The sequence below is a fragment of the Bradyrhizobium sp. WSM2793 genome, assembly GCF_000379585.1.
GTDB lineage: Bacteria > Pseudomonadota > Alphaproteobacteria > Rhizobiales > Xanthobacteraceae > Bradyrhizobium.
In genome coordinates this window covers 1-57,017 of record NZ_KB902788.1, presented here as the reverse complement: position 1 = coordinate 57,017, position 57,017 = coordinate 1, and the positions used below count along the sequence as shown (strand labels likewise).

The window sequence follows — 57,017 nt, the reverse complement described above, 5'->3', positions numbered from 1 at the left end:
CCGGGCGAGCACCATTTCTTCATCACCTTCGTGTCGAAGGCCGAGGGCGTGAAGCTGTCGCCGCGGCTGCTGGCGCAATATCCGGAAGAGATGACGATCATCCTGCAGCATCAGTTCTGGGACCTGACCGTGCTCGAGGACCGCTTCGAGGTCGGCCTGTCCTTCGGCGGCATTCCGGAGCGGCTGATCGTGCCGTTCAGCGCCATCAAGAGCTTCCTCGATCCGTCCGTGAAATTCGGCCTGCAGTTCGACACGTCCGACGTCGCCGAGGTCGCGCCCGAAACGCTGCCGACAGCTCCCGCGCCGTCGGCCGTCGCCGTGCAGACGCCTGCCCCTGAAACGGCGGAAGGCACGGAGGAGCCGGCGGCTCCGAACCAGGGCGGCGCCGAAGTCGTGCGGCTCGATCGTTTCCGCAAGAAATGATCTAGGTTGGGGCCGGAGCCATCGCGCCCGGCCAAACTGTCTATATAGAAGAGCACATGAAACGGCCGCGCGGCATTTCGGGCGGCAGGATGGATGTGCTCATGGCCAAAACTGCCCGCTCGAAGACTGACCGATCGAAGACTGCCCGCCCCGACACCCGCATCGAGACCGACAGTTTCGGCCCCATCGAGGTCCCCTCCAATCGTTATTGGGGGGCGCAGACCGAGCGCTCGCGCCAGAACTTCCGCATCGGCACCGACCGCATGCCGATCTCGCTCGTGCACGCGCTCGGCATCGTCAAGCTCGCGGCCGCGCAGTCCAACCTGGAGCTCGGCCTGCTCGACCGGCGCCGCGCGGGCGCCATCATCCGCGCCGCGCGCGAAGTGATCGAGGGCAAGCTCGATGACCATTTCCCGCTTGTCGTGTGGCAGACCGGCTCGGGCACGCAGAGCAACATGAACCTCAACGAGGTGATCGCAAACCGCGCCAATGAGCTGCTCGGCGGCGAGCTCGGCGCCAAGAAGCCGGTGCATCCCAACGATCACGTCAACATGAGCCAGTCGTCGAACGATTCGTTTCCGACCGCGATGCATATCGCGGCCGCGAGCCGCATCAATGCCGACCTCATTCCTGCGCTCGATGAGCTGCTCCGCGCGCTGCGCAAGAAGGAGAAAGCGTTCGCAAAAATCGTCAAGATCGGCCGGACTCATACGCAGGATGCCACGCCCCTGACGCTCGGCCAGGAGTTTTCCGGCTATGCCGCGCAGGTCGAAAGCGGCATCGCCCGGCTCAACGTCGCGGTGAAGGACCTCTATCCGCTGGCGCAGGGCGGCACCGCCGTCGGCACCGGCCTCAACTCGAAGCCGCGCTTCGCGAAGCTTTTCGCCAAGCACGTGGTCGGGATCACGAAGCTGCCCTTCACCAGCGCCGCCAACAAATTCGAGGCCCTGGCCTCCAACGACGCCTACGTGCTGGCGCACGGCGCCATCAACTCGGTCGCGACAGGGCTGTTCAAGATCGCCAACGACATCCGCCTCCTGGGATCAGGCCCGCGCTCGGGGCTCGGCGAGCTGATCCTGCCGGAGAACGAGCCGGGCTCCTCGATCATGCCGGGCAAGGTCAATCCGACCCAGTGCGAGGCGATGACCATGGTGTGCTGCCAGGTGTTCGGCAATCACACCGCGATCACGGTGGCCGGCAGCCAGGGCCATTTCGAGCTCAACGTCTACAAGCCCGTGCTCGCCTACAACATGCTGCACTCGATCCGCCTGATGGCGGATGCCGCGCGATCCTTTACCGAGCATTGCGTGAGCGGCATCCGCGCCGACGAAAAGCGCATAAGTGAGCTGATGCAGCGTTCGCTGATGCTGGTGACGGCGCTCGCCCCGAAGATCGGCTACGACAACGCCGCCAAGGTGGCCAAGACGGCCCATGCCAACGGCACCACGCTGAAGGAGGAAGCGCTGCGGCTCGGCTTCGTCTCGGCCGACGAGTTCGATCGCCTGGTCCGCCCCGAGAAGATGACCAGCCCGGGATAGAACTCCGAATTCCGATAGCCATCCGTAATGATACGGACGCTCGGCGCCCTAGAAATGTGCGGCTTTGGGGGCGGGATTTGATTACCGTCAATGTTCCGGCAGGACGGCGTGCTACGCAGCCCTTCCGCCCCTCGACGGGGGCGAAATTCATCGTTTGATGGCCCGAGAGGCCGATTGACGAGGACAAGCGAATGGCGATCAAGTCTTGTGGGGCGCAGTGCGGCACCCTGTTTCTGAGTGTTTCATCCTGCCTGGAAAGGATCGGATGATGGAGACGCGGCATGGGGAACGTCATCAACCTGAATCGTTTCAGGAAGCGCGCCGAACGGGAAGCCTCGGCGAAGCAGGCGGACGCCAACCGGACGAAGTTCGGCCGCACGAAGGCGGAACGGTCGGCGCAGGAGACGCGCGCGGACAAGGCGAAGGCGCATCTGGACCAGCATCAGTTGGACCAGCACCAGATCGATCGCGAGGAGCAGCCATGAAGTCGCCCGTCGTGAAACGGTCGATCGTCGTCGCCGGGCACAAGACCAGCGTCAGCCTGGAAGAGGCGTTCTGGAACGGCATGAAGGAGATCTCCGGCTTGCGCAACATGACGTTGTCCGAGCTGGTCGGTGAGATCGACAACAACCGCCAGCAGGGCAATTTGTCGTCGGCGATCCGCCTGTTCGTCCTGGACTACTTCAAGAGCCGGGCCATGGCCCCCCAGCCGGACAAGGTCGCGGCCCAGTAACCGCCGGGGCGCCTTGGACGGCGCTCCGCGATCTGCACTTTAAAATCACTCTAAGGTGCGGTTTCAGCGAGCGCGCGCGCTTGACCTCAATGCCTTGCGTTGAAAATACAGGGCATGACCGACACCAATGACACGCGCCCGCACATGCCGCTGGGTCTGGCCCAGCGCGGCTATACCGGCGTCATCCAGCATCTTTCCGCTCGTGAGGCGGGCTCGGCGCTCTCCGACATCGAGCTCGAGAGCCGCCTGATCGAGCTCGGCTTCGTCGAGGGCGCCCGGGTCGAGGTCCTGCACGAGGGGCTGGTCGGGCGCGACCCAATCGCCGTGCGGGTCGACAGCATCACGATTGCGGTCCGCCGCCGCGAGGCCATGGCCATCATCGTCGCCTAGACAGCGACCGGACCTCTGATCCCGGACCAGTGATTCCATGGAATTACCCCTGCTGCATCTCGCCCTGGTGGGCACGCCGAACAGCGGCAAGACCTCGCTGTTCAATGCCCTGACCGGCAGCCGGCAGAAGGTCGCGAACTATCCGGGCGTCACCGTCGAGCGCAAGGAAGGCTTCTTCGTCACTCCCCTGGGACGCCAGGTCTCGGTGGTCGACCTGCCCGGCACCTATTCGCTGCGCGGCCGCAGCCCGGACGAGGAGATCACCCGCGACTTCGTGCTCGGCAAGGCCTCCGGCGAGACCGTGCCCGACCTCGTGCTGTGCGTAGCCGATTCCACAAATCTACGGCTGACCATCCGCCTGCTGCTCGAGCTCAAGCGCACCGGACGGCCGATGCTGCTCGTGCTCAACATGTTCGACATCGCGGCCCGCCGCGGCATCACCGTCGACACGGAGCGGCTCGCCAAGGAGCTCGGCCTGCCCGTGGTCACCTCGATCGCGGTGCGCAAGGGCGGCACCGCCGACCTCTTGAAGCTGACCGACGAGATCTCGGCAAAGCTCGCCGCCGAGGTGGAGGCGAACAGCTGGCGCGCGCTCAGCGTTTCCGAATTGCGCGCGACCCAGCGCGAGGCCGACCGCATCATCGCCGACTGCGTCAGCCTGCCTGCCAGGCCCGACACCTGGACCGCGCGGATCGACGCATTCGTGCTGCATCCGGTCGGCGGCCTCATCGTGCTCGCGCTGATCCTGTTCGTGATGTTCCAGGCCGTGTTCGCCTGGGCGCAACCGGCAATGGACGTGCTCAAGTCCGGCTTCGACGCGCTCGGGGAGCTCGTGCAGGCCACCCTGCCCGACGGCCTGTTGCAGAGCTTCCTGCAGAATGGCGTGATCTCCGGCGTGGGCAGCGTCATCGTGTTCCTGCCGCAGATCATCCTCATCTTCCTGTTCATCCTGCTGCTGGAAGATTTCGGCTACATGGCGCGCGCCGCGTTCCTGATGGACCGCATCATGGGCGGCGCCGGGCTGCACGGCCGCGCCTTCATTCCGCTGCTGTCGAGCTTTGCCTGCGCCATTCCCGGCATCATGGCGACGCGCGTGATCGACAACAAGCGCGACCGGCTGACCACGATCCTGATCGCGCCGCTGATGACCTGCTCGGCGCGTATTCCGGTCTACACGCTGATCATCTCGGCTTTCATCCCTGCGAAGGACGTCTGGGGCTTCATCAACCTGCAGGGCCTCGTGATGTTCGGCCTCTATGCCTGCGGCATCATCAGCGCGCTTCTCGTCTCGTTCCTGATCAAGTTCTTCATGCTGCGCGACTATGCGCCGGCGCCGTTCATGCTCGAGCTGCCGGACTACAAGATGCCCCGGCTGAAATCGATCGTGATCGGCATCTTCACCCGCGCCAAGATGTTTCTGTACCGCGCCGGCACCACGATCTTCTCGATGATGGTGCTGATCTGGTTCCTGGCCTCGTTCCCGCAGCCTCCGGCGGGCGCGACCGAACCCGCCATCGACTTCAGCCTCGCCGCGATGATCGGCAAGGCACTCGAACCGCTGCTCGCCCCGGTCGGCTTCAACTGGCAGATCGCGGTCGCGCTGATCCCGGGCATGGCGGCCCGCGAGGTCGCGGTCGCGGCACTCGGCACCGTCTATGCGATCGAAGGCGGCAAGGAAGCGGCCGAGCAGATCGGCCAGGTGCTGGCGACGAAATGGTCGCTCGCCACCGCGCTGTCGATGCTGGCCTGGTACATCTTCGCCCCGCAATGCGCCTCGACGCTGGCCGTGATCCGGCGCGAGACCGGAAGCTGGACCTGGATGGCCGTGACCTTCACCTACATGCTGGTGTTGGCCTATGCCGCGAGCCTCCTGACCTACAACGTCGCGGTGGCGCTGGGAGCGGGCTAGCAGCCCCTCCAAACAAAATTCGCGAAAACAACCCCATGCACAGTAGACAGGGGTTGTGAAATCAATGGCTTACGCGCGGGCGAGAGTCGTCTCGGCTGCCTGGTCGGGCGAAACACTGGCACGATGCCATTCTCCCGAGGATCATCGATGCCGCACAGGTCTGGCTCGCAAGTCACGAGCTTTGCCGACGCGCGACCAGACTGCTGCGAAGCTGCGGCAGCGGTCGAACTGCATGCTGCTTCCGAGGCGCGGCATCGTCGGGCAAAGCATGGATGCAATGACATCATCAAAGAGTCGCCAGGACCAGGTTGGAGATATTTCGCGCACTTGATCTGGATCAAGCTGCCTCGCGCAACGAGTCGGAGACTGGCGGAACGTCGTCGCAAGCTGGGCCATTGTGGGGGCACGGAGCGACCGGGATGCCGTTATTGGCCTACTTCTGGAAGGTCGGAGCGGCGTTGCTCGCGCTCCTGTTCGTTGCCGACTTTTGTCTGCCCGGCGCGCAAGTCGCCGAGAGGACGACCGCGGATCGGGCGACCATACGCATTCACTCGGACCGCAAATGGCCCGAGCGTGTGGTCCTCGATATGACCGCGCCAGTGATCGTGGCGGTCGCATCTGCACCTTCGACTACGGAGCCTCCTTCCCTCGCCCGCACAGAGCCGCCGGTCATTCGGGCGGAGACATCCGCGGTTGCCAATGCACTCGCGATGGCGCGCGCGGACTCGCCGCAGCGCGAATCCGTCGAGCACAAGCGGCCGCGAAGGCCGCAACACATTGCGACGCGATCGAAACGACACCCGACGCCGCAGATGGTTCTGGCGGCGCGGCAACCACAGTTCGGGTGGTTTGGCTACCGGGACTGGTGATCGCAACGGCGCTCGTGCGGCACTCGAACGCGCCGCGCGTCTGTTCATCTCCCACGAAAAAGGCCCCGGTCGATGCCGGGGCCTGAGTTCACCGGGAAGACCTGAGATCAGTAGCGAGCCGTGACCGGCGCGCCGTAACCGCCGAAGCGATAGTTCAGCCGAAGTGTGACCATGTCGATATCCTGGGTGACGCCGCTGCCCGTGAGCGCAAGCCCGCCGGGCGTGACCACGCCGGCTGCGAAGGCGGTGTTGTCGCGCCCCATCCAGAGATGGTCGTACTCGACACCGACCGACCAGTTCGGCGTGAAGCCATATTCCCAGCCGACACCGAGAGCACCGCCCAGCGCGTGTGACCTGCGGAGGCGAGGCCAACGCCCGTGACGTTGTTGAAGATATCGAAGCGATTACGGGTCACCGCCGCGCCGCCCTTCAGGTAGAACAGCGAGGCGTTCCATGCCCAACCTACCTGGGCCGTGAAGAGCCCGATGCCATCCGTCTTGCCCGTGGTCGAGACCAGCGGATCAATCAGGCTGACACGCGTGTTCTTGATCTCGGCCCAATCGCCCTGCGCTTCCACGCCGAGCACAAACTGATTGGTCTGCCAGCGATACCCGAGCTGTCCGCCGATCAAGCCGCCGGAGCGATCGGCGCAACCACTTGCGAGCGTCCCTGCGGCCGTCACGAAGTCCACGCAGCCACGGCTTTGCCCCCAGCCGCCGTTGGCGCCGATGTAGAATCCCGTCCAGTTATAGACTGCCATCACAGGTACCGGCGGCGGCGCTGCCTTGACAGCCATATCGGCAGCCATGGCCGGAGCCACCATGCTCAGCGCCGCGAAGCCGATCGCAGCTATCGAGAGCTTCTTCATCGTCGAATCCCCTTTTCCTAGATCTCTGCCGTTCAAAAATTGAGCCTTATGCAGGCTGGCGTGCATATTGCGAACGTCTCGAAGGTTACGCGCGAGGGAGGCTTTGGCCCGTACCAAAATGGCAACACTCAAGCGCCACGTCTGTGCACGATAATGTGCTTACTCGCCATCCATCTCGGAGCGCGAAGTGCTGTCTTGTTCGTCGGCAAGCCAGGCGCGGATGCCGGAGGATGGGATGAGCCGCCTGGGAAGATGGGGGTTGATCGTGCCTGCAAAGACCGCAAGCCCCTCGTCGAGCCTGGCACGCGCGAACAGCTTGGCTTCATGCTCGGTCGCGAAAGTCTTCGTCTCACGCGGACTCCGCTGTCTCAAAAGTAGCCCCCGTTTTCGAACTTCAAAGGTGACGTACCAAGTCGGAATCATCGCTCACACCAACACCTCGCCAACCAGCCCGGTTGTTGTTGTGGTTTGGCCGTGATCGCAGCGCTTGATGCAGATCAACTCGAATGGCTTGTCGAATTCGCCAGCGAGGAAGGCCAGATGCAGCGCAGCAGCGGCGGGAGCCGCCGCCTTTGGCGCCTATGGCTATCGCCGGGCGTGCGGATATCAGCCGCCCTGCTATTGAGGCGCCGGTTCGAGGGCGCGCAAGCCGTTGAGCTAGATCAACACCGGGCCCCTCTCCGGCGGCAGCGTCGAGGTCTGACCGCGAAGGACGGACTATGAATGCGCTCCTCAGGGAAATCCGGCACAGCCCGCTGCTGTGGCTGCTGATTGTCGTGCCTGTCGTGATCGTGCTCGAGCATCTCATGCCGGACGCGCATACGCTGCTGTTCGTGCTGGCCGTGATCGCCATCGTGCCGCTCGCGAGCCTGCTCAGCCACGCGACGGAGGCCGTGGCCGAGAAGACAGGCGATGCGGTCGGCGGGCTGTTGAACGCCACGCTTGGCAATCTCACGGAGCTCATCATCGCGGTCACAGCGTTGCAGGCCGGTCAATACATGCTGGTCAAAGCCTCGATCGCGGGTGCGATCGTGACCAACTCGCTGTTCATGCTGGGCGCATCGCTGTTTCTGGGCGGATTGAGGCATCGCGTGCAGGAATACAACCGGGCGGGTGGCAGGCTCCATTCCGCGCTGCTGCTGATGGCCACGATTGCCCTGTTGTCACCCTCGGCCGTGGCCGATCTCGACTTTCCCGGACACGAGGCGACGGTGCAGCGCTTGAGCACCGCCTTGGCGGTCCTGCTGATCGCGGCCTATGGTCTCGGCCTGCTGTTCTCGCTGAAAACGCACAAGGAGCTGTTTGCAAGCAGCGACCATGGCGAGGCTGGCGGCCCGATACTGCCGATTGCAATCGCCGTTCCGACACTGGGGATCGTCACCGTGCTGGTTGCGCTCGTGAGCGAAATCTTCGTCGCGTCGGTGCAGAAGGCCGCCGAAACGCTCGGCATGACCCCGGCATTCGTCGGGTTCATCGTCGTTGCCCTGGTCGGGGCCGCGGCCGAGATGGCCGTGGCGTTTTCCGCGGCACGCCGCAACCGGCTCGACATGAGCGTGAGCATCGCGCTCGGAAGCGCCAGCCAGATCGCCTTGTTCGTCGCACCCGTTCTGGTGCTGCTGAGCTACGTTGTCGGGCCGCAGCCCATGGATCTTCAATTCTGGCCGGGCGCGGTGACCATGGTCATGATCGCCGCCGTGGTGACGAGCTTCGTCACCAATGGCGGACGCTCCGCCTGGTTCGTCGGCGCGCTCCTGCTCTGCATCTACGCGATCTTCGCGATGACGCTCTACATGGTTCCGCCCGGCTCGCACGGCCCGGTCTAAAGCATGATCCGGAAGAGTGCGCAGCGGTTTTCCGAAAAGATCATGCTTGAACAACGACCTAAAGCGCCGCGCGCCGGTTGACCTGTCGGGCAAAACAGCGGCACGATGGCATCATCGGCCTCGATAACATCCAGATCGCGACCAGCTCCGGGCGACACTCTGCTTCCATGAATCGCTTCAGTACCGACAACCTGAACGCCGAGCGGCTGAACGAAAGTCACCTCGCCGACCTCGTCGCGCTCCATCTGGATCCCGAAGCGTCGCGTTATCTCGGCGGCGTGCGCTCGGCGGAGGCAACGGAGAAATATCTCGTCGCCAACATGGCGCATTGGGATCAATACGGCTTCGGCCTGTGGACCCTGCGCACGAAAGACGGCGCCTTTGCCGGACGGGCGGGCATCCGGCACATCCTGGTGGATGACGTCGACGAGATCGAGATCGCCTACGCGTTCGTGCGCGGCATCTGGGGCCGCGGATTTGCCAGCGAGATCGCGGCTGCGCTCACTCGGATCGGGCTGTCACAACTCGAGCTGCCGTCTCTCATCGGCATCGTCTATGTCGCAAACGGCGCATCGCGCCGTGTGCTGGAGAAATCGAATTACCTGCTCGAGCGGAGTACGAACCGTCACGGTGAGGACGTGGTGATCTACCGCATCCGTCGATGAGAGCCGCGGGTCCTCCTGCGCGGTGACGACGTAACCACCACGCAAGAGGTTGAGCCGCCCAGTCCCTTAAGGCGCGATGCGATCAGGATGGAGCGTCATCGCGCTTTAGCTTGTTGTTTATGCATGATGACGTCGCCGCGCGGCCTCGCGGATCCTACCTGAAATACCCCAACACGAGATCGATGTCGGAGCTTCCGGCCACCGTGCCGGTCAGCTCGGCGTCGATGACGCGGCGGCAGGCGTCGATCGCGGCGTGATCGCCGAGGTCATTGGCGGCTTCCAGCACGAGCCAGGCCGCGTCCACCGACGCCTTGTCGGGTGCTCCGCCGCCGAGATCGGCGGTGACGGCGCTGTTGAGGCTCTTCTTGCGAACCGCGGTGCCGAATTGAGGCAACATTGCAAATACTCCCCTTCGAATTCCGGGACGATGCTCAGTGGACCTGAAGCTCGGGCTGACGGCCGCCCGCGGTGGAATCCGCGGTCTTGCGCGACTGGTAGAACTTCAAGACGCTACGCGAGGTCTCGATCTTGAGCCGGCCGAAATCGCGCTCGTTTTCGTGCAGCTCGCGCGCCGTGATCAGATGATCCTTGGCGCCGAGGAACAGCAGCGACATGGTCGTGTCCCAGGAGAAGTCGAGCGCCTTGCACAGCACCAGAATCATCTCACGGTTACGGTCCATCATCGCGCGCTCGATCACGTCGACCGGCAGCGCCGACAGCAGCGACAGGCCGATCTGCACCTCGTCGAAGCGGTGCTGGCGCGCATAGTTCGAGATCGAATCCTGGTTGAGGTTGCCCTGGCGATGCTGCGTCGTCACCACGCGCTTGGCGACGAAATAGCTGCGGGAGGACGGGCCGAACTTGGACTGGAGATCGCCGGTGACCTCGGTCACCGAGCTCTGGATCTGCGCCATCATTTCCGGCCGCTCGGTCTCGAGGCGGCGGCGAACGTCTTCCGACGCCTTCGAGATCAGCTGCTGGAAGATGTGGCGCGGCACGTCCTTGCGCAGGCCAAGCTGCTCGGCGAGGATCGAATCGCCTTCGGCGCGCCGGACCATGTGCAACAGGCCCGAACCGGAGAAGCGCGCGCCCTCGTTCCTGGCCACCGACGTCACGACCTCCTGATCGCCGCGCTTGACCAGCACGTCGGTGACGGCCTCGCCGATCGATTTGCGCTGGGCGATTGCGAGCAGATGCGACTGGCCCTTGGTCATGGCACTCTCGACCAGCATCTTCTCGTCGAGACGAGTGGAGTCGCGCAGCACGGGACCTGCGACCTCGATCTCGTCGTCGAGCGCCAGCTTTTCGATGACGTTGAGCGGCGCGTGATCGCACGCCGACATCAGCTCCGAGAGCTGCGCCCGCGCGGCGACCTCGATCTCGTCGGCGAGCCGCCCGATGACCTCGCCGAACATGCTGATCTCGTCGTCGCTGTAGCGGCCGGTGATCAGAATGTCGGTCGCATGCCACAACGCCTTGGCCCGGCTCTCGTCAGTGCCGCGCGCGATCGCGTCGTCCAGATCCTGTAGAAGCGTTTTCGCCCCGTTCATCTCGATAACCCCAATTCTTGGCAGTTCTTTTGGCGCGCCGCCCCGCCGCTCGTGGCGGGACACCGGATTCCCTGGGAACTGACGCTAGAGATCAAACGCGAGAATTCGGTAAAATCGGCAAATCAGTTTTGCCGGGCAAAATTCATTCAAATGCGAGGGAATGGGTTTACCGGCGGACAAGGCGGCTCGGAAGGTGCGCTCCCTCTCCCGCTTGCGGGAGAGGGTTGGGGAGAGGGTGTCTCAACGGAGAGACTCCCAATGTGGAGAGAGCCCCCACCCGGGGCTTCGTGCCGACCTCCCCCGCAAGCGGGAGAGGTCGCACCGAGCCCGCGGATTCATCACTCTAAACAAGGGCACCCTTACGGATTCTGCGGCGTCAGCACCAACGGCGGCTTCGGCTTGGGCTTGGCGGGCGGCGGACCCGGAGCGGGCTTCACGTCGATGGCCGGCGGCAGCGGCGCAAGCTGTTGGGCAAGCGGCGGGCTTGGCGCGGCGGGAGCGGCCTGCGGGGCCTTTGGCAGCGGCGCGGCTTTCGGCTTTGACGGCGCGCGGCGCGGATCCTGGCCCGGCAGCGGCACGTTAACCGGCGCCTGCTCGGGCGTTGCATCCGGAGACACCAGCGTCGGCAGCGCCGCGGTCGCCGGCGGCGGCTCGCCGCGCTCGATGGCGTCTAACCGGCGCGTCTCGCGATCGATCGTGCGCACCGCAAGCCAGGACGACAGCGGCGCAAGGTCGATCGTGCGATTGAGCTTGTCGGGAGGGCCCGCCGCAAACAGCTGGATCTCCGGCGGGGCGCCGGAGAGGCCGGTCATGATCGGCGTCAGGCTGGCGCGGATGTCGGCCTGGTCGGCGGGAATGTCGTAGCCACCGGAGACGATGGCGCGGGCGTTCTTCGCTTCCAGCGGGGTGGCGCCGACGCGCAAGCGTCCGTCGCGGATCGTGAACGGGATCTGCGCCGAGGCCACCGCGATCGGCGCGGCGGCAAGCGCGGGCTCGACCAGCTGGCGCAGGCGGTTGTCGTCGGCGACCTGGCCGCCGTCGCTGGCGCGGATCGCGATCTCGAAGGCGCGCGGATTGAGGCCGCCGATTTCCGCGGAGTCCAGCGTCACCGTGCCGTTGCCGGCGAGCGCACCGGTGAGCGCCGCGACGCTGCGGCCCTGGCTGGTCAGCGCCATCTGCACCGAGGCGCGCCCCTTCGGCAGCGCGAGATCGCGATAGCGCAGCGTCGCCGCATCGACATTGGTGAGATCGATGCGCGCGTTCAACGCAAGACCATTCGCGCCGTTGCGTGCGTCGAAGCTCGCCGACATCTCACCGCCACTGAGGCCGCCTTTCAGCGCATCGAGCGCGAGCGACTGGCCGTCGCTTCGCAGCGTGCCGCCGAATGGGCGCAGCTCGATGCCACCGGGCAACATCCCGCGCAACGCCTGGAAAGCGATGCGGCCGCGCCAGCCGCCCAACAACCCCGCGCTCAGCGGCTCGCCGGACTCATGCCCGGCGGCGCCGATCGCCATCGCGAGCGCGGGCGCCAGATCGAGCGTATCGAGGCCGACTTCGCCGTCGACGCTCTTCTCCGGATCGAGCGTCACCGCCAGATGACCGCGCAAATGCGAGCCTGCCGCATTGCCGTCGAGATCGTCGAAGGTCAGGCGGTTGCCGGAGAGCGTGAGGCGGGAGGACAGGCTGACGGCCTGCATCGATTTGCCGGCCGGGCTGGTCCCGAACAGCGGCGCCAGATTGGTGTTGCGCACGCGCAGGTTCACGCTGGCTTTCGGCTCCGACAATTCGACGCTGCCCTGCGCATCGGCGTCGAGCCCGCCGCCGCTGAGCTTTGCGTTCAATTGCAACGGCCGCCGCCATGCACCGGTCAGCTTGCCTTCGAATTGCGACGCGCCCTCGCCTGCGGCCACCACGCGATCGAGCCCGAGCAGCGCCAGCAGCGCGCCGGCCTGCGGCGTCGATATCTTCGAGTCCAGCGTGAAGTCGCTGTTGCGCAATTTGTCGATATCGATGCCGTTGACCGCCGCCACCGGCGTCTGCGCAGTCAGCGTCGCACTGGCCTTGAGCTGCGGCGCGTCGAGGTCGAGCACGGCGCGGGCATTGCTGCGATCGGCATGCTCGGCATTCCTGTCGAGGCTGAGATCGAGCTTGAGGCGGGTCGCGCCTGGTAATGAGGGGATGGCATCGAAACGGGCGCGGACCGCAGGCGCAAACGGCTCGATCAACGCGGTGAGCTCGCGCAGCGCATTGGCCGAGGACTTCAGCGCGAGCTTGCCGGTGGCCTTGGTGCGGTCGAAGCTGCCGCTCGCCTCGGTGGTCACGCCGCTGGCCTGGCCGAAGCGCAGCTGCTCCAGCGACAGCGATGCCGGGCCGTAACCGAGCTTTGCCGCGAACGGCCGCAGCTCCTGGCCGGCGGAGATGGCGCGGCCGATATCGAGCGAGAGCTTTGCCTCTTCCGGCCATTCGCCCTGCGGCCCCGCAAGCGCGCGCACAAAGCTCGCGGCGGCGTCGAGATCGAGCCGGTCGGCCTTGAGCTCGGCGTCGATCCGCGAGCCCTTGCTCGCGCCTGTTTGCACGAAGGCGATGCGGCCCGTGACGGCGCCGCCTTCGATATCGGCCTTCAGCCTGTCGATGGCGAGATGGTTGGCGGCGATGGTCACGTCGCCGGCAAGGCGCAGCGGCCGCGTGCTGCGGCGGTTGACCTCGCTGCGGCCCTGCAACCAGGCCACCAGCGCGTCAGGATCGGAGGATTCGACACTGAGACGACCGCTGAAACTGTCGGCGCCGGGAGCTGCGCCGTTGAGCGAGAGTTGCGTCATGCCGGGCGCGCGCAGCTCGAGCCGCTGGAAGGTCCAGGACCTTCCATCGGTCTGAAGCTCGGCCGCGATGTTCTGCAGCGGGCGGCCGCCAAGCATGATCTGGTCGGAATTGAACTCGATCTGCGCCGGGATCGGAGCCTGCGGAATGGCAGCCAGCCCCGCGCGCAGCGCCGGCAGGATGCGAAGCGGCTCGGCATCGTCCTTGCCCGCGAGCCTGTCGGCATCGACCTGGCGCGCCGACAGCACCGCGCGCAGCAGCGGCGAGGCGCCGAATTTGAGGTCGCCGACGCCGCCGAGCTTCAGCGCATTGTCTTCAGCGCCGAAGCTCGCGTCGATCTGCTCGAACTTCGCACCGGCTGGATCCGCCCTAAGCTTGGTCGTGAGCTTCCACGGCGTTGGACCCGCCTCGCCCGCCTTCTTGACCGCCGGTACGGCCAGCGTCAGCGCACCGTCGAATTTCGGCAGGCGATTGTCGAAGGCGAGCACGCCTTCGAGATCGGCGAGGATGGCACGCTCGCCGGGATCGATGTTGAGGTGGAGACGGGTGGCGCTGCCGTCGGCGCTCGGGCCGGAGGAGACGCGGAACGGATAGCGCACCCCGGCGGCGGTGAACCTGCCGTCGCCGCGCACCGAGCCCGCGAGTGAGCGGACGTCGCCGGAGAAGGCGATGTCGTTCAGCTCCAGCGTCGAGCGGCTGGCGGCATCGTGGAGCGCAATGCGGCCGGTGAGATTCACCCGCTCGATGGCGAGCGAGGCCAGATTGAAGGTGCCGCTCGCGGTGGAAGGCAGATCGACCCGCCCCCGGGCATCGAGGCCGAGATCGACCGCCATGCCGCCCACCGAAAGCTCGGTGGCGCGCCATTCGCCGCGCATCAATGAGCCCAGGCTGAACTCGACATCGAGCTTGTCGGCGCGCAGGCGACCGAGATCGTTGTTGCCGCCGAAGGTGACCTGGCGCAGCCGCAGCGTCGGCGCCGGCAACAGCCGCGCGTCGAGCTCGCCCGCGACCCGCACCGGCACGCCGATGATCTTGCCAGCCTCCGCCTCGAACTGGGGCCTGAACTGGTTCCAGTCGACGTAGTAAGGCCCGATCAGCGCGGCCAGCAGCGCAATAATGAAGGCAATCGCCAATCCGAGCAGCGTCGTCTGCACGGGTCTCCCCTCGGCCAAACCGGCATCCGGACCAAACCCTGGCCTTAGTGGACTTCAGGCGTGCCGGAACAGCCCCTTATATAGGGGGAAGTGTGGCGAAGTCACAGCGACTGTTGCGCGCGGAGGTTAATGCCGGCGTGCCTCACCAGCTCGCCGGCAGCCGCTTCAGGCCGCGCAGCACGAAGGTCGGCCGCCATTCCGGGTTTTCGACGTTGTCGATGCGCAAATCGGGCAGCCGCCGCAGCAGCGTGGCAATGGCGATCTCGGCCTCGATGCGCGCCAATTGGGCACCGAGGCAGAAATGGATACCGCCACCGAACGACAGTGGTTTCACATTCTGGCGGGTGACATCGAGTTGGTCGGGCCGATCGGGATAGACCGCGGGATCGCGGTTGGCCGAGCCGAGCAGGCACAGCACGGTCTCGCCCTTGGGGATCCTCTTGCCGCCGAGATCCTCGATCTCCTCCAGCGCGACGCGTCCGGTCATCTGCACCGAGGAATCGTAGCGCAAGAATTCCTCGATCGCGCCTGCCATCAGCTCGGGGCGCGCCTTGAGCAGCGCAAGCTGGTCCGGATTGCGGTGGAGCGCGAGCAGGCCGTTGCCGATGAGATTGACGGTGGTCTCGTGGCCGGCGCCGAACAAGAGGATGATGTTGGCGGTCAGCTCCTCGTTGGTGAGCTTGTTGCCGTCCTCCTCGGCCTGCACCAGCTGGGTGGTGAGATCGTCCCCGGGATTCTTGCGGCGCAGCTCGAACAGCTGCTGGAAATACATCTGCGCCATCAGGTTGCCCTCGTTGCCCTTCCTGATCTCCTCGGCAGTGAGCGGAACGGGGTCGAGCAGCCGCCCGCCGTCACGCGAGCTCTTGTAGAAGACCTCGCGATGGTCCTCGGGGATGCCGAGCATCTCGCAGATGATGGTCACGGGCAGGCGGAAGGCGAAATCCTCGATCAGATCCATGTGGCCGCGGTCGATCACCGCATCGATAGCCTGGTCGACGATCTCCTGGATGCGCGGCCGCATGTCCTCGACGCGGCGGGCGGTGAAGGCCTTCACGACGAGGCCGCGCAGGCGGGTGTGGTCGGGCGGATCGGCCTGCAGCATCCAGTGGCTCATGCTGCGGAACACCGGCTCGTCCATGATGGCGGCGCTATATCGGCGCTTGGAGCGCTCGACGAAATCCTTGCCGAAGCGCTTGTCGCGCATCACGAGGCTGACGTCGGCGTGGCGACTTGTGACGAACTGGCCGAACGGCGTCACGTGGATCGGATCGTTCGTGCGCAGCCGTTCATAGTGCGGATAGGGATCGCGGATGAAGTCCGGCGACAGCGGGTTGAACAGCGGTCCGCCTGCGCTTTGCACGTGCTCGTTCATGGTGGCCTCAATCGGTTGCCGATGACACCGAATACGCCGATCACAGCCCTGCCCGGCGTAACCATCCCTGAATTATCAACTCGATACATTGTTGTATCGAGTTGCATTCTGCCCTAACCTCGTCCGATGTCAAGGGTGAGAACCAGACCGACCAGGGACGATACGCGCGACAAATTGTTCGAGGCGGCCGCGCGCGTGTTCGAGCAGGACGGCATCGGCGGCGCCAGCATCGAGGCGATCGCGGCGGCGGCAGGCTTCACCCGCGGCGCGTTCTATTCCAACTTCAAGAGCAAGGACGAGCTGATCATCGCCATGCTCGAGGACCATGTCGAGCAGTCGATCCGACGTAACATGGACATCCTCGCCCAGCACGACAATCTCGACGACTTCATCGCTGCGCTGAAGGCGATGGACCGCTCGCGGCAGGATCCCCTCGCCCGCTCGCCGCTGCTGCACATGGAGATGATCCTGTTCGTCGCCCGCGCCGAGAAGCGCCGTCCCGAGCTTGCCAAACGCCTGCGCGCGCGGCGCAAGCTGGTGGCCGACATCGTCGAGGCGACGTTGAAGAGCAACGGACGCAACGACAATCTGAATCCGCCCTGGATGGCCTCCGTCGTGCTGGCGCTCGAAGACGGCTTTCGCCTGCACCGGCTGATCGATCCCGAGACGACGCCTGCGGATAGCTTCTTGCGTGCGATCACGGATTTGCGGCGGAGGACGGGGCTGGCGTCGGACTAGGGTGTCGCGGTATCTTCCGTCCGCGGGCGATTAACTCATCATTTACGCCAAATGATTGCCGAAGAAGTTTGGGCAACGTCGGCGCAGGACTTCCGGATAAGAGTAGCAGCCCAAAGCAACCACAACCTCATTGACCGGACGCCGGTCGTTCGAGAGCCAGCTTCTCATGCGCATCCTGGGGCAGATCGTCGTTGGTCTTCTCATCCTGACCGTCGCGTTCGTACTGCTCGGCGTGGTACAATTCCCGGTGTTAATGCTCGCCTTCGTCGCCCCGACGATCGCAGGCCTGATGAATTTCGTCTGGTTCGCGGTGATGATCGGATTGGTGATCTATGGGATGGCGCGATCGAAGCCGGGATTGGCGCTCTCGCCTCTTGTTTTCATCGCAATATGGGCCGGCGCGGGCGTCGTCGGCCAGTGGCGGCTGCAGAAGAGTATTGATCCGAAGGTATGGGATCGCCCGATCAGTCCAGAAGCGAGCGCTCAACGCACGCTGATCGTGAAGTCGCCACCGACCGTCGACAACAAGATCGTCGCCGATGGTCGTGTCGATCGCCTGATCAAGCTGCGGCTCGACAGTTCAAACCAGAAGATTTCCAGCATTGAAGAGGTTTCGCTTGCGAAGGGCGATGCGTGCTCGGCCGAAGAAAAGCAGGCTTCGCAGCAATTGCAGAACGAGCGGCGTTCTGACGAGTGTTTCAAATGGCGCAGCCTCGCCGAGATACCCGACGGTCTGGTGATCGAGCAATTCTACCGGATCGGCGTCAACAACGGCGGCTCTGGCTGCTGCAATGAGACTCAAGCTAGATTGCGGACCGGCGGCCAGGAGCGACCGCTGTTCTCGTGGTATCAGGGACAAGCCTACGTGCTGTCCTATTTTCCGCTATTCGGCTTCTTTTCCCCTTCGACACGCCCTTGGGAAATCGGCTCCGGGATCTCCCATCCCGTACGGTACGGGCTCGACGAGATCGATTCCCCGAAGATGATCAGCGCGATCTACGGCGTCACTCCTCCTTACGCCTCGGACCGCGGCGGGCCTGTGCCGCTCGCGACGTTGAGCGCTTCGGAAACGCTGGATCAGGCGCAGACATTTGCGAAGCTGGCCAATGTCAGCCCGAAGAGCGTCGCAGCTATGCTAATTGCAGCGCGGGACAAGGGCATTGTCGACCAGCGCTCGATAGATGCCGCCACGTCTCTCGTCGGACGTGAAAGCGAGGGCTGGACGGCGGTGACGGATTTTGCGAAGGGCCTCACCAATGACCAGACCGCATTGCTGGTCGAGAAGGTGGTGCAGCGTCTCGAGACACCGGGCATCTGCGACGAATGTATCGCCAGCCAATCGGTTGCCAACCCCTCCCTGCGCGAGTGGAAACTGAGTGAGCGGCTGCCAAGTGCCCAGGCGTTGCTCGACCGGGTCATCCGGATCTTCGTGGAACACCACGATCTTGCGACATGGCAATACGAGGGCTGCTTGAGGATCATTACGAGTCTTGGGCCTCAAGGCTATCCGGCGGCGCGCAACTATATGTACAAGAGCGTTCGCCCGCTGATTTTTTTCGACGACACGCTGGCCTATTCCGACAAGGCCATCGCAATGCTGCGAGGCACGCACGACCGGCCATCCAACGAGGTCGTCAGGCTTGCCGCGAAATTCGACTTGGTACGCGACCGTGATCTGAAGGAGTATATGACCCGGATTTGGAGCGGCGAGCTGACAAGCCTGCCGCAGAGGAACGCGTCGCCGGAGACCTACGCCATCGCCACCAAGGCCTGCGCACGCATCGCGCGGATTTCGGACCCGGTTCTTCGCGCCGAGAAATTCGGGGTCGATTGCCCCGTGCCTCAATCCAGCCGCGCGCCGAAATGAACCCGGGCTCGTGAACGACCAACCTCAATCTCGATCTGGACAAGCGCCTTCTGGCCCGCGGCGTAATCGGGCCGATCCGCTCGCCGCTGCTGCACATGGAGATGATCCTGTTCGTCGCCCGCGCCGAGAAGCGCCGTCCCGAGCTTGCCAAACGCCTGCGCGCGCGGCGCAAGCTGGTGGCCGACATCGTCGAGGCGACGTTGAAGAGCAACGGACGCAACGACAATCTGAATCCGCCCTGGATGGCCTCCGTCGTGCTGGCGCTCGAAGACGGCTTTCGCCTGCACCGGCTGATCGATCCCGAGACGACGCCTGCGGATAGCTTCTTGCGGGCGATCACGGATTTGCGGCGGAGGACGGGGCTGGCGTCGGACACGGGGGCGTTTTCATAGCGCGCGGTGGCCCCGAGCAAGCGAGCCGCGAGATTTGTCGCAGGATCGGACAAGGCGCGCCCGCTTTGGGAAAGAAGCTCGATCCGCCCTGCGTCACAAACGAGCGCCATCGTTCGAACCCAGGGTTTCGTCCTGCCTCAGTTCCCCAGCGGCGCTGCCACGCCGACGTCTGTTGTCGATGCCCTGAAGGCGGTTGCCGGGCTTCCGCCAAAGGCACGGGCGAGCTTTTCCTGGGGCCAATGCGTTCGCGGCACCTACACCCCGTCGCATCAGGCCGAGGAGATCACCAGATCCCGCAGCTTCACCAAGCCGTCCCGGGTGCTGGCGCGGTTCTCGGCGGACGGCTGCACCCCGGATGCGGTGGTCACTGACAGGTGCTCGCTGCGTGGCTTCAGCTTCCGGCTCGGCAGCGAGGGGCAGCGCTCCGCGATACTCACCCAGAGCGCGCCGGTTCATTTCGCCAGAACACTCGACCAGATGCTGGCCTTCCTCCAGGCGCGCATGCCGGGACCGGACAGCAAGCAGGACATGGCGCAGGTCGAGGCATTCTCCGCCGCCAATCCCGAAACGCTGCATCAGGCAAGCTACCTTGCCGTGCACCCGCCACCCGCAAGCCTTGCGTGCACGACCTATTGGGGCGTGCACGCCTTTCCCGCGACGAATGCAAATGGCGAGACACGGTTCATCAAATTCAAGGTCGCGCCGGTCGGCGAGGAAGGCAGGCCGCCCGAGGACGCCGCCGCGGCCGAGTCCACCGGCCTTCTGCGCGGCGAGCTCGAAGCCCGGATCGGGGCACGCGATGTCAGGTTCAGCGTGATGGCGCTGCTGGACCGGCCCGGCGACCCCGTCATGGACGTGACCGAGCGTTGGCCCGATGAGGATGCGCGCGAAGCGGTACGCCTCGGAACGATCGTGATCACGGGCACAGAATCAGACGAGGCGTGCGACGGGTCCGCGTTCAATCCGGCCAATCTTGCCGACGGCATCGGCCACCCGCCGGACGAGATGTTTGCAGCGCGCAGCGCCGCCTATGCCATCTCTCAGGCACGGCGCCGTTGAGCGGATGGCGTCTTGAGCCCGGATCACGTTTCGCTTTCCGGCACGCCCTGCGCCTCGCGGCGCCATATTCCCGGGCTCATCCCGACCACCGAGGAAAACACCCGGGTGAAGTGGCTTTGATTGGCGAACCCGGCCGATATCGCAATCTCCGCCAGCGACAGGTCGCGCACCGTCATCAATTGCTTGGCCGTGTCCACGCGCTGGCGCAGCAGCCATTGGTGCGGCGGCAGGCCGGTGGAGACGCGAAATGCACGCGAAAAATGACTGACGGAGAGATCGAACTCGGCTGCGATCTTGTCCAGTGAGAGCTTTCCGCGGAGATCGGATTCCAGCCTTTCGCAGGCCCGCTTGACCTGCCAAGGAGCAAGGCCGCCGCGCGCCGGCTCGGCGGCGCACCGCAATCCGCCGTAGGTCGTCGCAACATGTGCGGCGAGCGCGAGCATCATGTGGTCGATGAAGAGCTGGTTGGCCTCATCAGGCTGGCGCAATGCCGCCAGGAACGATGCGCCGAGATGGCGGATCGTCATATCGTCATGGCCGACGCCGGGCTGATAGGCGAGTTCGCCAATCCTTGGCGCGCCGCCTTGCCTCGCCATGTCGTCCAGCACTGAACGGGGCAGATGGAAGAACAGAGAATGGAAAGGCTTGTCGATCACATAGCGCGGATCGCGTTTAAGGTCGTACAGATAGGTGGCGCCGGCGCGGATATCGCTCTTGATCACGCAACGGCCACGCTCCCAGCACTCGCAATCGGCGAAATCGCGAAATTTGAGGCTGACGAGATAGGCGTCCTCCGAGGGCATCGAATCGGAAAGACGCGGCATGGGATGGTCATCCCGGGTCTCGGTGACGGCGAGCTCGGCGCTGCGCAGCGAACGCGTGACCAGCGTTGGCGGCGCATCTTTCAGATGCAGGAAACGTTCGACCTTCTGCGCGAAGGCAGCTGCCTGTGTCATGGCCGTGATCTCGTATGAGAGGGGACTTGGGAGCGCGGCGCCATCGCCAAATCACCCCTAATTATCCGACATCGCCAAGCGACGGTCCAGACCAGCGCGTCGGAGCGGCAGCCGTATGACGGCCCGCCGCATTTATTGCCTCAGACCGCCTTTCACGAGCAATTTCAACGGGTTTTGTTACCTCTCGCGCAATCCCGGCTCAATGCCTCGGCAAGCGCGTCGCCGGCCCATCGTGCGTTTGTGAAAGCGCGCGCCGGCTTGGAGCAGGATCGGACAAAGCATCACCGCTTCAGGAAATACACGGAACCTTCGCAGCGCATAGAACACGCGCCGACCCGTACAAGTACGGACACTGATCGAAAGCTTGAGCTGATCAGGAGGAGCCACGCAATGACCGGGAGCACTGCACTCATGCGCAATCCCTCGCACCAGGGCTTGCCACCCCCGCCGGGCTCACAGCCGCACGATCGCTCGAGCTCCGAGCGACGCGCCGATGCGGAAATGGCGCGCGTGCTCGGGACCGAGCCACTTCGCATGGCACTGGACTCCTCCGGCGCCGGGATTGCCCATTGGAAACATGATCGATTGCACGACGTCGTCGAGCCCATGAGCCACCACGTGATCATGGCCCATAACGGCATGGTGCAGCGCATGGAGCGGCGGACAGGAAAATCGGTTGCGATCGGCACGTTTCGTCGCGGGGTCGTGGTCATCATTCCGGAAGGATCAAGCTCCCGCTGGGACATTCCGAAGCCCGTCGATGTGGTTCAACTGTATCTTCCCGATGCAACGTTGAAGCGCGTTGCTCGCGAAGCCGAGATCACGGGAACGAACGAGCTGCTGGAGCGGACGGCGCATCCTGACCCCATTACGTCTCGGCTGCTCCTGAGCGCGGCTGATACGCTGGGAGGCAATGAAGCCCTGGATACGCTGTTTCGGCATCAGCTGACGGATCTTCTGGCCACGCGCCTGCTGGTTGCGCACACAGGTTCGCCAGCCACGCTCCAGCCGACCATGGGCGGGCTGTCGCCGAAGATCCTGCTCTGTGCGATCGAACGATTGCGCTCGGACAGCGATGCGGACGTCTCGCTCGATGCGCTGGCTTCCGATGCCGGACTATCGCGCTTTCACTTCTGCCGCGCCTTCAAGGAGAGCACCGGCCTTTCCCCGCACTCCTGGCTGCGCCAACACCGGCTCGAGCAGGCCATGAAGATGCTGCGCGACAGCGACGAAGCGGTCGTCTCGATCGCCGCGGCGCTGGGCTATTCGTCGCAGACGGCGTTCGCAGCAGCCTTCAGGAAGCTGACCGGCGAGACGCCGAGCGACTGGCGCAGGCGGCACGCGCGCTAACGAGCCCCGCCGATCCAGTCCGTCATCGGCGGACTGTCAGCGACGACACTGAACCGCGCGATCCAGCGCCTGCGGTTCGAAGTCGAGGCGGACCTGTCACTCGCCGCGCTGGTGTCGGATGCAGGGCTGTCGCGCTTCCATTTCCGCCGCGCGTTCAAGGAAAGCACTGGACTTTCACCGCATGCCTGGCTGCGCCAGCACCGGCTCGAGCAGGCCATGAAGATGCTGCGCGACTCCGACGATTCGATCGTCTCGATCGCAGCTGCGCTTGGCTATTCCTCGCAAACGGCGTTCGCAGTCGCCTTTAAAAAGCTGACCGGCGAGAGCCCGAGCGAATGGCGCAGGCACAAGCGTTAGCAGCAATCGCGATGCAACCACGGCAATCGCTCTGGCGCAGCGGCAGATTCGATCCGCTAGACCATCACCGTGCCAGACCAATCGACGGAGACCGAAGATGACCTGGAAAAACTTCATCAGCCGGCGGGTGATCGCTTCGCGACGCCGAGGCCTTGCAACCGCAACATTGTACGGACTCTCGCTGGCCGTTCGCTTCACGTCGGCGACGGGCGAGCAGGTTGAGATTCCGGCGCAAGCCATGCATCCGACCTACCCGCTGGTGTCCATCATGACCCGGGATGGCTCCGGTCTTCCCTACCAGGACTGGGGCCCGAGGACGACTCAGCCGGTTGTCTTTCGTCAAGGTTGGCTACGCCAAAGTTCGTTGCACCAAGGCTGGCCATCGAGTTCGCCGCTGTCGCGCTGCGCCGTGCCTTAAGGCCGGCGATTCACTTCACCTCTTCGTGCCGTCACCGGACGCTGCCTCAAGCGGAGCAGCGACGGCGCGCGCGCGGACTTTCGAAACGCAGAGATCGAAACGCAGAGATCAAGGAGCAAACTCATGCGACTAGTCATCATCGGCGCCGGCTTCGCCGGCATGTACGCCGCCCTTTCCGCCGCCCGCCTGCGCGAAATCCAGGGCGTTTCGCCAGACCAGCTCGAGATCGCGCTGGTTGCCCCCGAGCCGACGCTCGTGGTTCGCCCGCGGCTCTATGAACGAAAGCCCGAGACCCTGACGGCGCCCTTGCTCGACGTGCTCAGGGCCATCGATGTTACCTATGTGCAAGGCAGCGCCGAGACGGTCGACACCAAATCGAGCATGGTCAAGATCGCGACAGTGAAGGGCACGAAAAAGACGCTCTCTTACGACCGCCTCGTCGTGACCACCGGCAGCCGGCTGTTTCGCCCGAACATTCCGGGTCTTTCCGAGCACGGCTTCAGCGTCGATTCGCTCGAGGATGCGATCATGCTCGACAAGCACCTGCACGGTCTCGCCAAGCGGCCCGCCACGAGCGGGCGCGACACGGTCGTCGTCGCCGGCGGCGGCTTCACGGGCATCGAGGCGGCCACCGAAATGCCGGCGCGGCTTCGCGAAATCCTCGGCACGAGCGCAAAGACTCGCGTCATCATCGTCGAGCGCAACAATGCGATCGCGCCCGATATGGGCGCAGGCCCCCGCCCGGTCATCGAGGAAGCCCTGCGCAAGGTCGGCGTGGAGACACGGATCGGCGCCGGCGTCGCCTCGCTCGATGAATCCGGCGTTACGCTATCGAGTGGCGAGCACATCGAAACCGAGACCGTGATCTGGGCGGCGGGCATTCGCGCCGCGCCGTTGACAACGCAGATTCCCGCCGAGCGCGACAGTTTCGGCCGGTTGCTTGTCGACCGCTGCCTGCAGGTGACAGGCGTTCAGGGCGTCTTCGCGGCCGGCGATGCGGCGCGTGCGGCCTGCGACGACGAGGGCAATTACGCGCTGATGTCGTGCCAGCACGCCACGCGGATGGGCGCCTTCGCCGGCAACAATGCCGCAGCCGAGCTGCTCGGCCTCACGACCAGGCCTTACCACCAGAAAACCTATGTCACCTGTCTCGACCTCGGCGAAGCCGGCGCGCTGTTTACGCGCGGCTGGGAGCGCAACGTCGAGATGGTCGGCGACGTCGCCAAGAAGACGAAGCGGGAGATCAACACGGTCTGGATCTACCCGCCGCGCGCCGAGCGTGCCGCCGCGCTCGCGTCAGCCGATCCGGAACGCGTGACTGATCTCTAGACGCCCACCTGATGACGGCCGCGCTCCTGCGGGCGCGGCCCGCTGCAGCCCCTCAACAATCCACATGCGAACAGAGGAGTCTCAAAGATGAATCAGATGATCTCTCACGCTCAGAAGGAGACGAACATGAACCTGCACGACACCACACATTTCGACAGAGCGCGGTCCGACGAGCTGGTTCCGTCGCGTTATGCGCTCCGTGTCGGCGAGATCGACGTGATGGTGATCAGCGATGGCGTGCTGACACCGCCCGCGGAGTCGATGGCCACCAACGCCGACCCGGCTGCACGAGGCGCGTGGCTGGACGACATGTTCCTGTCGCGCGACGCGTTCGATTGGGCGCTGAACGAGGTCGTGGTGCGCAGCGGCGACCAGACCATCCTCATCGACAGCGGGCTCGGTGTGGAGTACCCGGAATTTCCGCGAGCCGGGCAGCTCGGCTCGCGGCTCGATGCTGCCGGCATCGATCTTGGATCGGTGACCGACGTGGTGCTGACCCACATGCACTTCGACCATGTTGGCGGACTGCTCGTCGACGGGGTGAAAGAGCGGCTGCGTCCGGACCTGCGGATTCACGTGGCTGCGGCCGAGGTCAAGTTCTGGGCAGCGCCGGATTTCTCCCGCACCGCCATGCCGCCGGCGCTCGCCGACCTGGCTCGGCGAGCATCCAGGCAATTCATGGACGAATACCGCGACCAGCTGCGCACTTTCCAAGAGCAGCACGAAGTGGCGCCGGGAGTGATCGTCAGTCGCACCGGCGGTCACACCCCCGGGCACAGCGTGGTCCGCCTGGCGTCCGGCGGCGACCGGCTGATGTTCGCCGGCGATGCCATATTCCCGGTCTCGTTTGACCACCCCGAATGGCACAACGGCTTCGAGCACGATCCCGAGGAGGCGACCCGCGTCCGGATCGGGCTCATGCGCGAGCTGGCGGAGACGGGCGCGTGGCTCGTCGCCACGCACATGCCGTTCCCGTCGATCGGCCGGGTAGCGACCGCAGGCGACCTGTTTCGTTGGGTCCCGACCTGGTGGGACTACTAACCGCGTGTTGGATCAGGTCGCCCCAGCACGCCCCAATCTCCGAACACCTCAAGGCATTGACCGCACTGCCCACGGCAGACGCGCGGTCACTTACTGAACTGCGTCAAGACAGAACGAAGGAGCTTTCAAGATGAACCAGACGATCCGTAACACTGAGGAGACGAACATGAACCTGCACCACACCACACGCCCCGGCGAGCCGGGGTCCCAAGAGCTGGTTCCTTCGCGCTACGCGCTGAAGATCGGCGAGATCGACGTGATGGTGATCAGCGACGGCGTACTGACGCTGCCAGGCGCGATGCTGGCCCACAACGCCGACCCGGCCGTCCGCGCGGCGTGGCTGAAGGACATGTTCCTGCCGCCGGACGCGTTCGATTGGGCGCTGAACGTGGTCGTGGTGCGTAGCGGCGACCGGACCATCCTCGTCGACGCCGGACTGGGATCCGACCCGGACTTGCACTTGCCGCGGGCCGGCCAGTTGAGCAAACGACTGGAAGCCGCCGGTATCGATCTTGAGTCCGTGACCGACGTGGTGCTGACGCACATGCACATGGACCACATTGGCGGGCTGCTCGTCGACGAGGTGAAGGAGCGGCTGCGCCCGGACCTGCGCATCCACGTGGCAGCCGCCGAGGTCGCATTCTGGGAGGCGCCCGATTTCTCCCACGTCTCGATGCCGCCGGGATTCCCGGACGCGCTTCGGGCGACCGCCAAGCGGTTCGCGAAAGAATACCACAACCAGCTGCGTACCTTCGAGGACGAGCACGAGGTGGCACCGGGCGTGGTGGTCACGCGCACCGGTGGCCACACCCCCGGGCACAGCGTGGTCCGCCTGGCATCCGGTGGCGATCGGCTGACATTCGCCGGCGACGCCGTGTTCACTGTCGGGTTCGACCACCCCGACTGGCACAATGGCTTCGAGCACGATCCCGAAGAGGCGGCCCGCGTCCGGGTCCATCTTCTGCGCGAGCTGGCAGCGAACGAAGAGCTCCTCGTCGCCACGCACATGCCGTTCCCGTCCATCGGGCGGGTCGCGGTCGACGGCGACCACTTTCGCTGGGTGCCAGCCTTCTGGGACTACTGACCGCTCGTCGGGTTAGAGCCGGGGATGCGTACTCACCGCATGAGTGAGTTCGCACCCTGTGTTCGGCGCGGCCCCTAAGCCGACCGCCTTACGGCGTCGCTGCCTGCCGGCGCAACATCCAGCCGCCCCAGCATCGCCCTCGCCTGCTCGGCGCAGTGCTCGATCAGCCAGCGCTCGAACGCGACGGGGGGAAGTGCGGGGGCGTAGAAGAAGCCTTGCACGACGTCGCAGCCGAGCTCGGCCAGGGTCTTGCGCTGGCCTTCGGTCTCGACGCCCTCGGCGACGACGGTCATGCCGAGGCCCTGGCCGACGCGCACCACGGCGGTGGCGATCGCGAGCGCGCCGGCGTCACGCTCGATATCGCGCATGAAACTGCGGTCGATCTTCAATTCGCGGATCGGCAAATGCGCGAGACGGCTGAGGCTGGAATAGCCGGTACCGAAATCGTCCAACGAGAGCCCGACGCCGAGCTCGCGAATCGCGTTCATCGTCTCGAGCGCGGCGACGCCGTCCTGCATGAAAGCGCCTTCGGTGATCTCCAGCATCAAGGCGTCCGCCGACAGATCGTATTCGGAGAGAATGTCCTTGAGCCGCGCGGCCAGCGTGACGTTGCGGAAATTGATCGGTGACAGGTTGACCGACACGCTAGGGATGTTGAGCCCGGCGCGACGCCAGCTCGCCATCTGCCGGCAGGCCTCGCGCACCGACCACAGTCCGATCTGCTCGATCAGGCCGCACTCCTCGGCGAGCGGGATGAATTTTGCCGGCGAGACGTCGCCGAGCACGGCATCACGCCAGCGCGACAGCGCCTCGACGCCGTGGATGGCGCCGTCGCAGCTGCGGATCTGCGGCTGGTAACTGAGAGTCAGCGCGCCTTCGGCGATGGCACGGCGGAGCGCCGCGATCAGCGCCAGCCGCTGCTCGGTGAGCCCGTTCATCTCGGCGCTGAAGATACGATAGGTCGAGCGGCCCGCCTGCTTGGCCATGTACATGGCGGCATCGGCCTGCTGCATCAGTGTGTCGATGTCGGTGGCATGGTCGGGATAGAGGCTGATGCCGATGCTGGCCGACATCGGCATCAGCTTCGATCCGAGCTTCAAGGGTGCAGCCAGCGCCTCCGTGATGTCGGCCGCGACGCGCGCGGCGCTCTCGGCGTTGCGTTGCGGCAGCAGGATGACGAACTCGTCGCCGCCGAGCCGTCCCAGCATGTCCTCGGGGCCGATCTGCTCGCGCAGGCGCTGGGCGAGCTGGATCAGGAGCTCGTCGCCGGCGGCGTGGCCGAGCGTGTCATTGACGTCCTTGAAATGATCGACGTCGAGAAAAGCGAGTGCGACATGGCTGCCGGTCGGGCAGGCATCGATCGCCGTGGTGATCAGGTGGCGCAGCTGCGCGCGGTTCGGCAGCCCGGTGAGAATGTCGTGATAGGCGAGCCGCGCGATCTCGGCGCGCGCTTCCTTGCGCTCGATCGCGAAGGCGCCGAGATTGACGCAGGCCTCGACGATGCGCCGGTGCCAATTGCTTGGCGCGCGCGGCTCCCGATAGTAAAAGGCGAAGGTCGCGATGACCCGGCCGTCCTTCGCCTTGACTGGCGTCGACCAGCAGGCGCGCAGGCCGATCGCGAGCGGCATCGCCTTGTAGGGCTGCCAGCGCGGATCGGTCTCCAGATCGGTCGCCAGCACCGGTTCGCCGTAGAAAGCGGCGGTGCCACAGGAGCCGACATCGGGGCCGATGGCCACGCCGTCCAGCGCGCGGGAATAATCATCGGGCAGGCTGGGGCCGCCGAGCGGATGGATCAGGCCCGCGGCATCGACGTGAAGCAACGAGCAGACCACGTGGGGCGCGATCTCCTCGACGCGACGGCACAGCCTGTCGGCGATCTCGCCGATCGGCACCTCGTCGGCGAGCGCGCCCATGATGAGTTGTTGGAGCGAGCGCAGCTGCTTGGTCTCGGTGATGTCCTCGAGCAGCGCGAAGATGTGCTTGACCCGGCCCTTCGTGTCGCGGAAGGCATCGATCCGGGCGCAGACCCAGATCTCCTCGCCGTCCTTGTCGTAGACCAGCACCTCGGCTTCGCCGCGGCAACCGCCATGCATCAGGCGCTTGATGAGCTTCGCGATGGCCTTGCGATCGGTATGCCGGCCGGCGATCAGCTCGCCAGCGCGGCGGCCCTCGGCCTCCGCGTTGCTGTAGCCGAACAGCGTCGTGAAGGCGGAATTGACATAGACGATGTTCTGCTCGGTGTCGCTGATGATCACCGCCCGGTTGGTCTGGTCGGAGACGGCGTGGAGAAGCCCGATCCTGACGCGGCGCTCGGCTTCGATGGTGACGTCACGCGCAAACAGGATGTAATGATTGGCGCCGCCGATTTTCACGGAAGACAGCGCGATAGCCGCCCTGATGCGGCTGCCGTCACGGCGCACGAGACTGATCTCGTCCCGGAGATCGGCCACCGGATCGGCCTGAAGGCATTTGAGGGCGAGAATTTCGGCATCGCGACCCAGCACGTCGGTGCGTGCCAACTTCCAGATGCGCTCCGCGGCGGCGTTGAAATGAGTGATGCGATGCGCGTCATCGACGATGACGACGCCATCGTCGGCGCGTTCGAGGGCGGCTCGCAGCACGTCCGGAATTTCAGTGAGACAATCGAAGGCGGACATCGTTTGACCCGGCGATATCGGGAAACTACGGCAAGCGGTCCGACGCTAACGCTCCGATGGTGTCCAAGTCGTTTTTTGCCGCGTCATTCCTCCTCGCCAAGAGGCGGCATGCTTAACGATCCGCGAAAACGGCGACGGTATCTTGATGGGTGCGGAACTAATCCGCGCCGGTTCCCGCGTGAAGCTTGTGCAGCCGGCCGGCGACGGCCCGCACCTTGCGCGGCGCGGCCTGCCAGATCGAGAGCGCCGACAAGGCGCTCACGATCATCGCGATGGCGAAGGCGAGCGTGTAGTCACCAGTGCGATCGTAGAGGAAGCCGGTCACCCACGGTCCGGCCGCACCGCCCGCCAGCGCCGCCAGCATGATCGTGCCGAAGATGCTGCCCTGGTGCTTGCCCTGGAAAATCTCGAACACCACCGCGCCCATGATCGAGGTGAGGCCGTAACCGAACGCGCCTTGCGTAAACACCATCACGTAGACCAGCCACAGCGACGGCTGGAACTTCAGCGCCATCAGCGCCGCAAAGCAGATCACAAAGCCGGCGCAACTGATCGCCCACACCCATTCCCGCCCGATCCGGTCGGAGACATGGCCGAGCAGGATCTGGCCGGGAATGCCGAGCAGGCTGACGATGCCGAGCGCCCACACCGCGACACCGGGACTGAAGCCGATGTCGAGCAGGAATTTGGTCTGGTGCACCTGCACCGCGTACCAGATGTACAGGCCGCAGAAATAGCCGAGTGCGATCCACCAGAATCGCGCGGTCGCGACGGCGCGTTTCAGCGTCCAGTCGGTCTCGACCCAGACGGGATCGACGACGTTGGAGATCGGCTGGGCCGCGCCCGCGGCCGGGACGGCATCGCCGTCCGGTTCGAGGCCGATGTCCTGCGGGCGCTTGTGCAGCAGCAGATTGACCGGCGCCAGCACGACCAGGACGAGCAGGCCCATCGCGGTGCAGGCGGTGCGCCAGCCGGTCTGCTCGATCATGTGCTGCACCCAGGGCAGCAACGTCACCGAGCCGATGCCGACGCCGGCGAAAGCGATGCCAATGGCGAAGCCGCGCTTGCGGATGAACCAGTTCGGCAGGAACAGCGATTGGCCGGAATAGCCGAGACACACCGATCCGGCACCGACCATGACGCCGATGGTGACATAAAGATGCCAGGGCGCGCTGGTAAGCGGCGCAAGCAGCAATCCGCCGCCCATCAGCACGACGCCGAGCTCCATCACCGCGCGCGGGCCGGCGCGGTCCATCAGGCGGCCGATCAGCGGGCTGACAACCCCCGACACCACGAAGCCGAAGGAAAAGGCGCCCGCGGTGACGCCGCGCTCCCAGCCGAATTCGGAGACGATGGGAGGAAAGAACAGTGAAAAGGCGGTGCGCGCGTTGACGCCGATGGCCATGGTGACGAAGGTCACGGCGACCACGACCCAGCCGTAGAAGAACGGAAGCCGCATGGTGTGCTTATTTCATCCCTAGACGGTCCTTCCGACCATCCGGGGATGTCCGGGTCAAGCTATTTCCGCGCATACCCGTCGGGCGAGATGCGTCAGGACCATCTCAGGCGGCGTCGCGCCGCGAGGATTTAACCGGCGCATCGAACAGGATCCGCTCGATCGGCTGCGGGCGGCCGAACAGATAGCCTTGCGCGAAATTGACGCCGAGCGCCTTCAGCCGCTCGTACTCCTCGCGGGTCTCGACGCCCTCGGCGGTGACCGACATGTCGAGCCCGCGCGCCAACGTCACGATCGAGGAGATGATGGCGGAGCTGCGCGGCTGCTGGGTGAGGTTGCGGATGAACGACTTGTCGATCTTGATCTTGTCGAACGGGAACGCCGTCAGATAGCTGAGCGAGGAATAACCGGTGCCGAAATCGTCGAGCGCGAGCTCGACGCCGAGCTGCTTCAGCCGCTGCATGAAGGCGTGGTTCTCGACCCCGCGCTCCAGCAGCACGGATTCCGTGATCTCGATCTCCAGCCGCTGGGGCGGCAGGCCGGAATCGGCGAGCGCCGCGCAGATCACCTCGAACAGCCGGGCCTCCTTGAACTGGATCGGCGACAGGTTGACGGCGACCGCGAGGCCGGAGGGCCAGCCGGCCGCATCCGCGCAGGCGCGCCGCAGCACGAACTCGCCGAGCGGCACGATCAGCCCGGTCTCCTCCGCAAGCGAAATGAACTGGTCCGGCGGAATCAATCCGCGTGTCGGATGCCGCCAGCGCACCAGCGCCTCGAAGCCGCGCCGCGCGCCGCTGAGGGCGTCGACGAACGGCTGGTAGTGCACCTCCAGCTGGCACCGCGCGATGGCGTCGCGCAGATCCCCCTCCAGGGTGTTGCGTGCCTCCAGCTCGGCCGACATCGCCTCGTCGTAGATGGTGAAGCAGTTGCGGCCTGCCGATTTCGAACGATAGAGCGCAAGGTCCGCCTTCTTCAGCAATTGCTCCTGATCGCTGCCGTGATCCGGCGCGATGGCGATGCCAATGCTGGTGCCGATCTCGACGCGGTGACCAGGCAGCAGGAACGGTTCGGTCAAGAGCTTGGCAATCCGCGCCGCCAGCTCGGTCGAGCAGGCGCGCTGATCCTCGCCGGTTTCCTGGATGATGGCGAACTCGTCGCCGCCGAGCCGCGCCAGCACGTCGTTGGCGCGCACGGCGGATTTCAGCCGCTGCGCTACCTGGCGCAGCAATGCATCGCCAGCGCCGTGACCGAGCGAGTCGTTGACGTTCTTGAAGCGGTCGAGGTCGAGCATCAGGATCGAGAACGGCAGGCCCCGCACGATGAGCTGGCTGTTCATCTCGTCGAGCCGGGTGAGGAAGAAGGCACGGTTCGGCAGTCCGGTCAGGATGTCGGTCTGGGCGAGCTCGAGCACCCGCCGGTTCGCCAGCGACAGCCGCCGCGAATTGCGGCTCGCAAGCATGAGATAGGTCGACAGCGACAGCGTCAGCAGCATGCCGACGATCAGCACGGCGCCGGCGCGATCGTAAGTCGTCTCCAGCGGGCCACCCGCGGTTGGAACCGCCCGCACCTGCCAATCGGTGTCGCCGATCTTGAGGCTGCCCGACCAGTGCAGCGCCCGCGCGACGTCCCGCATCGACTGCGGCGCCGTGGCCGCCGACGAATAATCCGGCAGCATCTGCTCCAGGCTGACGATCTGCGCCGTGAAAGGCGGATAGACGTTCATGCTGACCGCGGGGCTTGCTCCGGTCGTGACGCGAATTGCCTGGATCAGCAGCGGCATGTCGAAGATGCCGACCACGAAGCCGGCCAGATTGCGGCGCCGATCCGCGACCGTGTCGCGCGAGGTCCCCTTGGCGTAGACGGGAACGGCAACGAGGACGTCGGGCAGCCGGCCGCCCTCCTTCGGTTCGAACAGGCGCGTGCGAATGGCTGCGACCTTGTCGTTGTCGCGGGCGCGCTCCAGCACCGCGCGGCGCTCCGGGACGGTGGCGTAATCCATGCCGTACACCGCCGAGGTCTTCGGCTGGGTCGAGTAGAACACCGGAAAATATTCATCGGTCTGCGGCGCCGTCGCAAAGCCCGCGCCCTGGAGCGACTTGATGCGATAGCCGGACACGCCGTCCGCGATCGCCGCGGTCTCGTATTCGGTGCGTTCCTTGCGGTTGACGCGCGGCAACCAGGCGATGCGCAGCATGCCGGGATGGCGCTCGAACAGACGGGCGCTGAAGGTTTCGAACTCGCTGCGGGTGACCTCGTCGTTGGTCGATTCGAACAGCGTGCGCAGCGCGACGAGCCGGGAGATGTATTCGCCCATGCCGTTCTGCATGACGATCGCTTCGGTTTCGGCCGCGTTCTCGAACTCGATCCTGTTGACGCGATCCTCCCATCGCGCCACGGCGGCCGCGCCCACGACCGAAAACAGAAGACCGACGCCGACCGCGACGAGCGCAGGGCGATAAAGCCCGAGCAGCGGCGCGGCACGCCACCATCCGGTCATACGCCTCCGATCCTGATCGTTCTGATCGCGATCGCCCATCTTGAAGCCGCCGTCCCCCTGTCCGCGACGAACCGAACCTCTGGTTGAGGTGCCGGCGCCGCTATCGGAACAAGACCGCGGTTAAGAACTGCACAATTTCGGAACCCCTCCATTCCGCAACGCGTGAATTAGTTAATGAAGTGCCCGAATGATCCGGCATTGTGGAAACAAGTTGCCGGTTTTGCCCGGAGTACTACGGGCTGCCGACACGTCGCCGGTTAGCCAGCTATTCAGGCTCGCAGGAATATGTTGCGCAAGGCTCCTCCCCATCATTCGGCAAAACTCCCTGATGTATCGATTTCGATCAGCGACATCCCTCGTCCTGACCATCGCGCTCCTCGCCGCGACCATGCTCGCAGCCAGAGCCGACGAGGCCGGCGTCAGCGAGGATGCGATCCTGTTCGGCCAGGCCGCCGCGCTGGAAGGGCCCTCCTCCGCGCTCGGACAGCGCATGCGGCAAGGCATCGTCGCGGCATTCACCGAGATCAACGCCAAGGGCGGGGTCCACGGCCGCAAGCTCCAGCTCATCAGCCGCGACGACGGCTACGACCCCGACCGTTCGGTGGCGCAGACGCTGCACCTGATCGAGGACGACAAGGTGTTCGCGCTGATCGGCGCCGTGGGCACGCCGACCGCGATGGCGACAATTCCGATCACCAGCGCCAGGAACGTTCCCTTCATCGGTCCGTTCAGCGGCGCCGAATTCCTGCGCGACCTCGAGCTTGCCAACGTCGTCAACATCCGAGCGAGCTATGGTGCGGAGGCCGAGGCGTGGATCAAGCACCTCACCGAGGATCGCCACTTCACCCGCATCGGCATCTTCTACCAGGACGACTCCTTCGGCCGGGACGGTCTGGTCGGCGTCAAGCGCGCGCTCGCCAAGCGCGGCCTCGAGCTTGCCGCCGAGGGCACGTTCGAGCGCAACACCCGCGCGGTCACCGCAGCCTGGCGGGTGATCAGGCGCGCCGAACCCGAGGCCATCGTGATGGTCGGGACCTATGGGCCCTGCGCGGAGTTCATCAAGCTCGCGCACCGCAGCGGTTTCCATCCGACCTTCGTCAACGTCTCCTTCGTCGGCGCCAATGCGCTGGCCAAGGAGCTCGGCCCCGAGGGTGAAGGCGTCATCGTCTCACAGGTCGTGCCGTTTCCATGGGACCGCTCGCTCAAGCTCGTCGCCGACTACCAGGCGGCGCAGAAGGCGTTCGATCCGACCCTGACGCCGGACTTCGTGTCGCTGGAAGGCTATCTCTCCGGCCGGCTCGCGGCCGCGGCGCTGGAAAGGGCCGGGCCGAACCCGACGCGCGCGAGCCTACTCCGCGCCATCAACGATGTCGGCCGCTTCGACATCAGCGGCAGCACCGTCGATGTCGGCATCCGCATGATCGATGCGCCGCCGAAGGTGTTTTTGACGGTGATCCAGAAGGACGGAACGTTTAGGGCGGTGGACCGGCTATGAGGCCGCTCACGGCCGCCGCGTCCAGCGGTCGGCATTGACGGCACCCGGCGGGATCTCGCCCTTGACGATTGCCTCGACCTGCCGAACCGTTTCCAGCGACTGATATTCGATCGCCTGCGGCGTCAGCCCACCGACATGCGGCGTCGCGATGACGTTGGGAAGCTTCGCCAGCTCCGGCGTCGGCATCTGGTCGGGCGCGCGGCCGACATCCATCGCCGCGCCGGCGATGCGATGCTCCAGCAGCGCGCGCGCCAGCGCCGGCTCATCGACGAGATTGCCACGCGAGAGGTTGATGAAGACGGCATGCCTCTGCATGCGGGCCAGCGCCGCTTCGCCGATCAAATTCTCGGTCTGCTCGTTAGCGATCGCGAGGCAGACGACGTAGTCCGACGCGGCGAGGAGCTCGTCGAGACCGACCTGCCGGATCGCCGCGTCGCTGACGGTTGCGAAGGGATCGGCGACCAGCACCTCCATGCGCAGCACCTTTGCGACCTCGGCGAGATAACGGCCGATGCTGCCGTAACCGATAATGCCGATTTTGCTGCCCGCGAGCTGGCGGCCCATCCGCGCCTCGACCTTGCGGCCGGCTTGGTAGTCCGCCGTCGCCCGGGATATGCCGCGGGAGAGATCGACCATGAAGCCGAGTGCGAGCTCGGCAACGGCCTGCACGAAACCGGGTCCGGCGCGGGTCACGAGCACGCCAGCGTTTGAAGCCGCTTCCACATTGACGTTGCGGATATCGACCGCGCAGCGGACGAAGGCGCGCAGACGCGGCAGCGCTGCGAAGATCTCGCCGCGCCCTTCGGTCATGCGGTCTGCGACGATGATGTCGGCATCTTGCGCAGCACGCACGAGGCCGGCGGCGTCCAGGGTTTCGTCGCTCTCGTGCAGGATCACCTCGGCGGCCGCGCGTAGGCCGCTCAGGCTGCGATCGCCATAGTAATTGCGCCGCATCTCCGGTGTGTGCGCGAGCATAACCTTCACGTCAAAACTCCTTCAGTAGCCGAATGCCCGCGGCAGCGCGGTGCTCAGCCATGGCACGAAGGCGATGACGAGCAGGCAGAGGAACAACAGGCCGAGATAGCCCATGATCGGCTTCACCGTCTGCTCGATCGGCACGTTGCCGATCAGGCAGGCGCCGTAGAGCCCGAGCCCGAGCGGCGGCGCGAACAGGCCGATGCCCATGGCGATGACCAGCACGACGCCGAAATGCAGGGGATCGACGCCGAGCTGCACCGCGACCGGCAGCAGCAGCGGCCCGAAGATGATCAGCGCGGCCGCCCCTTCCAATACCGAGCCCATCACGATCAGCACGGCGATGGCAAGCAGGATGAACAGCCAGACGCCTGAGGTCTTCGACAATCCGAGCATGAAATCGCCGACCGCATGCGGCACCTGCTGCAAGGTCAGCGGGAACGCGAGCGACTGCGCGGCAGCGACGATGAACAGCACGAGACCGGCGCGCGTCGCCGCCTGCACGAAACTATGCGCAGCCGATTTGAAGCTGAGCTCGCGAAACACCACGCTGCCGACCACGAGCGCATAGGCCACGGCAAAGGCCGATATCTCCGTCGCGGTGGCAAAGCCGCTCTTGAAGCCGAAGAAGATCATGAAGATGAGGCCGAACGAGGCGATCGCGCCGCTCCAGAGCCCCGACACCGGCATCTGCGGCTCGACGTCCTCGACCTTGTCCGGCCGCTTGCCGAAGATGATGGACACCGCGATCAGAACCAGCGCCATCAGCGCCGACGGCAAGAGACCGGCGACGAACAGGCCGCCGATCGACAAATTGGCGACAAAGCCCAGAATGATCAGGTTGATGCAGGGCGGGATGGTCTCCGCCATCACCGCGGACGCCGCCAGCAGCGCCACCGCGCCGCCGAGGTTCTGCTTCGAGCGGCGCGCCGCCGGGATCAGCACCGAGCCGACCGCGGCAACATCGGCCATCTTCGAGCCAGAGATGCCCGAGAACAGCACCATCGACGCCACCATCACGACGTTCAGCCCGCCGCGCATGCGCCCGACCGCGCGCTGCAGCAGCTCGATCAGCCGCACCGACATGCCATTGGCTTCCATGAGGTAGCCGACGAGGATGAAGAACGGGATCGCAAGCAACACGAAATTGTCGATGCCGCGCGCCATCTGCTGGGCGAAGATGACGCCGGGCAGCGCGCCCTCGACCCAGATGAAGATGAGCGCAGCGAGCGCCAACGCAAAGCCGATCGGCAAGCCGCCGAACAGCGTTACGAAGAAGCCGATCAGCATCAAGGTGCCCGCCGACGGCACCGAGGACGGCGACAGGTAATCCCAAGCCAGATAGAGGCCCGTGACGATGATGATCGCAACGAGCCCCCTGATGATGTCGGGGAACGGGCGCGCGCAGAGATGGTCGATCGCGAACACCGTCATGAACAGCGCGCCGACGCCCATCGGATAGAAGGTCAGCTCCAGCGGCAGGCCGGAGCCGGTGGTCTGGCCTGCGGTCAACGAGCCCAGCTTGATGGCGTTGTAGGCGACGTAGCCGGAGATCAGCACGACCAGCAGCGCGCCGGCGGCATCGACCAGCGTGCGCAGGCGCAGCGGCAGGAGATCGCGGAAGAAGGAGACACCGACATTCTCGCCGCGCGCGAGCGCGCTCGCGGCGCCGAAGAAGGCCGAGCCCACCATCAATCCGCGTGCGACGTCGTCGGACCATTCGACCGGCGCGTTGAAGAAGAAACGCAACAGCACCGAGACGCAGACCACCACGAGATCGGCGGCGAGCAGGATAGCCGCGATCGCATCGCTGAGCCGAAGCAGCAGGGCGATGCTGCCGTGGCGGCCGGCCGAAACGGGCACGGCGGCCGTCACCACCATCTCGGACCTGGCCATCAGGCTTGCGTCGCGCGGACGATGTCGATGACGGCCTTGGACTCCGGACGGGCCTTGATGAAGTTCTCGATCTGCGGCGCGACGCGCTTCTTGAAGGCCTCGCGGTCGCATTCGGCCACGGTCACGCCCTTCTCGGTCAAGGCGGCCAGCGCCTCCTTCTCGACTGCAAGCCCATGCACACGCGTGTCGGCCGCGGCCTTCTTCGCGGCATCGAGAAAGCCCTCGCGCAGCTTCGGGTCCATGCGGTTGTAGGTCATGTCGCTGAAATAGATCGCAAGCGGCGAGAAATTATGCTGCGTCAGGGCGTAGAATTTCGCCGTCTCGAAGAACTTGCTGGCCAGGATCGTCGGCGGATCGTGCTCCAGGCCGTCAAGCACGCCGGCCTGCAGGGCCGTGTAGATCTCGCCGAAGGCCAGCGGCGTCGCGGCGGCGCCCATCAGCCGCAGGCATTCCGTGATGACGGGGTTCGGCAGCGTCCTGATCTTGAGGCCGGCGAGATCTTCCGGCGTTTTCACCGGCTTCTTCGCCAATACGCTGCGCGAGCCGAAATTATAGGCCCAGGCGATGATGCGGATGTTGCCGCCCTTGAGCAGGGCGTCCTCGATCGGCTTGGCCGCGCCGGCATCGAACGCCTTGGTCTGCTGCGGGAAGCTGGAGAACAGAAAGCCGAGATCGTAGGTGCCGACCAGCGGCACCAGATTGGCCGAGATCGAGGAGCCCGACACCATGAGGTCGATGACGCCGAGCTTCACCGAGTTGATGACGTCGATCTCCTGGCCGAGCTGGTTGTCGGGGAAGAAGGCGACCTCGATTTGCTCGCCGAGCCCGTTGCCCTTCAAATTCTTGACGAGGTTGTCGTAGTAGACGCGACCGTTGGCGAATTTGGGATCGTTCGGCAGCGAGGAGGAGCATTTCAGCTTGAGCGTCGCGGCTTCGGCGCGGCCGATGATGGCGGGGGAGAGCACGAGGCCGGCGGTGACCGCCGCCGATGACTTGATGAACGCGCGACGGTTCACGGGCACGATGGTCATGGTGCGGTCTCTCCCACATTATTTTTTTGTTCGCCGCGGTCGTTGCCGTGGCCTGTTGCGCGGACTTTATGGCCAAAGCGACGGCGCAGGCAAGCGGGGCGGCTGGCAACCGCAGAGCGTGCGCGAAGTGCGTTGGGTAGTCCGTGAGCGCTTCGAAACGACTACGATTCCCGGGGATTTTGCGATAGTGATCGGCCTGCGGCCATATCCGCGCAATGGGCACCGTCGCGTCGAGCCTGCATCAATCCAATTGGAGCATGGATCAATGCGTGATTCACATGGATGGGGCTAGACCGATGCATCGCGCTTGGGCCGGCGCCTGCCCCATTTTGCCGCAGCGCGCAGCGTGATCCAGCGCACAGACGGCGTCATGGCGCAGACGTAGAAAAGGTGCCATCATCGCAAATATTGCCGATGGAGGTGACACCATGCGCCGTCCAGTCCTTTCCAATTTGCTTCTTGCTTCCGGTTTTCTCGCCCTCGCCCAGTTGATGACGCCGACGGACGCTGCAGCCGAAGCGCGGCTCGCGCTGGTGATCGGACAATCCGCCTATCGCACCGTGCCCGAGCTGCCCAACGCCGCCAACGACGCCAAGGGCATGACGGAGTTGCTCGGCAATGCCGGCTTCACCGTCACCACGGCGGCCAACCTGGCGCAGAACGAGATGCGCGCGGCAATCTCGGATTTCGCCGGCAAGGTCAGCGCCAGCGGCGCCGACACGGTGGCACTGGTGTTCTATGCCGGCCATGGCCTGCAGATCGACGGCGAGAACTACCTGGTGCCTGTCGATCTCGATCCCAAGCGCGAGGCCGACATTCCGCTCCAGGGCGTGCGGCTGAACGACATGCTCAACACGCTCGGTGCGCTGCCGACGCGGGCGCGCATCTTCATGCTCGATGCCTGCCGCAACAATCCGTTCCCGGCGCTCAGCGGCGCCGGCCACGGCCTTGCGATCGTCGACACCAAGGCCGGCGCGCCGGGCTCCTTCATCTCCTATTCGACCTCCCCCGGCGCCGAAGCCGAGGACGGCAGCGGCATCGACAGCCCCTACACCACGGCCGCGCTGACCATCGCCAAGCAGCCCAATCTGCCGATCGAGGAAGTGTTCAAGCGCATCCGCGTCGCCGTCGCGCAATCGACCGACGGCCGACAGATCCCCTGGGAAAGCTCCTCGCTGACGACCGACTTCAAGTTCTTCGGCGAGAGCAGCGGCAGCACACCCGCTCTTCCGGGCGCGAGCGCGATGGCGCTCGCCGGGGGCACGCGCAGCCTCGAGGACTGGCGCAAGGAATTGCGGGGCAAGCCTGCGATGGTCGCGTATGAGCTCGTGATCACCGAGGACACGGTGGAGGCCTATCAGGCCTATATCGAGCTGTACGCGCAGGACACCCGCACGCCGCGCGTGCGCACGGTGCTGGAACGGCGGCGCCAGATGCTGGCCTGGGAGCGCGCAACCGCGATCAACACCCGCGCTTCGTTCGAGGCTTACCTGGCCAATTGGGACAATAGCGACCTCGCCGCGACTGCGCGCCGGCTGCTGCTCCGCGTCCAGAACCGCAATTATGGCGTCCCCGTCGCCGCCGCAGCGATCCCGGTCACCGTCGCGATGGGCCCGACCTGCCCGTGCTCGACGCCAACGACACCGGCAACGCCGGTCACTCCGAGCGTCGCGCCCGTGATCAAGAAGCGCGTCGACGACACCCCGCCCAAGCGCAAGGTGGTCGAGACGCCGCCGAAGCGCCGCCCGCCGCCCGAGGAAGTGGTCTACGAACGCGCGCCGCCCCCCGGCCCGCCGCCCGGCGCCGTGATGCAGGGTATCGGCATCGGAATCGGGATCGGCATGGGAATGGGCGGCCGCGGCGGCGGCGACCATTATCGCGGCGACTACCGCAGATACTGAGACTGTCCAGCATTGACATAGATCCGGCTCGCGCCCGACGCGCGAGCCGGATCTACTGCGCCAGCGCCGGATAGTCGTGCTGGACGGCCTCCCGGATCCAGCCCGCCTGGATCGCGCGAAACAGGATCTGCGCCGTCTTCATATCATTTGCCTTCACGCAGAGGTCGACGATGCGGCGGACTGCATCGTCACGCATCAGATCGTCCGCGATCTTCATCGCAATCTCCATCGCGACGCGGGCTGCACGTTCAAAGCGCTCACGTTCGCGCTTATCAGCCGGTGCGGAGCCTCCGACAGCCTCCGCGCCCGCTCTCGCAGCCTCGCAGATGTTACGAATGCGCTCCGCCGCGTCGATATCGCCGATCGGTCCCTGGATCGGCTCATCCCAGATGTCGGCCGGCTGCCGCCTTGCGAACCACTTCATTGCCCCCACCCATGGCCTTTATTTGGCTTGCACCATTCAGGACGTGCGGCGCGGCCCGATCGCCTCGAACTGCGCCTTCTGCTCGTCGTTCAGCGTGGCATAGAAATCATCGAGCGCCGCGCGCACCGACTTGATCCCGTCCAGCATCGCATCGAGCCGTTTGCGGATTGTGGCCATGCGGGCCGGCGGAGTCATCATGTCGTTGGGCTCGCAGCCCGCCTTGAGCGATGCGCTGACCTTTGCGCTGGTATCCTGGAGCACCTGCAGCGCCGCGCGCTGGGTGTCGCTCGGACGAAGCCTCTCATCGATCGCAGCAGCAGGCCAATCGAACGCGGCGGCCACATTGCAAGCCTGCACCGACGATTCCCTCGCATTGTTCGATGCCGTCGCACGACGCTGATCCTCGGCGAGCGCATTGAAGCGCGCCTTCTGCTCGTCGTTCAGCGAGCCATAGAACTGGTCGAGCGCGGGCTGGACCAGCTCGACAGCCTTCTGCATCGCCTCGATGCGCTGCTGCATCGCTGCGAGCCGGCCTGGCGCCGTCGCTGCGGCCTGCGTCGGACAGGATGTGCGGATCAGCGCTGCGGCGTCGATCGAGGCATTGCCGAGCGCATCGAGAGCTGTGCCCTGCGCATCCGTCGGCTGCACCGCGGATGCGATCTGATCGATCGGTAGTCCGGCGATGGCACGGCGGTCACTGCCGCAGAGCTGATCGAGCGGTGCGCTACGCGCCCGCCGTCGTCCCTGCGGCTGCTGCGGCAGATAGGCCGACAGGCGATCATAGCCATAGGGGCCGAAAATGCCGGCATAGATGTCCGGGTATCCGTAACCCCAGAAGCCGAGCCCGTCGCCCCAGATCGTGTAGTCGTAGAGATCGTTATAGGCGAACGGCCAGAACAGCGGCCCGACCCAGCCATAGCCGCCGCCCGCATGCTGCCACCATCCGCTGCTTGCGCCGCTCCAGCCGGCCAATGCGGCCGCTGCCGCGAGCTGTGCACGCGCTGCCGGATTGCTGATCAGCCGGCCATTCCGGAATGCGCTGATGTTCAGGGCATTGCGGAAGCTCGCGGGGCGGATCGCCGCGTTGCGGATCTGACCGAAGTTGGGCCCGCCGCGTCGGACACCGGACGTGAACCGCATGCCGCGATGATGCCCGCCGGCATGCCCATGTCCACCGCCGTGGCCACGGAAATGTCCGCCGCCGTGATGGCCACCGCCGTGCCCGCCTCCATGGCCACCGCCATGTCCGCCCCCATGGCCGCCCTTGGCCAGAGCCGCGCCCGCCAGCATGCAGGCAAGCGCCATCGCGGCAATTCCAATGACCGGTCGCACCATCGCACCCTCCCGCAGAGCCGCGCCATTGAGGCATCGGAACTTGGCGGGAATTGGAACCGACAGGATTGCCGAAAGTTCCCGCCCGGCCGGGTGGGCGGCATCGGCCTTGCGGCGGCTTTGTTGTGCCGAAGGCCTACGCCTCCGGCACAATCTTGCCGGGATTGAAGATGTTGAGCGGATCGAGCGCCTTCTTCAGCGCTCGCATCGCATCGAGCGCCTCGGGGCCGAGCTCGGCCTGGAGGTATTTCTGCTTGCCCTGGCCGATGCCGTGCTCGCCGGTGCAGGTGCCGTCCATCGCCTGCGCGCGCTCGACCAGGCGATGCATGAACTCCTCGCCGCGCGCCATCTCGGCGGCATCGTTGGTGTCGCAGACCAGCGAGCAATGGAAATTGCCGTCGCCGACATGGCCGACGATCGGCGACAGCAGGTTGAGCCGCTTGAGATCTTCCTCGGTCTCGCTGACGCAATCGGCGAGCCGTGAGATCGGCACGCAGACGTCGGTCGCGACCACGCCGATGCTGTCGCCGGGCCGCAGCGCCTTCACCGACCAATAGGCATCGTGCCGCGCCTGCCACAGCTTGGTGCGATCCTCCGGCTTGGTGGTCCAGGAGAATTCGCCGCCGCCGCAATCCCTGGCGATCTCGCCGAACGCCTTGGACTGCTCGGCAACCTCGATCTCGCTGCCGTGGAATTCCATCAGCAGCAGCGGCGTCTCCGGCAGCGTCAGCTTCGAATAGGCGTTGCAAGCCTGCACCTGCGCGGCATTGAGCAGCTCGATGCGCGCCACGGGGATGCCGGTCTGGATCGCAAGGATGACGGCCTGACAGGCCCCGTGCACGGTCTCGAACGACACCGCACCGGCCGCGATCGTCTCGGGGATGCCGCGCAGGCGGATGGTCAATTCCGAGATGATGCCGAGCGTGCCTTCGGCGCCGACGAACAGATGGGTGAGGTCGTAGCCGGCGGATGATTTCTTGGCGCGCGTGCCCGTGGTGATGATCTCGCCGTCGCCGCGCACCACCTTCAGGGCCAGTACGCTCTCGCGGATGGTGCCGTAGCGCACCGCATTGGTGCCGGAAGCGCGGGTCGAGGCCATGCCGCCGAGCGAGGCGTCCGCGCCGGGATCGATCGGGAAGAACAGGCCCTGGTCGCGCAGATGCTCGTTGAGCGCCTTGCGGGTGACGCCGGGCTGGATCACGCAGTCGAGGTCCTCGGCATGGACCGCCAGCACCTTGTTCATGTCGCGCAGGTCGATCGAGATACCGCCGGCCGGCGCGTTGACCTGGCCCTCGAGCGAGGTGCCGGTGCCGAAAGGAATGACCGGGACGCGGTTCTTGGCGCAGATCCGCACCACGTCCTGGATGTCGGCGGTCTCCTGCGCCATCACCACGCCATCCGGCGGCTGGTTCGGGATCCAGGTGGTGGTATGGCCATGCTGCTCGCGCACGGCCTGCGAGGTGATGAGACGGTTGCCGAAGCGTGCGGCAAGCTGCTCCAGCGCGCTCGCGAGGGCTTTCGGCTCCGGCCGCGGCGGATTATTGGTGATGGTGGTACTCACGGACATTCCTCCCGACAGAAGAACCGTGGCAAAGGATATAAAACCGGTCAAGTCAAGCGACCGGACGCATAGCTGGAAGGAAACATGCCGGAGACTGCCGCCTCAGCGCCCAGAGCCGAGCCGTTCCGCGCCTCGATCATGCAGATCGAGCCGCAATGGATCGACTATAACGGCCATCTCAACATGGCCTATTACAACGTGATGTTCGACCGCGCGATCGACCAGCTCTGGGCCGAGCTCGGCATCGGGCCGACCTACATGAAGGAGCGAGGCGGTTCGACTTTCACTGCCGAATGCCATGTGCGTTACTTGCGCGAAATCCACCTCGGCGATCCCGTGCAGATCCTGGTCTGGCTGCTGGAGGCCGACGACAAGCGGCTGCACACGTTCGAGGAGATGCGGCACGCAACCGAGGGCTGGCTGTCGGCGACGTCCGAGAACATGTCGCTTCACATGGACATGAATGCGCGGCGCGTCGCGCCATTTCCACCGGATATAAGCGAGCGCATCGCTGCGGTCACAAAGGCCCACAGCGCGGTCTCGCGCCCTGAGGGCATCGGCCGGAACGTGGCGATGCCCTCGAAGCGGTAGCGCGTGATCCGGCGGCCTATACCCTGTTGCGGCCGCGGGCCAGGCCGACCACGGCCGAGACCAGGAACAGAACGACCGCGATGAAGAAGATGATCTTGGCGATCTCGATCGAAGCGCCGGCGATGCCGCCGAAGCCCAGGATGCCGGCGATCAGTGCGATAACCAGAAACGTCACAACCCAGCCAAGCATGGTCAAACCCTCGTCTTGATGTCTGTCTGCGTCTAGCGCGGCTGGCCGCGCCACCTGTCCAGACAATCTCGAGGCGGGAACGATGGTTCCGGCCCGGACAGGGTGGAAATTCGCGAGGACCGCTGGAACAAATTGACGTGCCCCGCACGTGGAAAACCTCGTTCCGCCGCCCCATATAGGCACCAATCCCTGTTAGAAGGCTCCCTTCCGCCACCCCGCGGTGCCATCGTGGGGCCCATGATTCGCATGACCGAGCCGAGCAAGATCACGTCCCAGAACGTCCCCGACCACCAGCCCGCAGCCGGCGGCATCGCCGCGCGTGCGCGCGCCTCGGTGGGCCCGAAATATCTGTCCGGGCTCAATCCGGAGCAGCGCGAGGCCGTGGAGACGCTGGACGGCCCGGTCCTGGTGCTGGCCGGCGCAGGCACCGGCAAGACGCGCGTGCTGACGACGCGTATCGCCCACATCCTGAGCCAGGGCCGCGCCCGCCCCGCCGAGATTCTGTCGGTGACCTTCACCAACAAGGCCGCGCGCGAGATGAAGCACCGGCTCGGTCAGATGCTCGGCCACGCCGTCGAGGGCATGCCGTGGCTCGGCACCTTCCACTCCATCGGCGGCCGCATCCTGCGTGTCCATGCCGAGCTGGCGCAGCTCAAGTCGAACTTCACCGTGCTCGATGTCGACGACCAGGTGCGGCTGCTGAAGCAGTTGCTGCAGGCCGAGAACATCGACGACAAGCGCTGGCCGGCGCGCATGCTCGCCGGCCTGATCGACGGCTGGAAGAACCGCGGCCTGATGCCCTCGCAGGTGCCCTCCGGCGAAGCCGCCATGTTCGGCAACGGCAAAGGCGGCAAGCTCTATGCGAGCTATCAGGAGCGGCTGAAGATTCTGAACGCGGCCGATTTCGGCGATCTGTTGCTGGAGAACATCCGCATCTTCCGCGAGCACCCGGATATCCTCAGGCAGTACCAGCAGCGCTTCAAATATATCCTGGTCGACGAATATCAGGACACCAACGTCGCGCAGTATCTGTGGCTGCGGCTGCTGTCGCAGGCGCCGGCGTCCGGCTCGTCATTGCCGGGCTTGACCCGGCAATCCATCGATTCTTCGCAAGATGGATCACCGGGTCTCGACGCTTCGCGTCGGCCCGGTGACGACGAGCAAAACACTGCAGCCCCTCTTCCCGCCAGCGAAAGAGCTCACGTCAAAAACATCTGCTGCGTCGGCGACGACGACCAGTCGATCTATGGCTGGCGCGGCGCCGAGGTCGACAACATCCTGCGCTTCGACCACGATTTTCCCGGCGCCAAGGTCATTCGCCTGGAGCGCAACTATCGCTCGACCGGCCACATCCTCGCCGCTGCATCGCATCTGATCGCGCACAACGAAGGCCGGCTCGGCAAGACGCTGCGCACCGAGGACCAGGACGGCGAGAAGGTCACGGTCACGGGCTCGTGGGATTCGGAAGAGGAAGCCCGCGGCATCGGCGAGGAGATCGAGCAGATCCAGCGCCGCGGCGAAAAGCTCAACGAGGTCGCGATCCTGGTGCGCGCCTCCTATCAGATGCGCGAATTCGAAGACCGCTTCGTCACGCTCGGCCTGCCCTATCGCGTCATCGGCGGCCCACGCTTCTACGAGCGCGCCGAAATCCGCGACGCGCTGGCTTACCTGCGCGTCATCAACTCGCCGGCAGACGATCTCGCCTTCGAGCGCATCGTCAACGTGCCCAAGCGCGGCCTCGGCGATGCCACCGTGCAGATGCTGCACGACCACGCTCGCAAGCGCCGCATTCCCTTGTTCGAAGCGGCACGCGCCGTGGTCGAGACCGACGAGCTGAAGCCGAAGGCGCGCGGCTCGCTTCGCGAGGTCGTCGCCCAGTTCGACCGCTGGCGCGCCCAGCGCGAGGTCACGGCGCACACCGACCTCGCCCAGATCGTGCTCGATGAGAGCGGCTATACCGAGATGTGGCAGAAGGACCGCTCGGCGGACGCCGCGGGCCGGCTGGAGAACCTGAAAGAGCTGGTGCGCTCGATGGAGGAGTTCGAGAACCTGCAAGGGTTCCTCGAGCACATCTCGCTGGTGATGGACCGCGACGGCGGCGCCAAGGACGACGCAGTGTCGCTGATGACGTTGCACTCGGCCAAGGGGCTTGAATTCGACAACGTGTTCCTGCCGGGCTGGGAGGAAGGCCTGTTTCCGAGCCAGCGCACGCTGGACGAACAGGGCCGCGCCGGCCTCGAAGAAGAGCGCAGGCTTGGCCATGTCGGCCTGACCCGTGCCCGCCGCCGCGCCATGATCTATTTCGCGACCAACCGGCGGATCCATGGCACCTGGTCGACCACGATCCCGTCGCGCTTCCTCGACGAACTGCCGGCGGCCAATGTCGAGATCACCGAATCCAAGGGCGGCTCGGCCTGGGGCGGCACCGGCGGCTACGGCGCCTCGCGTTTCGACGACATGGAGGCGTTCGGCTCCACCTATTCGACGCCGGGCTGGCAGCGCGCGCAGGCCAATCGCAACCGGGGCGGCGGCCGCAATGGCGGCGAGGGCGGCGGCAGCAGAAGCGGCGGCTTCGAGGAAGAGGCTGCGACGTTCTCCTCCTCGTCCTCAGGTCCCGACTTCGGCAGCTTCTCCTCACGCCGCCGCGGTCCCCTGACGATCGAGGGCGAGCTGGTCGCCAAATCGACCGGCACCACCTCGGAATTCTCGCTCGAAGACCGCGTCTTCCATCAGAAATTCGGCTACGGCCGCGTCACCAAGATCGACGGCAACAAGCTCACCATCGCCTTCGACAAGGCCGGCGAGAAGAAGGTCGTGGACAGCTTCGTGCAGCGGGCGTAAGCGCGCGATATGGCTCAGTATGTTGCCATCATCGAAGACACCGATCCCGACGCCGTCAGCTTGTGGTTTCCCGACCTGCCCGGCTGCATTTCCGGCGGTGATGACGTCGACGAGGCCCTGGAGAGTGCACCGGAGGCACTCGCGTTCTATGCGCAGGAGCTGATCGCGGACGGCCGGCAGCTTCCTCCGCCCAGAACACTGGACGAGCTCAAGGCCGACCCTGAGTTCGCCGACGACCTCGGCAAACACACGGTCGCCCTGATCGAATGGCCGCCCCGCGAAGACGCCGCGGAGTGAGGACTGTTCGCCGCACTCCCCTCGCCTTCGACAGTTCTCGTCCGAACAGCCCTTGACCCGCCCGAACTTCCCCGTATCAGATGCAGCCATGGTCCGGGGCTCCATCACACTGATCTTGCTGGCATTGGGGATGCCGTCGCTTGCGGCGGCGGAGACCATGAGCTTTGGCGATTCGATCGGGCTGCTGGCCAAAAGCTGCGGCGCCGAAATCGTCGCCAATTGCCGCGGCGTCAACCCGGATTCGACCCGCCTGAAGGAGTGCCTGTCGCGCAACCGCGACGTGCTGTCCCAGCAATGCGCGAGCGACTATCTCGGCGCGTTCGATGCCATCCAGAAGCGCGTCGCCGCGCGCGTCACGGTGGCGAACGCCTGCCAGCGCGAGATCGTCAAGGTCTGCAGCGGCTCAACCAAGGAGACCAGCAAGTCGATCCCCTGCCTGGTTTCGACGTCCAAGGGCATCAGCAACAACTGCCTGAAGGCCGTCGACGACGCGGGGTACCGCTGATGCGCGCGAGCAGGCTCTTCATTGCCGGAACCGCGGTCGCGCTCGGTCTCGCTTTGCTCGCGGGCACGGCCGTCGCCCAGACGGCGGCACCGACCCGCGACGACATCGTCGGCAAGCTCAACCATTTCGAAGAAGCCGCCGAGGTCGACCTTCCCGCGCTGAAGCAGCAGGTGATGGAGCGCGCCAAGACCAGGATCAAGAACGATCCCGGTCCGGTGAACCGGCCGCTGATCGCACCTGATCTCGCCAAGCTGCCCGCCTTCAATGCGCAGATCCAGTTCGATGCCGACACGCCGATCATCCAGCCGGCGTCCTACCAGACCGTCGGCCGCATCGCGGACGCGCTGGTTCATTCCTCGCTGCTGCCCTACACGTTCCTGATCGTCGGCCACGTCGAATCCAACTCGAAGACGCGCGAGGCCAACGCGATCCTGAGCCAGCGCCGCGCCGACGCGATCCGCGACGTGCTGGTGAACACGTTCAAGATCTCGACCAAGCGGCTGCATCCGATCGGTCTCGGTGAGGAGCAGTTTCTCGACCGGGCCAAGCCGACCTCGGCCGTCAACGGCCAGTTGCAAATCCTGACCTATGCCAAGCTGCCGGAGGACGCGCCTCATACGGCTGCGGCACCTGCGCCTGCGGCGAAAAAGCCCGCCAAGAAGCGCTGAGCGAGCGCAGCTTCGCACCCGACGGAACCCTTTGAAGTCCTGATCGTTTTGTTGCCTGTCCGGGGCGCACAAATACGGTTTCACGCGACAAAAGCCCCGGTTTGTGCACCGCCCGGTCCAGTGCTATAGCCTCTGTTCGCCCTTCCCCGACCCCGTGCTGCATGAGACCGAAATGGGTGGCTATTTTCAGCGCCAACTTGCCGTTTATGTCGAGTACCATCGCGACCCCCGGAACACGGCGATGCATGTGGTCGGTATTCTCCTGTTGTTCACCGGCGCCGTGATGCCGCTGACGCTGGTCAGGCTTCCGCTGTTCGGTTTCGATGTCAGCCTCGCCGTGATCCTGGCCTTGCCGGTCCTGATGTATTGGCTGCTGCTCGACGTGGCGCTCGGGATCGGCATTCTGGCGGTCTCGATCGTGCTGTTTTCGGTTGCGACGACCGTTGCGGCGCAAGTCAGCACCGCGACGATGTGGGCGATTTTCGCCGTGCTGGTGGGGCTCGGCCTCGCCGCGCAGGCCATCGGTCACAAGGTTTTTGAGGGCCGCGAAGCCTCGTTGTTCACTTTTCCTTCGCATCTTTTGCTTGGACCGATGTTCGTGATGGCAAAATTATTCATTGCATTGGGCTTCCGTCGCGACCTTGCCGCGATTCTGGCGCCTCTTCCGACCAATTCCCTTTCAACCCGATAGCTCTAGACGCGAAACAGCAACCTTCTGCATGGCTCTCGTACTGGTTACCGGTGGCAGTGGCTTCATCGGACATCACCTCGTCGAAGCGCTCCGCGCCCGTGGGCAGCGGGTGCGCGTTCTCGATGTCCGCGCGCCGGCCGCGGCGAACGCGGATGTTGAATATGTCCACGGCTCGGTGCTCGACGGCGCCGCGGTCGATACTGCGATCGCCGGGGTCGATCAGGTCTATCACCTCGCCGGCCTGCCCGGCATGTGGGTCGCCAACAAGCAGGACTTTCACGACGTCAACTGTCGCGGCACCGAAATCGTGCTCGCGGCCGCAATGAAGCGCGGCGTATCGCGCTTCCTGCACTGCTCGACGGAATCGATCCTGTTCCCCTATTCCGACCTCAAAGGCGCTGCCGCCGAAGAGGCGCTGCAGCCGGCCGACGCGATGCCGGGCGCCTATACGCGCTCGAAGTCGCTCGCCGAGCATCATGCCGCGAAGGCGGCGGCCAGCGGCTTTCCACTCGTGATCGGCACGCCGACCATGCCGATCGGTGCGGCCGACCACAATCTGACACCGCCGACGGCGATGCTGTGGTACTTCCTGCAGAAGAAGGTGCAGCCGCATCTCAACTTCCTAGTCAACCTCGTCGACGTCCGCGACGTGGCCACGGGCCTCGTGCTGACCATGGAGCGCGGCCGCATCGGCCAGCGCTACATCCTCGGCGGCGACTGCGTCCCGCTCGGCAACATCCTGCGCATGATGTCGGCGATGAGCGGCCGCCGGCAGTTCCCGGTCGTCGTGCCCGGCAAGATCGCCGAGCTCTCGGGCATCATGCTCGAATACCTCGCCGATCGTGTCACGCGCCGGCCGCCCAACGGGACCGCCGAGGGCGTGCGCATTGCGCTCGCCGCAAGCGACCTCTCGATCGGCAAGGCGCGCACCGAGCTCGGCTACGCGCCGCGTCCGATCGAGCCCGTGCTGCGCGAAACCATCACCCATCTGCTCGCCCGCAACGGCCAGCAGCCCTCCGGCGCCATCAAGCATCACGCGCTCTCCTCGCGCGCGAGCTAAGGCCGCCGCCCAACGCAAAGAACCTTCATGTCCTTCGATTTCAGCAAGCTTCTCTCGGTCGCCTGGGGTGGCTGGACCACGGCCTGGCCGACCGAACTCCTGGCCCTGGTCTGGCTCGCCTTTCTCGCCAGCTGGGTCGGCGCCTCGTTCTGGCAGGGGCGGACCAAGAAGCAGGTCATGACGCTGGAGTCGCAGCGCTATCGCCTGCCGATCCTGGTCGGCGGCATCCTGTACACGCCGTGGGTTGCACAGCTGCTGGGCTGGAAGCCGCTTTGGGTGCTCGGCAACACCGGCATCTACATCGCCGCGGTCCTCTCGGCCGCCGGCATCGCTTTCGCCTGGTGGGGCCGACTGCATCTCGGAAAATTCTGGTCGAACACCATCACCCACAAAGAAGATCACCGCGTTATCGACACCGGCCCTTACGGCATCGTGCGTCACCCGATCTACACCGGCTTGATCTTCGGCATGCTCGTCACCGGCATCGCAATCGGCCTCGTAACGACGATCCTCGGCGCGATTCTGATCTCGCTCGGCATGTGGCAGAAGGGCCGGATGGAGGAGGTGTTTTTGTCGAAGGAGCTCGGCGAGGACGCCTACGGCGCCTATTGCCGCCGCGTGCCGATGATCATCCCGTTCCTGTCGCCGCGGTGAGCGCGTAGCAGCTTCCTACTATTTTCTCCGCGTAAGACTGCTGTTGGTCCCGTCATCCTGAGGTGCGAGGTTTGCGATGCGAATGCATCGTAAGCCGAGCCTCGAAGGATGCACGGCCGCCAATGCATCCGGGCCCTTCATCCTTCGAGGCTCCCCATGCGGCGCGTTGCGCCCCATGGCTCGCACCTCAGGATGACGGGAACGGAATGGCGCAACTCGGAGCATTCAACCAGGAACCGCCCCTCTCCAAGCCCGTTATCCCTCGACAGCTGCCACCTGCGCGAGCATCGAGCCATGTCGGACGCCTACGATTATTTCCGCGAGCACGCGATCGCCGCCGTCCGCAAGGCGCGGGCGCTGCCGCGTGGGCGGCCGAAGCAGAAGCAGCGCACGGTGGCGCGGGTCTATCACCTGCTGTCCAAGGAGGCAGCGCTGGTGCCGAACATGCATCACCTCGACGATTTTCGCGCAGCACGGCGGCTGGAGCGGCAAATCTCTCGCTGATCTCCGGGCAAAGGCCATCGGCGTTCGTCCCATGCAAAATCGATCGGCTGCCATTCCACGGGAATAGGCCCGGCCGGCGCCCCCCACAGGTTGACGTCTGCCCCGTCAGCCAGTTGGATGCGCGCGCAAACAGGGGCCCTCTCATGACCTTCTCCAGCGTCTTTGCGCAGTTCGTTGCGCTCCTCGGCGGCATCGCGCTGCAATGGCGGAAGCTGTCGGGCACCGTGCCTGCGCCGGCCTGGGGAGAGAAGCCCGCCATTCCCGAGGCGAAGCCGCAAGGCGCGATCCCGACTTTGAAGATGCCGACCGCGCGCGGCTGGAGCGAGGGCCAGAAGCCGACCGTCGCGCCCGGGCTCAAGGTCAACGCGTTCGCGACCGGGCTCGACCATCCGCGCTGGATCGAGGTGCTGCCCAATGGCGACGTGCTGATCGCGGAGGCGACGCAGATCGCTGGCGCGCCGCGCAGCGTGTTTCACTACGCGATGCAGGCAACGATGCAGCGCGCCGCAGCGCTCGGCGTGTCCGCCGACCGCATCACGCTGCTGCGGGACAAGGACGGCGACGGCGTCGCCGAGCAACGCGGCGCCTTCATGGAAAATCTCAGCCAGCCGTTCGGCATGGCGCTGGTCGGCAACACCTTCTATGTCGGCAATACCGACGGCGTGATGGCTTTCCCTTACGTCGCCAATGCCGACCGCATCACCGCGCCGGGCAAGCGGCTCACGACGTTCAAGCCAAGCGGACACTGGACCCGCAGTCTTTTGGCAAGCCCCGACGGCAAGAAGCTCTATGCCGGCGTCGGCTCGCTCAGCAACATCGCCGAGATGGGCATGGAGGTCGAGGAAGGCCGCGCTGCGGTCTACGAGCTCGACCTCGTTGCCGGCACGCACCGCATTTTCGGCGCCGGCCTGCGTAACCCGGTCGGGCTGGCGTGGGAGCCAACTACAGGTGTGCTCTGGACCGTGGTCAACGAGCGCGACGGGCTCGGCGACGAGACGCCGCCGGATTATTTGACGTCGGTGCGCGACGGCGGCTTCTACGGCTGGCCCTATTGCTATTGGGGCAAGACGGTGGACGACCGCGTGCCCCAGGATCCTGCGATGGTCGCCAAGGCGCTTCAACCGGACTACGCGCTCGGCGGCCACACCGCCTCGCTCGGCCTGTGCTGGATGCCCGCGGGCACGCTGCCGGGCTTCCCCGACGGCATGGTGATCGGCCAGCACGGCTCGTGGAATCGCAGCAAGCTGTCCGGCTACAAGCTGGTGTTCGTCCCGTTCGAAAACGGCAAGCCGTCCGGCCCCGGTCGCGACATCCTGTCGGGCTTCCTGTCCCCGGACGAGAAGGAATCCTACGGCCGCCCGGTCGGCGTCGTGATCGGCCCCGACAAGAAATCGCTGCTGATGGCCGACGACGTCGGCAACGTGATCTGGCGCGTCACGGGCGCGTAAGGTAGCCAGGCGACACGGGCGCTCGCATAGGCGTCCCGTCATCCTGAGGCGCGAGTGGCGCGATGCGCAGCATCGCGCCGGGAGCCTCGAAGGATGAACGGCCGAGATGCAGCCGGGCCGTCGTCCTTCGAGGCTTGCTCTGCGCCGCATTCGCGTCCCAGAGCAAGCACCTCAGGATGACGGTGATGGAGCGCTTCGATCGCTCACGTCCCCACGCACAACGTCGCGCGCTGTTTGCGCAGCAGCGCGATGACCGACAGCGCGGTGATCAGACCGGTCTTGGGATTCTCGGACGGGATGTTCTCGATGCCCATCGAGAACCGCGCCGAATCCGCCTCGACCTCGATGCGGTGAACGTTGCGCGTCACGGTTGGATCAGCCCAAACCTGGATCTCGGTACGATCAGGCCCGATGCCCGCCAGCGACAACGCAACGGCGACATTGACGTTCGCTGGAAAGCCCTTCGCCGCTTCGCGCGCACTGCCCTCGAACAGTTTCAGTGGCTCGCGCAGATTGTCGATGTCTATGTTGTTCTGAACGATGAAGGGCGCGCCCTTCAGTCCGTCGATCGGCTTGCGCGTCACCATCTTCACCGAATGGATGGTGCCGATTGCGGCGGCGTTGACGGCATCGAGCCCGATCAGCGCGCCGGTCGGCACGATGATGCGGCCGCCATTGGCACGGGCGAGATCGACGAGATCGAAATTGTCGAGCAATCCGCCGACGCTGACGACGACCGCGGCCTTGCCGCGCTTCACGGCAGGCTCGACGATCGCACGCAACTGGCTGCTCGGTGCGCACTCGACCACGATGTCGGCGACCTCGCCGAGCTGATCGATCGGCAGGATCTTCGGCGGATGACGCAGACCGCCGATGAAGGCCTGATGCTTGGCGGGATCACGCACGGCCACGGCCGACAGCGCCAGCCCCTCGATGCCCTGATCGAGCGCGGTCGCGATCTTGGTGCCGATCGAGCCCAGCCCGGCAATGGCGACCCGCAACTCGCTCGGAGCTCTCTGTTCAGTCATCGCACTCACCTCTGATCCGGGCTTCCGTCATAGCCCCTCATGCCTCCCGCGCATAGCTGCGCATGCGCGCCTCGAGCACCGCCAGCATGGCATCGCGGGCCGGATCGCGCGAGCCGCGCAGCCAGGCGGCGGCGAGCGGCAGCCGGCCGACCGGCCCGCTCTGCCTTGGCCGCAGCGGCACGAAGCGCACGCCCGACACCGCCATCCGCATCGTCCAGCGCGGCACGATCGCAACCCCGAGCTTCGTCGCCACCAGGTTGATGATGGTCTGCTTCTCGTCGGCGACCTGGACGATGCGCGGCGTCATTCCGGCCTGATCGAACAGCTTCACCGTGAGGTCGTGGCTGTGCGGTCGCGAGCGGCGGTCCGGCACCAGCATCGCCTCGTCGGCGATGTCGGCCAGCGTGATCGACTTGCGCCGGGCCAGCGCATGCTGCTGCGGGAAGGCCACGATCGCGGTCTCATGGAGCAGATCGCGGAATTCGAGCCGCTTGTCCGCGCGGCCGGGCGGGCGGACGAAGGCGAGATCGAGCGCACCCGTCAGGATCTTCGGCAGCAGCCGGACCGTCTTGTCCTCCAGGATCTGTACCGCGATATCAGGATGCTTGGCGCGGAAGTCGCGCAAGAGCGGCGGCAGCAGCCCGGCGGCGGCGCTGTCGATGGCACCGATCCGCAGCCGCCGAGCAGCGCCGGCGCGCGAGCGGTTGCGCAAGTTGCTCTCGACCGCCTCGACCCGGGCGAGGATGGCGCGGGCATCGCGCAGCAACGTCGTGCCGTCCTCGGTGAGCGACACCGCACGCGTCGTCCGCGCGAACAGCCGCGTGCCCAGATCCTCCTCCAGCAGCCTGATCTGGCGGCCCAGCGCGGAAGGCAGCATCTGGAGTTGCTGCGCCGCGCGGCCGAAATGCAACTGCTCGGCCGCCGCCACGAAGCATCGGAGCTGATGCAATTCCATCCCGGGTCCTCTCGTCTCGCGAGGATTATATCATTTTTTTGTATAAACCAGCGCCAATTGAGTCCGCCCTGCACTCCCGTCTAGATTCGCCGACGACGCAGCCGGCCTGATATGCCGGCCCCATCTCTTAACGGAGCATTCTCATGCGCAGCCATTCGATCGCAGCAATTCCCGCCGACGGCATCGGCCCCGAGGTAATCTCGGCCGGAATCCGCGTGCTGGAGGCACTGGCAAAGCGCAGCGGCGACCTCGCCTTCAACGTCAAGACGTTCGACTGGGGCTCGGACTATTACAAGAAGCACGGCGTGATGATGCCAGCCGACGGCCTCACCGAACTGAAGAAATTCGACGCGATCTATTTCGGCGCGGTCGGCGCCCCTGATGTGCCCGATCACATCACGCTGTGGGGCCTTCGCCTGCCGATCTGCCAGGGCTTTGACCAATACGCCAATGTGCGCCCCACAAAGATCCTGCCCGGCGTCGCCTCGCCGCTGCGCAATGTCGGTGTCGGCGACCTCGACTGGGTGATCGTGCGCGAGAATTCGGAAGGCGAATATGCCGGCATGGGCGGCCGCGCCCACAAGGGCCTTCCGGAAGAGGTCGGCACCGAAGTCGCCGTCTTCACCCGCGTTGGCGTCACCAGGATCATGCGCTACGCGTTCCAGCTCGCACAGTCGCGCCCGCGCAAATTCCTGACCGTCGTGACCAAGTCGAACGCGCAGCGCCACGGCATGGTGATGTGGGATGAGATCGCGGCCGAGGTCGCCGGCGAATTCCCGGACGTCAGCTGGGACAAGATGCTGGTCGATGCCATGACGGTGCGTATGACGCTGCATCCGAAAAGCCTCGACACCATCGTGGCGACCAACCTCCACGCCGACATCCTCTCCGACCTCGCCGGCGCGCTGGCCGGCAGCCTTGGCGTGGCGCCGACCGGCAACATCGATCCACAGCGCCGCTTCCCCTCGATGTTCGAGCCGATCCACGGCTCGGCCTTCGACATCACCGGCAAGGGCATCGCCAACCCGGTCGCGACCTTCTGGACCGGCGCGCAGATGCTCGAGCATCTCGGCGAGAAGGACGCCGCTTCAAGGCTGATGGCGGCGGTCGAGCGCGTCTGCGCAGCGGGCGTGCTGACGCCTGACGTCGGCGGCAAGGCGACGACGAAGGAAGTGACGGACGCCGTGATCGACGCGATCCACGGGTCGAATGTGTAGCCTTATCGGGTCGAGTGTCGCCCAGCACTCGCTGCACCTCTCCCGCTTGCGGGGGAGGTCGACGCGCTCGGCAGCGCAATTGCGCGCCAGAGCGCGGCGGGTGGGGGCTCTCCTCTCGGGGGTTCTCGATCGTGGAGAGACCCCCTCCCCACCCCTCCCCCGCACGTGGCAGGGCTATCGCATATGGCTGAGGGTGGCCAAGAGGAATGCGTTGTCCCAGCCAGCGCGCTTGATTTTACGCCGGAGGGAAGCGCGATCCGGGTGGGTTCGCAGAACATTGAGGGCGAGCCTGCGCAGAATGGCGAGATTCTCGGGGGCGTGGTCACAGCGCGAGCGGTTGCCATCCTCAGCGAAATGGACGTCGAGAACCCAATGGAGCTGATTCTCGATGCCCCAATGGCTGCGGGTGACGTGGAGCAACCTCTTGGGGGAGATGTATTT

The 57,017-nt window shown here is 65.4% G+C and carries 49 protein-coding genes and 3 pseudogenes (1 of these 52 running past the window's edge); 32 read left to right on the top strand and 20 right to left on the bottom strand.

The genetic code is table 11. The annotated features are described in order from the left end of the window. The 7 genes from A3AS_RS0121905 to A3AS_RS0121875 form a co-directional block, all read left to right on the top strand. Window positions 1–423, top strand: the 3' portion of a protein-coding gene (locus A3AS_RS0121905; protein ID WP_018319705.1) for an SspB family protein. Its footprint begins 96 nt before the window's first position; 423 of the gene's 519 nt are visible here — the last part of the coding sequence; the start codon falls outside the window, past its left edge; it ends in the stop codon at window positions 421–423. Between the two features lie 89 nt (window positions 424–512). Then, complete coding sequence (gene fumC / locus A3AS_RS0121900; protein WP_020508718.1) at window positions 513–1,961, top strand: class II fumarate hydratase; 1,449 nt, start codon at window positions 513–515, stop codon at window positions 1,959–1,961. A gap of 281 nt (window positions 1,962–2,242) precedes the next feature. Next, a complete protein-coding gene (locus tag A3AS_RS0121895; protein ID WP_018319703.1) occupies window positions 2,243–2,446 on the top strand; it encodes a DUF4169 family protein in 204 nt (67 codons plus the stop codon). Next, a complete protein-coding gene (locus tag A3AS_RS0121890; RefSeq protein WP_018319702.1) occupies window positions 2,443–2,694 on the top strand; it encodes a ribbon-helix-helix domain-containing protein in 252 nt (83 codons plus the stop codon). Before A3AS_RS0121895 ends, A3AS_RS0121890 begins: the two co-directional genes overlap by 4 nt. Window positions 2,695–2,808: 114 nt before the next feature. Then, window positions 2,809–3,084 (top strand): FeoA family protein, encoded by a 276-nt coding sequence (locus A3AS_RS0121885; RefSeq protein WP_018319701.1) that lies wholly within the window; start codon window positions 2,809–2,811, stop codon window positions 3,082–3,084. A 37-nt stretch (window positions 3,085–3,121) separates the two neighbouring features. Beyond that, the gene (locus A3AS_RS0121880; protein ID WP_018319700.1) at window positions 3,122–4,993 is read left to right on the top strand and encodes a ferrous iron transporter B; all 1,872 of its coding nucleotides are present in this window, start codon (window positions 3,122–3,124) and stop codon (window positions 4,991–4,993) included. A gap of 428 nt (window positions 4,994–5,421) precedes the next feature. Then, window positions 5,422–5,862 carry a hypothetical protein gene (locus A3AS_RS0121875; RefSeq protein ID WP_157644350.1) on the top strand — a complete coding sequence of 147 codons (441 nt, stop codon included), beginning with the start codon at window positions 5,422–5,424 and terminating at the stop codon, window positions 5,860–5,862. A gap of 107 nt (window positions 5,863–5,969) precedes the next feature. Here the strand turns inward: A3AS_RS0121875 and A3AS_RS0121870 are convergent. Together A3AS_RS0121870 and A3AS_RS0121865 are read right to left on the bottom strand one after the other, a co-directional pair. After that, a pseudogene (locus A3AS_RS0121870) lies at window positions 5,970–6,730 on the bottom strand (outer membrane protein). Window positions 6,731–6,889: 159 nt separating this feature from the next. Further along, complete coding sequence (locus A3AS_RS0121865; RefSeq protein ID WP_018319698.1) at window positions 6,890–7,153, bottom strand: hypothetical protein; 264 nt, start codon at window positions 7,151–7,153, stop codon at window positions 6,890–6,892. A 296-nt stretch (window positions 7,154–7,449) separates the two neighbouring features. Between A3AS_RS0121865 and cax the strand changes: the two genes are divergently transcribed. Together cax and A3AS_RS0121855 are read left to right on the top strand one after the other, a co-directional pair. Then, on the top strand, window positions 7,450–8,553 hold the full coding sequence (cax, locus tag A3AS_RS0121860; RefSeq protein ID WP_018319697.1) for a calcium/proton exchanger: 1,104 nt from the start codon (window positions 7,450–7,452) through the stop codon (window positions 8,551–8,553). Between the two features lie 167 nt (window positions 8,554–8,720). Beyond that, complete coding sequence (locus A3AS_RS0121855) at window positions 8,721–9,218, top strand: GNAT family N-acetyltransferase (RefSeq protein ID WP_018319696.1); 498 nt, start codon at window positions 8,721–8,723, stop codon at window positions 9,216–9,218. 154 nt (window positions 9,219–9,372) lie between these two features. On the opposite strand, the gene A3AS_RS0121850 is transcribed toward A3AS_RS0121855, so the two are convergent. The 4 genes from A3AS_RS0121850 to A3AS_RS0121835 form a co-directional block, all read right to left on the bottom strand. Then, entirely contained in the window at window positions 9,373–9,615 is a 243-nt protein-coding gene (locus A3AS_RS0121850; RefSeq protein WP_018319695.1) for a hypothetical protein, read from the bottom strand. A 34-nt stretch (window positions 9,616–9,649) separates the two neighbouring features. Continuing rightward, window positions 9,650–10,768 (bottom strand): DUF2336 domain-containing protein, encoded by a 1,119-nt coding sequence (locus tag A3AS_RS0121845; protein ID WP_018319694.1) that lies wholly within the window; start codon window positions 10,766–10,768, stop codon window positions 9,650–9,652. Between the two features lie 359 nt (window positions 10,769–11,127). Continuing rightward, window positions 11,128–14,739: an AsmA-like C-terminal region-containing protein gene (locus A3AS_RS0121840; RefSeq protein WP_018319693.1), complete on the bottom strand. Its 3,612-nt coding sequence runs from the start codon at window positions 14,737–14,739 to the stop codon at window positions 11,128–11,130. A gap of 142 nt (window positions 14,740–14,881) precedes the next feature. After that, window positions 14,882–16,111 (bottom strand): cytochrome P450, encoded by a 1,230-nt coding sequence (locus A3AS_RS0121835; protein ID WP_018319692.1) that lies wholly within the window; start codon window positions 16,109–16,111, stop codon window positions 14,882–14,884. 126 nt (window positions 16,112–16,237) lie between these two features. Between A3AS_RS0121835 and A3AS_RS0121830 the strand changes: the two genes are divergently transcribed. From A3AS_RS0121830 to A3AS_RS0121815, 4 genes and pseudogenes are all read left to right on the top strand, one after another. Continuing rightward, entirely contained in the window at window positions 16,238–16,849 is a 612-nt protein-coding gene (locus A3AS_RS0121830) for a TetR/AcrR family transcriptional regulator (protein WP_018319691.1), read from the top strand. 166 nt (window positions 16,850–17,015) lie between these two features. After that, window positions 17,016–18,716 (top strand): hypothetical protein, encoded by a 1,701-nt coding sequence (locus tag A3AS_RS0121825; RefSeq protein ID WP_018319690.1) that lies wholly within the window; start codon window positions 17,016–17,018, stop codon window positions 18,714–18,716. 77 nt (window positions 18,717–18,793) lie between these two features. Further along, window positions 18,794–19,108: pseudogene (locus tag A3AS_RS43690) on the top strand (TetR family transcriptional regulator C-terminal domain-containing protein); the annotation flags it as partial. 132 nt (window positions 19,109–19,240) lie between these two features. Next, window positions 19,241–20,167: a catalase gene (locus tag A3AS_RS0121815; protein WP_026202240.1), complete on the top strand. Its 927-nt coding sequence runs from the start codon at window positions 19,241–19,243 to the stop codon at window positions 20,165–20,167. A gap of 23 nt (window positions 20,168–20,190) precedes the next feature. Here the strand turns inward: A3AS_RS0121815 and A3AS_RS0121810 are convergent, their stop codons facing one another. Further along, window positions 20,191–21,123 carry an AraC family transcriptional regulator gene (locus A3AS_RS0121810; RefSeq protein WP_018319687.1) on the bottom strand — a complete coding sequence of 311 codons (933 nt, stop codon included), beginning with the start codon at window positions 21,121–21,123 and terminating at the stop codon, window positions 20,191–20,193. A gap of 390 nt (window positions 21,124–21,513) precedes the next feature. On the opposite strand from A3AS_RS0121810, the gene A3AS_RS0121805 reads away from it, so the two are divergent. From A3AS_RS0121805 to A3AS_RS0121785, 6 genes and pseudogenes are all read left to right on the top strand, one after another. Next, complete coding sequence (locus A3AS_RS0121805; RefSeq protein WP_245283251.1) at window positions 21,514–22,473, top strand: AraC family transcriptional regulator; 960 nt, start codon at window positions 21,514–21,516, stop codon at window positions 22,471–22,473. 96 nt (window positions 22,474–22,569) lie between these two features. After that, window positions 22,570–22,830, top strand: a pseudogene (locus A3AS_RS0121800) (helix-turn-helix transcriptional regulator); the annotation flags it as partial. 97 nt (window positions 22,831–22,927) lie between these two features. After that, window positions 22,928–23,248: a hypothetical protein gene (locus A3AS_RS45410; protein WP_084674884.1), complete on the top strand. Its 321-nt coding sequence runs from the start codon at window positions 22,928–22,930 to the stop codon at window positions 23,246–23,248. A 123-nt stretch (window positions 23,249–23,371) separates the two neighbouring features. Then, window positions 23,372–24,577 carry an NAD(P)/FAD-dependent oxidoreductase gene (locus A3AS_RS0121795; RefSeq protein ID WP_018319684.1) on the top strand — a complete coding sequence of 402 codons (1,206 nt, stop codon included), beginning with the start codon at window positions 23,372–23,374 and terminating at the stop codon, window positions 24,575–24,577. 87 nt (window positions 24,578–24,664) lie between these two features. Next, window positions 24,665–25,618 carry an MBL fold metallo-hydrolase gene (locus A3AS_RS0121790; protein WP_018319683.1) on the top strand — a complete coding sequence of 318 codons (954 nt, stop codon included), beginning with the start codon at window positions 24,665–24,667 and terminating at the stop codon, window positions 25,616–25,618. A 130-nt stretch (window positions 25,619–25,748) separates the two neighbouring features. Further along, window positions 25,749–26,702 (top strand): MBL fold metallo-hydrolase, encoded by a 954-nt coding sequence (locus tag A3AS_RS0121785; protein WP_018319682.1) that lies wholly within the window; start codon window positions 25,749–25,751, stop codon window positions 26,700–26,702. 74 nt (window positions 26,703–26,776) lie between these two features. Here A3AS_RS0121785 and A3AS_RS0121780 read toward each other — a convergent pair whose 3' ends face one another. The 3 genes from A3AS_RS0121780 to A3AS_RS0121770 form a co-directional block, all read right to left on the bottom strand. Further along, window positions 26,777–29,359, bottom strand: a complete 2,583-nt coding sequence (locus A3AS_RS0121780) for an EAL domain-containing protein (protein ID WP_026202238.1) — start codon at window positions 29,357–29,359, stop codon at window positions 26,777–26,779. A 157-nt stretch (window positions 29,360–29,516) separates the two neighbouring features. Next, the gene (locus A3AS_RS0121775; protein ID WP_018319681.1) at window positions 29,517–30,818 is read right to left on the bottom strand and encodes an MFS transporter; all 1,302 of its coding nucleotides are present in this window, start codon (window positions 30,816–30,818) and stop codon (window positions 29,517–29,519) included. Between the two features lie 103 nt (window positions 30,819–30,921). Next, the gene (locus tag A3AS_RS0121770) at window positions 30,922–33,312 is read right to left on the bottom strand and encodes an EAL domain-containing protein (protein WP_245283250.1); all 2,391 of its coding nucleotides are present in this window, start codon (window positions 33,310–33,312) and stop codon (window positions 30,922–30,924) included. 328 nt (window positions 33,313–33,640) lie between these two features. On the opposite strand from A3AS_RS0121770, the gene A3AS_RS0121765 reads away from it, so the two are divergent. After that, entirely contained in the window at window positions 33,641–34,807 is a 1,167-nt protein-coding gene (locus A3AS_RS0121765) for an ABC transporter substrate-binding protein (RefSeq protein ID WP_018319679.1), read from the top strand. 6 nt (window positions 34,808–34,813) lie between these two features. Here the strand turns inward: A3AS_RS0121765 and A3AS_RS0121760 are convergent, their stop codons facing one another. Genes A3AS_RS0121760 through A3AS_RS0121750 form a run of 3 tightly spaced genes read right to left on the bottom strand, consistent with a single transcriptional unit; the run spans window position 34,814 to window position 38,709 of the window. Next, entirely contained in the window at window positions 34,814–35,791 is a 978-nt protein-coding gene (locus A3AS_RS0121760; protein ID WP_018319678.1) for an NAD(P)-dependent oxidoreductase, read from the bottom strand. Between the two features lie 12 nt (window positions 35,792–35,803). Further along, the gene (locus tag A3AS_RS0121755) at window positions 35,804–37,678 is read right to left on the bottom strand and encodes a TRAP transporter large permease subunit (RefSeq protein WP_018319677.1); all 1,875 of its coding nucleotides are present in this window, start codon (window positions 37,676–37,678) and stop codon (window positions 35,804–35,806) included. Then, on the bottom strand, window positions 37,678–38,709 hold the full coding sequence (locus A3AS_RS0121750; protein ID WP_018319676.1) for a TRAP transporter substrate-binding protein: 1,032 nt from the start codon (window positions 38,707–38,709) through the stop codon (window positions 37,678–37,680). The genes A3AS_RS0121755 and A3AS_RS0121750 overlap by 1 nt, the downstream gene beginning before the upstream one ends. A gap of 428 nt (window positions 38,710–39,137) precedes the next feature. Here A3AS_RS0121750 and A3AS_RS0121745 point away from each other — a divergent pair, with 428 nt between their 5' ends. Further along, entirely contained in the window at window positions 39,138–40,610 is a 1,473-nt protein-coding gene (locus A3AS_RS0121745; RefSeq protein ID WP_018319675.1) for a caspase family protein, read from the top strand. Between the two features lie 52 nt (window positions 40,611–40,662). Here the strand turns inward: A3AS_RS0121745 and A3AS_RS0121740 are convergent, their stop codons facing one another. The 3 genes from A3AS_RS0121740 to A3AS_RS0121730 all read right to left on the bottom strand — a co-directional run bounded on the left by A3AS_RS0121740 (window position 40,663) and on the right by A3AS_RS0121730 (window position 43,927). After that, a complete protein-coding gene (locus A3AS_RS0121740; RefSeq protein WP_026202237.1) occupies window positions 40,663–41,034 on the bottom strand; it encodes a hypothetical protein in 372 nt (123 codons plus the stop codon). A 36-nt stretch (window positions 41,035–41,070) separates the two neighbouring features. Beyond that, on the bottom strand, window positions 41,071–42,369 hold the full coding sequence (locus A3AS_RS0121735) for a Spy/CpxP family protein refolding chaperone (protein WP_018319673.1): 1,299 nt from the start codon (window positions 42,367–42,369) through the stop codon (window positions 41,071–41,073). A 133-nt stretch (window positions 42,370–42,502) separates the two neighbouring features. Continuing rightward, a complete protein-coding gene (locus A3AS_RS0121730) occupies window positions 42,503–43,927 on the bottom strand; it encodes an FAD-binding oxidoreductase (RefSeq protein ID WP_026202236.1) in 1,425 nt (474 codons plus the stop codon). A gap of 84 nt (window positions 43,928–44,011) precedes the next feature. Between A3AS_RS0121730 and A3AS_RS0121725 the strand changes: the two genes are divergently transcribed. Next, window positions 44,012–44,518, top strand: a complete 507-nt coding sequence (locus A3AS_RS0121725) for a thioesterase family protein (protein WP_018319671.1) — start codon at window positions 44,012–44,014, stop codon at window positions 44,516–44,518. Window positions 44,519–44,534: 16 nt separating this feature from the next. Here A3AS_RS0121725 and A3AS_RS45405 read toward each other — a convergent pair whose 3' ends face one another. Continuing rightward, the gene (locus tag A3AS_RS45405; RefSeq protein ID WP_018319670.1) at window positions 44,535–44,708 is read right to left on the bottom strand and encodes a DUF1328 domain-containing protein; all 174 of its coding nucleotides are present in this window, start codon (window positions 44,706–44,708) and stop codon (window positions 44,535–44,537) included. Window positions 44,709–44,945: 237 nt separating this feature from the next. On the opposite strand from A3AS_RS45405, the gene A3AS_RS0121715 reads away from it, so the two are divergent. The 9 genes from A3AS_RS0121715 (at window position 44,946) to A3AS_RS0121675 (ending at window position 53,376) form a co-directional block, all read left to right on the top strand. Next, entirely contained in the window at window positions 44,946–47,549 is a 2,604-nt protein-coding gene (locus tag A3AS_RS0121715) for an ATP-dependent helicase (protein ID WP_026202235.1), read from the top strand. 9 nt (window positions 47,550–47,558) lie between these two features. Next, window positions 47,559–47,846: a type II toxin-antitoxin system HicB family antitoxin gene (locus A3AS_RS0121710; protein ID WP_018319668.1), complete on the top strand. Its 288-nt coding sequence runs from the start codon at window positions 47,559–47,561 to the stop codon at window positions 47,844–47,846. A gap of 88 nt (window positions 47,847–47,934) precedes the next feature. Beyond that, window positions 47,935–48,351, top strand: coding sequence for a hypothetical protein (locus tag A3AS_RS48425; RefSeq protein ID WP_018319667.1), 417 nt, complete (start codon window positions 47,935–47,937; stop codon window positions 48,349–48,351). Continuing rightward, window positions 48,351–49,019, top strand: coding sequence for an OmpA family protein (locus A3AS_RS48420; protein WP_018319666.1), 669 nt, complete (start codon window positions 48,351–48,353; stop codon window positions 49,017–49,019). The genes A3AS_RS48425 and A3AS_RS48420 overlap by 1 nt, the downstream gene beginning before the upstream one ends. A gap of 172 nt (window positions 49,020–49,191) precedes the next feature. Next, the gene (locus A3AS_RS0121695) at window positions 49,192–49,710 is read left to right on the top strand and encodes a DUF962 domain-containing protein (protein WP_018319665.1); all 519 of its coding nucleotides are present in this window, start codon (window positions 49,192–49,194) and stop codon (window positions 49,708–49,710) included. A gap of 28 nt (window positions 49,711–49,738) precedes the next feature. Further along, a complete protein-coding gene (locus tag A3AS_RS0121690; protein WP_018319664.1) occupies window positions 49,739–50,770 on the top strand; it encodes an NAD-dependent epimerase/dehydratase family protein in 1,032 nt (343 codons plus the stop codon). A 27-nt stretch (window positions 50,771–50,797) separates the two neighbouring features. Continuing rightward, a complete protein-coding gene (locus tag A3AS_RS0121685) occupies window positions 50,798–51,424 on the top strand; it encodes an isoprenylcysteine carboxylmethyltransferase family protein (protein ID WP_018319663.1) in 627 nt (208 codons plus the stop codon). 294 nt (window positions 51,425–51,718) lie between these two features. Next, entirely contained in the window at window positions 51,719–51,928 is a 210-nt protein-coding gene (locus A3AS_RS0121680; RefSeq protein WP_018319662.1) for a hypothetical protein, read from the top strand. A 143-nt stretch (window positions 51,929–52,071) separates the two neighbouring features. Continuing rightward, entirely contained in the window at window positions 52,072–53,376 is a 1,305-nt protein-coding gene (locus A3AS_RS0121675) for a sorbosone dehydrogenase family protein (protein ID WP_018319661.1), read from the top strand. 203 nt (window positions 53,377–53,579) lie between these two features. Here the strand turns inward: A3AS_RS0121675 and A3AS_RS0121670 are convergent, their stop codons facing one another. Further along, the gene (locus tag A3AS_RS0121670; RefSeq protein WP_018319660.1) at window positions 53,580–54,404 is read right to left on the bottom strand and encodes an aspartate dehydrogenase; all 825 of its coding nucleotides are present in this window, start codon (window positions 54,402–54,404) and stop codon (window positions 53,580–53,582) included. Between the two features lie 37 nt (window positions 54,405–54,441). After that, on the bottom strand, window positions 54,442–55,359 hold the full coding sequence (locus A3AS_RS0121665; RefSeq protein ID WP_018319659.1) for a LysR substrate-binding domain-containing protein: 918 nt from the start codon (window positions 55,357–55,359) through the stop codon (window positions 54,442–54,444). Window positions 55,360–55,502: 143 nt separating this feature from the next. Here A3AS_RS0121665 and A3AS_RS0121660 point away from each other — a divergent pair, with 143 nt between their 5' ends. Next, a complete protein-coding gene (locus A3AS_RS0121660) occupies window positions 55,503–56,576 on the top strand; it encodes a tartrate dehydrogenase (protein WP_018319658.1) in 1,074 nt (357 codons plus the stop codon). Window positions 56,577–56,750: 174 nt separating this feature from the next. On the opposite strand, the gene A3AS_RS47500 is transcribed toward A3AS_RS0121660, so the two are convergent. Next, window positions 56,751–57,017: ISAs1 family transposase (locus A3AS_RS47500; protein WP_157644349.1), on the bottom strand; the 267-nt coding region annotated here is incomplete at its 5' end.

Excerpts from the sequence above, each read along its gene's own strand:
- A3AS_RS0121750 (WP_018319676.1), bottom strand. The coding sequence starts at position 38,709 with ATGACCATCGTGCCCGTGAACCGTCGCGCGTTCATCAAGTCATCGGCG.
- A3AS_RS0121810 (WP_018319687.1), bottom strand. The coding sequence starts at position 21,123 with ATGACACAGGCAGCTGCCTTCGCGCAGAAGGTCGAACGTTTCCTGCAT.
- A3AS_RS0121830 (WP_018319691.1), top strand. The coding sequence starts at position 16,238 with ATGTCAAGGGTGAGAACCAGACCGACCAGGGACGATACGCGCGACAAA.
- A3AS_RS0121795 (WP_018319684.1), top strand. The coding sequence starts at position 23,372 with ATGCGACTAGTCATCATCGGCGCCGGCTTCGCCGGCATGTACGCCGCC.
- A3AS_RS0121885 (WP_018319701.1), top strand. The coding sequence starts at position 2,809 with ATGACCGACACCAATGACACGCGCCCGCACATGCCGCTGGGTCTGGCC.
- A3AS_RS0121780 (WP_026202238.1), bottom strand. The coding sequence starts at position 29,359 with ATGTCCGCCTTCGATTGTCTCACTGAAATTCCGGACGTGCTGCGAGCC.
- A3AS_RS0121710 (WP_018319668.1), top strand. The coding sequence starts at position 47,559 with ATGGCTCAGTATGTTGCCATCATCGAAGACACCGATCCCGACGCCGTC.
- A3AS_RS0121675 (WP_018319661.1), top strand. The coding sequence starts at position 52,072 with ATGACCTTCTCCAGCGTCTTTGCGCAGTTCGTTGCGCTCCTCGGCGGC.
- A3AS_RS0121775 (WP_018319681.1), bottom strand. The coding sequence starts at position 30,818 with ATGCGGCTTCCGTTCTTCTACGGCTGGGTCGTGGTCGCCGTGACCTTC.
- A3AS_RS0121850 (WP_018319695.1), bottom strand. The coding sequence starts at position 9,615 with ATGTTGCCTCAATTCGGCACCGCGGTTCGCAAGAAGAGCCTCAACAGC.
- A3AS_RS0121770 (WP_245283250.1), bottom strand. The coding sequence starts at position 33,312 with ATGACCGGATGGTGGCGTGCCGCGCCGCTGCTCGGGCTTTATCGCCCT.
- A3AS_RS0121690 (WP_018319664.1), top strand. The coding sequence starts at position 49,739 with ATGGCTCTCGTACTGGTTACCGGTGGCAGTGGCTTCATCGGACATCAC.
- A3AS_RS45405 (WP_018319670.1), bottom strand. The coding sequence starts at position 44,708 with ATGCTTGGCTGGGTTGTGACGTTTCTGGTTATCGCACTGATCGCCGGC.
- A3AS_RS48420 (WP_018319666.1), top strand. The coding sequence starts at position 48,351 with ATGCGCGCGAGCAGGCTCTTCATTGCCGGAACCGCGGTCGCGCTCGGT.
- A3AS_RS0121790 (WP_018319683.1), top strand. The coding sequence starts at position 24,665 with ATGAATCAGATGATCTCTCACGCTCAGAAGGAGACGAACATGAACCTG.
- A3AS_RS0121890 (WP_018319702.1), top strand. The coding sequence starts at position 2,443 with ATGAAGTCGCCCGTCGTGAAACGGTCGATCGTCGTCGCCGGGCACAAG.
- cax (WP_018319697.1), top strand. The coding sequence starts at position 7,450 with ATGAATGCGCTCCTCAGGGAAATCCGGCACAGCCCGCTGCTGTGGCTG.
- A3AS_RS0121670 (WP_018319660.1), bottom strand. The coding sequence starts at position 54,404 with ATGACTGAACAGAGAGCTCCGAGCGAGTTGCGGGTCGCCATTGCCGGG.
- A3AS_RS0121835 (WP_018319692.1), bottom strand. The coding sequence starts at position 16,111 with ATGAACGAGCACGTGCAAAGCGCAGGCGGACCGCTGTTCAACCCGCTG.
- A3AS_RS0121725 (WP_018319671.1), top strand. The coding sequence starts at position 44,012 with ATGCCGGAGACTGCCGCCTCAGCGCCCAGAGCCGAGCCGTTCCGCGCC.
- A3AS_RS0121895 (WP_018319703.1), top strand. The coding sequence starts at position 2,243 with ATGGGGAACGTCATCAACCTGAATCGTTTCAGGAAGCGCGCCGAACGG.
- A3AS_RS0121745 (WP_018319675.1), top strand. The coding sequence starts at position 39,138 with ATGCGCCGTCCAGTCCTTTCCAATTTGCTTCTTGCTTCCGGTTTTCTC.
- A3AS_RS0121685 (WP_018319663.1), top strand. The coding sequence starts at position 50,798 with ATGTCCTTCGATTTCAGCAAGCTTCTCTCGGTCGCCTGGGGTGGCTGG.
- fumC (WP_020508718.1), top strand. The coding sequence starts at position 513 with ATGGATGTGCTCATGGCCAAAACTGCCCGCTCGAAGACTGACCGATCG.
- A3AS_RS0121665 (WP_018319659.1), bottom strand. The coding sequence starts at position 55,359 with ATGGAATTGCATCAGCTCCGATGCTTCGTGGCGGCGGCCGAGCAGTTG.
- A3AS_RS0121755 (WP_018319677.1), bottom strand. The coding sequence starts at position 37,678 with ATGGCCAGGTCCGAGATGGTGGTGACGGCCGCCGTGCCCGTTTCGGCC.
- A3AS_RS0121880 (WP_018319700.1), top strand. The coding sequence starts at position 3,122 with ATGGAATTACCCCTGCTGCATCTCGCCCTGGTGGGCACGCCGAACAGC.
- A3AS_RS0121695 (WP_018319665.1), top strand. The coding sequence starts at position 49,192 with ATGGGTGGCTATTTTCAGCGCCAACTTGCCGTTTATGTCGAGTACCAT.
- A3AS_RS45410 (WP_084674884.1), top strand. The coding sequence starts at position 22,928 with ATGACCTGGAAAAACTTCATCAGCCGGCGGGTGATCGCTTCGCGACGC.
- A3AS_RS0121735 (WP_018319673.1), bottom strand. The coding sequence starts at position 42,369 with ATGGTGCGACCGGTCATTGGAATTGCCGCGATGGCGCTTGCCTGCATG.
- A3AS_RS0121805 (WP_245283251.1), top strand. The coding sequence starts at position 21,514 with ATGACCGGGAGCACTGCACTCATGCGCAATCCCTCGCACCAGGGCTTG.
- A3AS_RS0121765 (WP_018319679.1), top strand. The coding sequence starts at position 33,641 with ATGTATCGATTTCGATCAGCGACATCCCTCGTCCTGACCATCGCGCTC.
- A3AS_RS0121740 (WP_026202237.1), bottom strand. The coding sequence starts at position 41,034 with ATGAAGTGGTTCGCAAGGCGGCAGCCGGCCGACATCTGGGATGAGCCG.
- A3AS_RS0121825 (WP_018319690.1), top strand. The coding sequence starts at position 17,016 with ATGCGCATCCTGGGGCAGATCGTCGTTGGTCTTCTCATCCTGACCGTC.
- A3AS_RS0121855 (WP_018319696.1), top strand. The coding sequence starts at position 8,721 with ATGAATCGCTTCAGTACCGACAACCTGAACGCCGAGCGGCTGAACGAA.
- A3AS_RS0121715 (WP_026202235.1), top strand. The coding sequence starts at position 44,946 with ATGATTCGCATGACCGAGCCGAGCAAGATCACGTCCCAGAACGTCCCC.
- A3AS_RS0121680 (WP_018319662.1), top strand. The coding sequence starts at position 51,719 with ATGTCGGACGCCTACGATTATTTCCGCGAGCACGCGATCGCCGCCGTC.
- A3AS_RS0121660 (WP_018319658.1), top strand. The coding sequence starts at position 55,503 with ATGCGCAGCCATTCGATCGCAGCAATTCCCGCCGACGGCATCGGCCCC.
- A3AS_RS48425 (WP_018319667.1), top strand. The coding sequence starts at position 47,935 with ATGGTCCGGGGCTCCATCACACTGATCTTGCTGGCATTGGGGATGCCG.
- A3AS_RS0121845 (WP_018319694.1), bottom strand. The coding sequence starts at position 10,768 with ATGAACGGGGCGAAAACGCTTCTACAGGATCTGGACGACGCGATCGCG.
- A3AS_RS0121785 (WP_018319682.1), top strand. The coding sequence starts at position 25,749 with ATGAACCAGACGATCCGTAACACTGAGGAGACGAACATGAACCTGCAC.
- A3AS_RS0121865 (WP_018319698.1), bottom strand. The coding sequence starts at position 7,153 with ATGATTCCGACTTGGTACGTCACCTTTGAAGTTCGAAAACGGGGGCTA.